This is a genomic window from Thermosipho affectus, from assembly GCF_001990485.1.
GTDB classification, from domain to species: Bacteria; Thermotogota; Thermotogae; order Thermotogales; family Fervidobacteriaceae; genus Thermosipho; species Thermosipho affectus.
In genome coordinates this window covers 1-54,508 of record NZ_LBFC01000010.1, presented here as the reverse complement: position 1 = coordinate 54,508, position 54,508 = coordinate 1, and the positions used below count along the sequence as shown (strand labels likewise).

General features: G+C 32.3%; 55 protein-coding genes, 2 tRNA genes, 1 pseudogene and 1 CRISPR repeat array. Of the genes and pseudogenes, 32 read left to right on the top strand and 26 right to left on the bottom strand.

Annotated elements, in window-relative coordinates; all coding sequences use genetic code 11:
• The 5 genes from XJ44_RS09235 to XJ44_RS03305 all read left to right on the top strand — a co-directional run.
• On the top strand, positions 1-473 hold a 473-nt coding region (locus tag XJ44_RS09235; protein ID WP_233119503.1), incomplete at its 5' end, for a class III lanthionine synthetase LanKC N-terminal domain-containing protein.
• Positions 474-563: 90 nt separating this feature from the next.
• Complete coding sequence (locus XJ44_RS03320; protein ID WP_158071821.1) at positions 564-1,679, top strand: lanthionine synthetase C family protein; 1,116 nt, start codon at positions 564-566, stop codon at positions 1,677-1,679.
• 28 nt (positions 1,680-1,707) lie between these two features.
• On the top strand, positions 1,708-2,295 hold the full coding sequence (locus XJ44_RS03315; RefSeq protein ID WP_077198049.1) for an ABC transporter transmembrane domain-containing protein: 588 nt from the start codon (positions 1,708-1,710) through the stop codon (positions 2,293-2,295).
• 26 nt (positions 2,296-2,321) lie between these two features.
• Entirely contained in the window at positions 2,322-3,206 is an 885-nt protein-coding gene (locus XJ44_RS03310; protein WP_077198048.1) for an ATP-binding cassette domain-containing protein, read from the top strand.
• A 395-nt stretch (positions 3,207-3,601) separates the two neighbouring features.
• Positions 3,602-3,677: transfer RNA gene (locus tag XJ44_RS03305), tRNA-Asn, on the top strand.
• A gap of 39 nt (positions 3,678-3,716) precedes the next feature.
• On the opposite strand, the gene XJ44_RS03300 is transcribed toward XJ44_RS03305, so the two are convergent.
• Positions 3,717-4,280 carry an MBL fold metallo-hydrolase gene (locus tag XJ44_RS03300; RefSeq protein ID WP_077198047.1) on the bottom strand — a complete coding sequence of 188 codons (564 nt, stop codon included), beginning with the start codon at positions 4,278-4,280 and terminating at the stop codon, positions 3,717-3,719.
• Between the two features lie 217 nt (positions 4,281-4,497).
• Between XJ44_RS03300 and XJ44_RS09230 the strand changes: the two genes are divergently transcribed.
• From XJ44_RS09230 to XJ44_RS03260, 9 genes are all read left to right on the top strand, one after another.
• Positions 4,498-4,656, top strand: a complete 159-nt coding sequence (locus XJ44_RS09230) for a hypothetical protein (protein ID WP_158071820.1) — start codon at positions 4,498-4,500, stop codon at positions 4,654-4,656.
• A 343-nt stretch (positions 4,657-4,999) separates the two neighbouring features.
• Positions 5,000-6,295 (top strand): amidophosphoribosyltransferase, encoded by a 1,296-nt coding sequence (gene purF, locus XJ44_RS03295; RefSeq protein ID WP_075665639.1) that lies wholly within the window; start codon positions 5,000-5,002, stop codon positions 6,293-6,295.
• Positions 6,259-6,816, top strand: a complete 558-nt coding sequence (gene purN, locus XJ44_RS03290; RefSeq protein WP_143608973.1) for a phosphoribosylglycinamide formyltransferase — start codon at positions 6,259-6,261, stop codon at positions 6,814-6,816. Before purF ends, purN begins: the two co-directional genes overlap by 37 nt.
• Positions 6,817-6,831: 15 nt before the next feature.
• The gene (locus XJ44_RS03285; RefSeq protein WP_075665637.1) at positions 6,832-7,725 is read left to right on the top strand and encodes a phosphoribosylaminoimidazolecarboxamide formyltransferase; all 894 of its coding nucleotides are present in this window, start codon (positions 6,832-6,834) and stop codon (positions 7,723-7,725) included.
• 9 nt (positions 7,726-7,734) lie between these two features.
• Positions 7,735-8,922, top strand: coding sequence for a phosphoribosylamine--glycine ligase (gene purD / locus XJ44_RS03280; RefSeq protein WP_077198045.1), 1,188 nt, complete (start codon positions 7,735-7,737; stop codon positions 8,920-8,922).
• Positions 8,919-9,827 carry an AIR synthase-related protein gene (locus XJ44_RS03275; RefSeq protein WP_075665635.1) on the top strand — a complete coding sequence of 303 codons (909 nt, stop codon included), beginning with the start codon at positions 8,919-8,921 and terminating at the stop codon, positions 9,825-9,827. Before purD ends, XJ44_RS03275 begins: the two co-directional genes overlap by 4 nt.
• 61 nt (positions 9,828-9,888) lie before the next feature.
• A complete protein-coding gene (locus XJ44_RS03270) occupies positions 9,889-10,524 on the top strand; it encodes a hypothetical protein (protein ID WP_077198044.1) in 636 nt (211 codons plus the stop codon).
• Positions 10,511-11,671 carry a vWA domain-containing protein gene (locus XJ44_RS03265; protein ID WP_077198043.1) on the top strand — a complete coding sequence of 387 codons (1,161 nt, stop codon included), beginning with the start codon at positions 10,511-10,513 and terminating at the stop codon, positions 11,669-11,671. The genes XJ44_RS03270 and XJ44_RS03265 overlap by 14 nt, the downstream gene beginning before the upstream one ends.
• Positions 11,672-11,684: 13 nt before the next feature.
• Positions 11,685-12,782: an ABC transporter permease gene (locus XJ44_RS03260; protein WP_077198042.1), complete on the top strand. Its 1,098-nt coding sequence runs from the start codon at positions 11,685-11,687 to the stop codon at positions 12,780-12,782.
• A gap of 2 nt (positions 12,783-12,784) precedes the next feature.
• On the opposite strand, the gene ndk is transcribed toward XJ44_RS03260, so the two are convergent.
• The 11 genes from ndk to XJ44_RS03205 form a co-directional block, all read right to left on the bottom strand.
• Positions 12,785-13,228 carry a nucleoside-diphosphate kinase gene (ndk, locus tag XJ44_RS03255; RefSeq protein ID WP_077198041.1) on the bottom strand — a complete coding sequence of 148 codons (444 nt, stop codon included), beginning with the start codon at positions 13,226-13,228 and terminating at the stop codon, positions 12,785-12,787.
• Positions 13,204-13,737, bottom strand: a complete 534-nt coding sequence (locus XJ44_RS03250) for a hypothetical protein (protein WP_075665630.1) — start codon at positions 13,735-13,737, stop codon at positions 13,204-13,206. The genes ndk and XJ44_RS03250 overlap by 25 nt, the downstream gene beginning before the upstream one ends.
• A complete protein-coding gene (locus XJ44_RS03245) occupies positions 13,737-15,584 on the bottom strand; it encodes a transglycosylase domain-containing protein (protein WP_233119502.1) in 1,848 nt (615 codons plus the stop codon). The genes XJ44_RS03250 and XJ44_RS03245 overlap by 1 nt, the downstream gene beginning before the upstream one ends.
• Positions 15,585-15,640: 56 nt before the next feature.
• Positions 15,641-16,528 carry a FecR domain-containing protein gene (locus XJ44_RS03240; RefSeq protein ID WP_077198039.1) on the bottom strand — a complete coding sequence of 296 codons (888 nt, stop codon included), beginning with the start codon at positions 16,526-16,528 and terminating at the stop codon, positions 15,641-15,643.
• A gap of 5 nt (positions 16,529-16,533) precedes the next feature.
• Positions 16,534-17,193, bottom strand: a complete 660-nt coding sequence (locus XJ44_RS03235; RefSeq protein WP_077198038.1) for a 2-phosphosulfolactate phosphatase — start codon at positions 17,191-17,193, stop codon at positions 16,534-16,536.
• Between the two features lie 26 nt (positions 17,194-17,219).
• Complete coding sequence (aspC, locus tag XJ44_RS03230; protein WP_077198037.1) at positions 17,220-18,341, bottom strand: aspartate aminotransferase; 1,122 nt, start codon at positions 18,339-18,341, stop codon at positions 17,220-17,222.
• Entirely contained in the window at positions 18,338-19,300 is a 963-nt protein-coding gene (locus tag XJ44_RS03225; protein ID WP_077198036.1) for a polysaccharide deacetylase family protein, read from the bottom strand. Before XJ44_RS03225 ends, aspC begins: the two co-directional genes overlap by 4 nt.
• A gap of 89 nt (positions 19,301-19,389) precedes the next feature.
• Positions 19,390-20,280, bottom strand: a complete 891-nt coding sequence (locus XJ44_RS03220) for a tRNA dihydrouridine synthase (RefSeq protein ID WP_077198035.1) — start codon at positions 20,278-20,280, stop codon at positions 19,390-19,392.
• Entirely contained in the window at positions 20,270-20,881 is a 612-nt protein-coding gene (gene nadD, locus XJ44_RS03215) for a nicotinate (nicotinamide) nucleotide adenylyltransferase (protein WP_075665623.1), read from the bottom strand. The genes XJ44_RS03220 and nadD overlap by 11 nt, the downstream gene beginning before the upstream one ends.
• Complete coding sequence (gene obgE / locus XJ44_RS03210; protein ID WP_077198034.1) at positions 20,832-22,133, bottom strand: GTPase ObgE; 1,302 nt, start codon at positions 22,131-22,133, stop codon at positions 20,832-20,834. The genes nadD and obgE overlap by 50 nt, the downstream gene beginning before the upstream one ends.
• Positions 22,134-22,194: 61 nt before the next feature.
• Positions 22,195-22,267: transfer RNA gene (locus tag XJ44_RS03205), tRNA-Thr, on the bottom strand.
• A gap of 226 nt (positions 22,268-22,493) precedes the next feature.
• On the opposite strand from XJ44_RS03205, the gene XJ44_RS03200 reads away from it, so the two are divergent.
• The 10 genes from XJ44_RS03200 (at position 22,494) to XJ44_RS03155 (ending at position 33,100) form a co-directional block, all read left to right on the top strand.
• A complete protein-coding gene (locus tag XJ44_RS03200; RefSeq protein WP_075665621.1) occupies positions 22,494-22,871 on the top strand; it encodes a DUF2089 domain-containing protein in 378 nt (125 codons plus the stop codon).
• The gene (locus XJ44_RS03195) at positions 22,864-23,745 is read left to right on the top strand and encodes an SHOCT-like domain-containing protein (RefSeq protein WP_075665620.1); all 882 of its coding nucleotides are present in this window, start codon (positions 22,864-22,866) and stop codon (positions 23,743-23,745) included. The genes XJ44_RS03200 and XJ44_RS03195 overlap by 8 nt, the downstream gene beginning before the upstream one ends.
• Complete coding sequence (locus tag XJ44_RS03190; protein WP_077198033.1) at positions 23,723-24,979, top strand: MFS transporter; 1,257 nt, start codon at positions 23,723-23,725, stop codon at positions 24,977-24,979. The genes XJ44_RS03195 and XJ44_RS03190 overlap by 23 nt, the downstream gene beginning before the upstream one ends.
• Before the next feature lie 214 nt (positions 24,980-25,193).
• Entirely contained in the window at positions 25,194-25,421 is a 228-nt protein-coding gene (locus tag XJ44_RS03185; protein ID WP_077198052.1) for an NAD(P)H-dependent oxidoreductase subunit E, read from the top strand.
• A gap of 1 nt (position 25,422) precedes the next feature.
• On the top strand, positions 25,423-26,988 hold the full coding sequence (locus tag XJ44_RS03180; RefSeq protein ID WP_075665618.1) for a [Fe-Fe] hydrogenase large subunit C-terminal domain-containing protein: 1,566 nt from the start codon (positions 25,423-25,425) through the stop codon (positions 26,986-26,988).
• Positions 26,989-26,990: 2 nt separating this feature from the next.
• Positions 26,991-28,130 carry a SpoIIE family protein phosphatase gene (locus XJ44_RS03175; protein WP_077198032.1) on the top strand — a complete coding sequence of 380 codons (1,140 nt, stop codon included), beginning with the start codon at positions 26,991-26,993 and terminating at the stop codon, positions 28,128-28,130.
• Positions 28,131-28,142: 12 nt separating this feature from the next.
• Positions 28,143-28,616: an NADH-quinone oxidoreductase subunit NuoE gene (gene nuoE, locus XJ44_RS03170; RefSeq protein WP_075665616.1), complete on the top strand. Its 474-nt coding sequence runs from the start codon at positions 28,143-28,145 to the stop codon at positions 28,614-28,616.
• 1 nt (position 28,617) lies between these two features.
• On the top strand, positions 28,618-30,498 hold the full coding sequence (locus XJ44_RS03165; RefSeq protein WP_075666693.1) for an NADH-ubiquinone oxidoreductase-F iron-sulfur binding region domain-containing protein: 1,881 nt from the start codon (positions 28,618-28,620) through the stop codon (positions 30,496-30,498).
• Between the two features lie 15 nt (positions 30,499-30,513).
• Positions 30,514-32,484 (top strand): [FeFe] hydrogenase, group A, encoded by a 1,971-nt coding sequence (locus tag XJ44_RS03160; RefSeq protein WP_077198031.1) that lies wholly within the window; start codon positions 30,514-30,516, stop codon positions 32,482-32,484.
• The gene (locus XJ44_RS03155) at positions 32,468-33,100 is read left to right on the top strand and encodes a redox-sensing transcriptional repressor Rex (protein ID WP_075665614.1); all 633 of its coding nucleotides are present in this window, start codon (positions 32,468-32,470) and stop codon (positions 33,098-33,100) included. Before XJ44_RS03160 ends, XJ44_RS03155 begins: the two co-directional genes overlap by 17 nt.
• A gap of 48 nt (positions 33,101-33,148) precedes the next feature.
• On the opposite strand, the gene XJ44_RS03150 is transcribed toward XJ44_RS03155, so the two are convergent.
• From XJ44_RS03150 to XJ44_RS03085, 14 genes are read right to left on the bottom strand one after another with little or no spacing between them, the layout of a single operon-like run.
• Positions 33,149-34,690 (bottom strand): Mur ligase family protein, encoded by a 1,542-nt coding sequence (locus XJ44_RS03150; RefSeq protein WP_077198030.1) that lies wholly within the window; start codon positions 34,688-34,690, stop codon positions 33,149-33,151.
• Between the two features lies 1 nt (position 34,691).
• Complete coding sequence (locus XJ44_RS03145; RefSeq protein ID WP_077198029.1) at positions 34,692-35,405, bottom strand: alpha/beta fold hydrolase; 714 nt, start codon at positions 35,403-35,405, stop codon at positions 34,692-34,694.
• A complete protein-coding gene (locus XJ44_RS03140) occupies positions 35,402-36,493 on the bottom strand; it encodes a D-alanine--D-alanine ligase family protein (protein WP_077198028.1) in 1,092 nt (363 codons plus the stop codon). Before XJ44_RS03140 ends, XJ44_RS03145 begins: the two co-directional genes overlap by 4 nt.
• A gap of 9 nt (positions 36,494-36,502) precedes the next feature.
• Positions 36,503-37,156 carry a 5'-methylthioadenosine/S-adenosylhomocysteine nucleosidase gene (locus tag XJ44_RS03135; protein ID WP_077198027.1) on the bottom strand — a complete coding sequence of 218 codons (654 nt, stop codon included), beginning with the start codon at positions 37,154-37,156 and terminating at the stop codon, positions 36,503-36,505.
• Complete coding sequence (locus XJ44_RS03130) at positions 37,156-37,623, bottom strand: chemotaxis protein CheX (RefSeq protein ID WP_075665609.1); 468 nt, start codon at positions 37,621-37,623, stop codon at positions 37,156-37,158. Before XJ44_RS03130 ends, XJ44_RS03135 begins: the two co-directional genes overlap by 1 nt.
• Positions 37,608-38,384, bottom strand: coding sequence for a ribosome biogenesis GTPase YlqF (gene ylqF / locus XJ44_RS03125; RefSeq protein WP_075665608.1), 777 nt, complete (start codon positions 38,382-38,384; stop codon positions 37,608-37,610). The genes XJ44_RS03130 and ylqF overlap by 16 nt, the downstream gene beginning before the upstream one ends.
• Positions 38,384-39,085: a UMP kinase gene (pyrH, locus tag XJ44_RS03120; RefSeq protein ID WP_075665607.1), complete on the bottom strand. Its 702-nt coding sequence runs from the start codon at positions 39,083-39,085 to the stop codon at positions 38,384-38,386. Before pyrH ends, ylqF begins: the two co-directional genes overlap by 1 nt.
• Position 39,086: 1 nt before the next feature.
• Positions 39,087-41,543 (bottom strand): ATP-binding protein, encoded by a 2,457-nt coding sequence (locus XJ44_RS03115; protein WP_077198026.1) that lies wholly within the window; start codon positions 41,541-41,543, stop codon positions 39,087-39,089.
• The gene (locus XJ44_RS03110) at positions 41,537-42,094 is read right to left on the bottom strand and encodes a hypothetical protein (protein ID WP_075665605.1); all 558 of its coding nucleotides are present in this window, start codon (positions 42,092-42,094) and stop codon (positions 41,537-41,539) included. Before XJ44_RS03110 ends, XJ44_RS03115 begins: the two co-directional genes overlap by 7 nt.
• A 15-nt stretch (positions 42,095-42,109) precedes the next feature.
• Positions 42,110-43,342: a PhoH family protein gene (locus tag XJ44_RS03105; RefSeq protein ID WP_075665604.1), complete on the bottom strand. Its 1,233-nt coding sequence runs from the start codon at positions 43,340-43,342 to the stop codon at positions 42,110-42,112.
• Entirely contained in the window at positions 43,339-43,902 is a 564-nt protein-coding gene (locus XJ44_RS03100; RefSeq protein WP_075665603.1) for a 3'-5' exonuclease, read from the bottom strand. Before XJ44_RS03100 ends, XJ44_RS03105 begins: the two co-directional genes overlap by 4 nt.
• Before the next feature lie 7 nt (positions 43,903-43,909).
• The gene (gene fliG, locus XJ44_RS03095) at positions 43,910-44,920 is read right to left on the bottom strand and encodes a flagellar motor switch protein FliG (RefSeq protein WP_075665602.1); all 1,011 of its coding nucleotides are present in this window, start codon (positions 44,918-44,920) and stop codon (positions 43,910-43,912) included.
• Between the two features lie 4 nt (positions 44,921-44,924).
• Positions 44,925-46,529, bottom strand: coding sequence for a flagellar basal-body MS-ring/collar protein FliF (gene fliF / locus XJ44_RS03090; RefSeq protein WP_075665601.1), 1,605 nt, complete (start codon positions 46,527-46,529; stop codon positions 44,925-44,927).
• 11 nt (positions 46,530-46,540) lie between these two features.
• Positions 46,541-47,500: a lytic transglycosylase domain-containing protein gene (locus XJ44_RS03085; RefSeq protein WP_077198025.1), complete on the bottom strand. Its 960-nt coding sequence runs from the start codon at positions 47,498-47,500 to the stop codon at positions 46,541-46,543.
• A 48-nt stretch (positions 47,501-47,548) separates the two neighbouring features.
• Here XJ44_RS03085 and XJ44_RS03080 point away from each other — a divergent pair, with 48 nt between their 5' ends.
• From XJ44_RS03080 to XJ44_RS09185, 8 genes and pseudogenes are all read left to right on the top strand, one after another.
• The gene (locus tag XJ44_RS03080) at positions 47,549-48,097 is read left to right on the top strand and encodes a YceD family protein (protein WP_075665599.1); all 549 of its coding nucleotides are present in this window, start codon (positions 47,549-47,551) and stop codon (positions 48,095-48,097) included.
• 18 nt (positions 48,098-48,115) lie between these two features.
• Positions 48,116-48,298, top strand: coding sequence for a 50S ribosomal protein L32 (rpmF, locus tag XJ44_RS03075; RefSeq protein ID WP_075665598.1), 183 nt, complete (start codon positions 48,116-48,118; stop codon positions 48,296-48,298).
• A 2-nt stretch (positions 48,299-48,300) separates the two neighbouring features.
• Positions 48,301-49,302, top strand: a complete 1,002-nt coding sequence (plsX, locus tag XJ44_RS03070; RefSeq protein WP_077198024.1) for a phosphate acyltransferase PlsX — start codon at positions 48,301-48,303, stop codon at positions 49,300-49,302.
• Positions 49,271-51,076: a glutamine--fructose-6-phosphate transaminase (isomerizing) gene (glmS, locus tag XJ44_RS03065; RefSeq protein ID WP_077198023.1), complete on the top strand. Its 1,806-nt coding sequence runs from the start codon at positions 49,271-49,273 to the stop codon at positions 51,074-51,076. Before plsX ends, glmS begins: the two co-directional genes overlap by 32 nt.
• Before the next feature lie 114 nt (positions 51,077-51,190).
• Entirely contained in the window at positions 51,191-51,928 is a 738-nt protein-coding gene (locus tag XJ44_RS03060; protein WP_077198022.1) for a basic amino acid ABC transporter substrate-binding protein, read from the top strand.
• Between the two features lie 12 nt (positions 51,929-51,940).
• Positions 51,941-52,591 (top strand): amino acid ABC transporter permease, encoded by a 651-nt coding sequence (locus tag XJ44_RS03055; RefSeq protein ID WP_143608971.1) that lies wholly within the window; start codon positions 51,941-51,943, stop codon positions 52,589-52,591.
• Entirely contained in the window at positions 52,588-53,313 is a 726-nt protein-coding gene (locus XJ44_RS03050) for an amino acid ABC transporter ATP-binding protein (protein ID WP_077198020.1), read from the top strand. Before XJ44_RS03055 ends, XJ44_RS03050 begins: the two co-directional genes overlap by 4 nt.
• 172 nt (positions 53,314-53,485) lie before the next feature.
• Positions 53,486-54,210: direct repeats of the CRISPR family, unit length 30 nt; unit sequence GTTTCCATTCCTCATAGGTATGTTCTAAAC.
• Positions 54,211-54,340: 130 nt separating this feature from the next.
• A pseudogene (locus XJ44_RS09185) lies at positions 54,341-54,508 on the top strand (IS21 family transposase); the annotation flags it as partial.

Genomic DNA, 54,508 nt, shown 5'->3' with positions numbered 1-54,508 from the left:
TTTTCCCTTTTTTATACATTTTTATGTTGACTTTTACATATGTACTTAACTCTAAACAATTTTCCAGGGGGAGTTCTGGAAAATTTATTACTATATATCCAAGGGATGAAAAAATTTTTGAAAAGGTGCTTGAGGATTTGCATGACAAATTATATTTTGAGGAAGGACCATATATTTTAAGTGATAGAAGATACAAAGAAGAAGGTATTTTGTACTATAGATATGGGGGATTAAAAAAACATTTTATGATAGATATAACTGGGAGAAAAATTCCGATCATTTTTGCTCCAAATGGTCAAAAAATTGAGGACAAAAGACTTCCTTATTATAGAACACCATATTGGGTAAAAGATCTTATTTTTTCAAAAAAGAAAAAGGTTTTAAAAGAATTAATATTGAAAAAAGATACAGAATACTTGAGGCAGTACATTTTTCAAACAGTGGGGGAGTGTATAAGGCTTTTGACGAATTAAAAAGACGTTTATTAATTATAAAAGAAGCAAGGCCATTTACTAACCAAAGCTTTGACGAAAAAGTCCATTCAGTAGATCTTTATTAAAGATGTGTTAGATGGTTTAACTAATTTTTTGTGCGATGTTGCTGATCTTTCAACTCAAACGCTTTTTCCATGCGATCCGATAGTTTATTCAACTAATGAAATTTCTTTTGGTTTTGGGGCAGGTGGTATATTATATTCAATTAGTAAGTATAAAAATGATATACCGAAAAGGTTTAAAAACTGGTTTTTAAATAAAGTTAAAAACATTGATTTTGAATTATTTCCACCAGGATTTCTTACGGGCCTTTCTGGAATTGTTTTCGTTTTACTTGAATTAGGAGAAATTGAACTTGCAAATTGGTTAATGGAAAGATGTAATAAACATCAGATGTTATACGAAGATTATTCTTTGTATTATGGCGCAAGCGGTGTTGGGCTTACTAATTTGAAAATGTATAGGTTAACAAAGGAAGAAAAATATTTATCTGAGGCATTGAAAATTTATAAATGGCTAGTAAAAAATGCAAAACATGATAAATTTGGAAGAATATTTTGGGAAAATGGTTTTAGTAAGAAAACTACTTTTTATGGACTTGGATATGGTGCTGCAGGAGTTTCCTTATTTTTATTGAAGTTGTATGAAGTTGTAAAAAATCCTAATATAAAAAAAATCGGAGAAAAAGCTATTAACGATGAAATTTTAAGATCAAGTGTTGTTTTTAAAGGGTTGAGAAGCTTTTACAATGGGAAAAATTACGAGCCATATTTAGAAGTAGGAACTTCTGGTGTTTTAAAAGTAGCTCTTAGGTATAATATAAAGAATAAAATATTTGAAGAGCTCCTAAATGATCTTAGAAGAAAGTATTTTGTTTTATCTGGATATTTGTTTGGTATAACCGGAATCATTGATACCTTAATTGACACAGTAATTTACTATGAAAGAAAAGACATTTTAAAAGTTTTAGAACAACAAATTGAAGGGTTGATAAATATGCATATTTTCAATCCGAAAAGCGTTTGTAGTTTTAAAGATGAAAGAATAAAACAAGAAAAAGTTTTGGCAGTTTTGGGCGAAGGTGGTATAAGAATAACGTGTGACTTTGGCACAGGAATTGCTGGTGTTTTGAGGACTTTAAATAGGTTATTAAAGAATGCACAAGATGAATTGTTATTAGATTAGAGAGTTTATATAGAGGGGGAGGATTTTTATGAAAACATATTGGGAATTTTTAAAGACAAAGAGATTTGAATTTATCTTACTTCTTATTTTTTCAAGTGTTTTAAGTTTCTTTGAAGGCTTGATTCAACCATTAATGGTAAAGTGGCTATTTGACGAAGCTGTATTAAAGCTTAATTTTCAAAAATTTGTACTTTTAAGTGTAGTATATCTTGCACTTGGTTTGATATTTGTACTATTGTTTTATATAAATAATCTTTGGAAAAAAAGGTATGAAAATAAAGTAGTATTAAATCTTGAATCTGAACTTCTAAAAAAGACTTTTAATTATGATTTAAAAGAATTTACCAAAAAGGGTGCGGGGTATTTTATAAATTCCATTCACAAAGATGTTAATGAAGGTGTTGTTCCAATGATTAGGATGACAATAAATATAGTTTCAATGATTGTATCAGAAGTGGCATTACTACTTGCGATGTTTTTTATTTCCTGGAGAGCTTCTTTGGTGTTATTTATTATTATTCCTCCTCTAATGTATTTTGCGAATGTTGTAAGTCAAAAAGTTAGAAAAAAACAGCACTTGAAAGAGAAAAAGAAGGAATTTATACAAGCTTTCTAACAAGTGTTCTTAAATCATTTAAAGTTATGAGAACTTTTGATTTTATATTTGACCTTGCAACATTAAAGCACAGGGAGACTTTAGAAGAGTATTTAAACAGTAGGTTTGAAAGTTTTAAAGCTGTAAAATCAAGTCAAATGTTAGGTGACATTATTCGAAACACGTCGGATACTCTTTCACTTATAGTATCTGGATATTTTGTTTTAATTGGAAAGTTGAGTTTTGGTGGATTTGTAGCGATAATAAACACATTTTGGAGAGCGGTTTCATCCCTTTTTGGAATTGTTCAAGCTATTCCAGAATTTCACAGATACTCACAAATACTTGAAAGAATAAAAAATTTATTAAATACTGATAAGAAAGAATATTTTGACCTGGATAATAGAGTAATTTTAAAAAACGTGAAACTTTCTTATGATGGAAATAAAGTAATAGAAATAGATAATTTGGAAATAACTCCTAAGAGTAAGGTATTAATATTTGGAGAAAATGGGGCAGGAAAGACAACTCTTTTAAATATAATCTCTGGATATTTGTCGCCAGATAATGGAAAAGTGTTAAGGCCAAAAAACGTTGTATCAATAACTGCACCGGTTGAACTTCCAGAAATTCCTATAAAAGAACTCATAAAAGATGAAGAATTAATAAAAAAACTTGGTTTAGAAAGGTTAAAAGAAAAATTGCCTTCCAATCTTTCTGCAGGTGAAAGACAAAAAGTTGCTATTGGTATAGCGCTTGAAAACGAAGCAGATGTCTATATTTTTGACGAACCTCTTGCAAACATAGATGAGCAAAGTAAAGAAAAGATAATAAAGTTAATATTTGAAAAATTAAAATCCAAAACGTTGATAATGGTACTTCATGGAGAACAAGAATTTCATAGTTTATTTGATAAAAAAATTAAGTTATAATATTGGAGTTGTCTTTTTCCCTTTTATTACCATTATTATTTGCTATATTTATTCTTGTATGCAAAAGCTTACATTATTATCATGAAAAGATATGATATCCTATGATGTAGAAGAAGTTGAAAAGTAGGTGAAATTTTAATAAAGATAAGTATAGTGTTATAAATAAAGTTTACTTAAAATAGCTCTATCAATAGTAATTTTTACTTTTTGATGGTATTAACGCTAACATTTGAACATTCACATTTTAGGGAGTTTGAAAAATGAGATAAGATTTGAATTAAAAAATATTAAAATGATTCTATTAAGTTATATAATGCCAATCTTACATATATGAACGAACTTGAAAGTTATTGACTAACTAAAAAAAATATGATATATTACTTCCTGGAAGGTGTTCCGGCGTAGCTCAATAGGCAGAGCGGGTGGCTGTTAACCACTAGGTTGGGGGTTCGAGTCCCTCCGCCGGAGCCAAGAGGGGAGAAATATTCTCCCCATTATTTTTTTGTAGTTTTAAACATTTTTAAAATATGGATTTTTTCTAAATAACGTTTTTATATTGCAATATTCATCGTGCCCAGGGAGTATCAACATATTTTCATCTAATTTCCTAAATACGTTGTTTAGATTTTTTATAGATTCAATCATTAATTTTTTTGAGCCACCTAAGTCGCTTCTTCCTACGGTATTACAAAATACAGTATCTCCTGTGAATATTAAGTTATCAAAAATTACTATCCTTGAACCTAAGGTATGACCTGGTACTGCTATTGTATCAAAGTATAAATCTATATCTTTTACATCTTTTTCAAAAATAAATGTCTCCCCAAAAAGATGTGAAAAATTCTTGGATGGATCATATAACATTTTCTTATCGTCTTTTGAAATATAAACATCCTCTACATTCAATTCTAAGAGTCCTGCTATATGATCGTAATGTCCGTGTGTCAAAATTACTTTGACAGGGATTTTTCCTAGATATTTTCCTATTCCAAATCCTGGATCTACAACAAAGTTCTCAAAAATATATGTATTAGTGTTAAAAAATCCTGATGTTTGATAAACTTTAAATTTCATATAATTCCCTCCATTAGAATTCCTTGACTTTTTATTTATATTTCGTAATAATTTTTTCAAAGTTATTTTCGTGACTTTTAATTATAATAGATAAAAAAACACAAATCTATTAAAAGCTCTTGCAAATATATTTTACTATAATTTTTTTTCAAGAGTTGCTTTTCATGATAAAAAATACTTTGAAAATTTAATTTTTTCTCATAGATAGGGTACAAACATGTTGGTGGTGGCAACGTGTTATTCAGATAGAAGAAGAGATACCGTATCTTTCTATTTCAGAATTAGAACTAAATACGTTAGCAAAGCATTATACATAGTAACCGGTGTAATGAAAGCCGGTGTCGCGAGATTTGCGTGGAAAAATTACAAACCTTAAAGGCATTGGAGAAGAATAAAAACAGCAAATATGTTGGAGAAAGTAAACAAAAAACTAAAGGAGATACTTGGCTATGGATTATTAATCTGTTTTAGAATGAAAAGATATAGAGAGAATATAAAAAACTTTTTAGTTTGGTAGAATTTATATTGTTTACAAAAATGATATTGACTCTAATTTAAAATGGTTTTAGAATAAAAGTTAGGAGGGGGTATAATGAAAAGAAAATTAATATTGTGGAAAAAGGCTATAAATAAGAGATTTTCCCTGTTTGGGAAGTAATATTTTGTGGTTGATGAGGAGCTTTTGCTCCTCTTTTTCATTTTGATAGTGGAGGGGTGTTATGTGCGGGATAGCAGGTGTTTGGAATGTAGATGATTCTTATAACATTTTACATGATATTTTATTAGGTCTTCAACACAGAGGGCAAGAAAGCACGGGGATTGTCATTGAAGGTTTCAAATTTTTAAAGATGCAAGGGTTGGTCTCACAAGTTTTAACTAAGGAAAATTATATAAACGGTAGAAGTGGTATTGGACATGTTAGATATTCGACGTTTGGAGAAAATAGTGAAATTCAACCCCTTATGGGTTTAACTTCAAAAGGCAAATTTGCAATTGCACACAACGGGAATATTCCTGATGCAAAGATTAGGATGAAATCGCTTGTCGAAAAAGGAGCAGTTTTTAACACAACAATTGATTCTGAAGTATTCCTCCATTATATTTCCCTTGCTCCTTATTCTGATCCAAAACTTTCCATTCAATGGTCTCTTTCAAGGATCCCTGGAGCTTATTCTATTGTGATATTAACTGACAGCATGCTTATAGCCGCAAGAGACAGCTATGGCTTTAGACCGCTATTTTATGGAAAATTTAAGGGTGGATTTGTTGTATCTTCCGAGGATTCTGCTCTAACGGCGTTGGGTGCAAAAGAAATAACGGAAATTGTACCAGGTGAGATGGTTATTTTTTCAGATATGGGTTTAGATAAGGTAAAGTTTGCAACAACAAAGATGCGTTTTTGTGCATTTGAATATATTTATTTTTCAAGACCAGATAGTAATTTTTACTATGGAAATGTACACAAAGCAAGGTTTAAAATGGGGGGAATTCTGTATCGTGAAAGTCAAATGACGGGAGATATTGTAATTCCAATACTTGATTCTGGTTTTTCAGGTGCGTTAGGATTTTCACTTGCCTCAAAAATTCCCATAGAACTTGGCCTTATGAGAAACAGATATCTAGGACGGAGCTTTATAATGCCCGAAAATAGGGAAGAAATTATTAAAAGAAAATTAATTCCCATTCCTCAAGTAGTAAAAAACAAGGAAGTTATTGTAATTGATGATTCAATTGTAAGGGGAACAACAATGAAGCAGATAGTAAAGATGTTAAGAGAAAGCGGTGCAAAGAAGGTAAAAGTTGGTATACATTCACCACCGGTAATAGGGCCTTGTCCATATGGTATTGACACCTCAAGGAAAAATGAGTTAATTGCCAATCAAAAAGAAATTGAGGAGATAATTAAGGAAATAAATGCAGATGAGCTTTATTATTTGTCTATAGATGGACTTAAAGAAGCTATTGGAGGAGATAAATTATGTCTAGGATGTCTAAATCTAAATTACCCAATATAGTGATTTTGGCATCTGGAAATGGTTCAAACTTTGAAGCAATAGTAAATGCGACAAGAAAAGGAATTCTTAATGCTAACATTTTAAGGTTGATTACCAACAAGAAGTGTTTTGCAGAAGAAAGGGCTAAAAAACTTGGAATTTCTCATACAAGGCTTAAAGATAACTGGGCAGAGGAATTATTTGTGCTTTTGAAAGAACTTGCACCAGATTTAGTAGTTCTTGCGGGATTTATGAAAATTCTTCCATCAAAGATTGTAAATAATTTTAAAATTGTAAACATACACCCTTCTTTACTACCTGCTTTTCCAGGAAAAGATGCTATAAAACAGGCATATGAATACGGAGTTAAAGTAACGGGAATAACAATTCACTTTGTGGATGAGGGTGTAGATACGGGACCTATAATTTTCCAAAAGGCCTTAGAGATAGATGGTTTAACATTAGAAGAGGTGGAAAAGGAAATACATAAGTTGGAGCATAAGCATTATCCACAAGTTATTGAATCTATTTTAAATTCGTGAAAGGAGTGAGTGGGGGTGTATCTTGAAAAATTTGATATGGAATTAAGGTATGGGGAAAATTCTCATGAAAAAGCGGAAATGTTTGGAAAACCTGCATTTAAAATTTTGCACGAAGGAAAACAAATTTCTTTTAACAACATATTAGACGCAGAATCAGCATTTGTAATTGCAAAAAATTTGAAAAAATTAAATGGCTATGGAAGTGTGGTAGTGAAACACCAAACACCTTGTGGTGCATCTGTAAGTAAAAGCAAGGTGGACTCCATACTTTCCGCTATTTTAGCCGATGAAGAATCAAGTTTTGGTGGAATACTTTCGGTGAATTTTGAATTTGACGAAGAATGTGCATTGGCTATAAAGAAAAAATATCTTGAAGTTGTAATTGCAGAAAACTTTACAAAAGAAGCAATAGAAGTATTAAAATCTAAGAAAATACGTATATTAAAAGTTAGAGATTATGAACCAAAAGTTGGAAAACCTGCATTTGGAGCTTTTTTAATAGGTGAAAGGAAATTACCAGATTTAGTTTTTAAGCATGTAGCAGGTCCTAAACTTTCAGAAAGTGAAATGACCGAACTAATTTTTTCATATATAGTTGTTGAAGGGGTAAAGTCAAATGCCATACTTATTTCCAAAAATCTTACAACAGTGGGAATAGGTACAGGTCAACCTTCAAGGAAAAGGGCGGCTTGGATTGCCACATCACTTGCAGGTGAAAAGGCTATTGGGGCATATGCTGCTTCTGATGCATTTTTCCCATTTCCAGATGGTTTGGAAATTCTTGCAAATGCAAAGGTTAAGGCAGTAGTTGCACCCATGGGATCTATTAGAGATAGTGAAATAATTGATGCGGCAAATAAACTTGGAATATCGTTCTATAAAGCAAATGGTAGAGTGTTTAGACATTGAGGTGAGAGTATGAAAATATGCATATTGGGATCAGGTGGAAGAGAGCATGCTATAGGTTATTCATTTGAAAAGATTGGATTTGAAGTGTTTTATGCGCCTGGGAATGGGCTAACTGGAAATAACATTGATGATATAGAAAATTTCAATGGATTAATAATTCCAGGTTCTGAAGAATACCTTGCAAAAGGTGTTGCAGAAAAATTGAAAAATGTCTTTGGCCCAACAATTCAAGGGGCAAAATTGGAAAGTTCAAAGATATTTGCCAAAAAATTTATGAGTAAATATAATTTGCCTACACCAAGATTTGAAATAGTAGAGAGCGAATTAGAATTAAGGGAAAAGATAAAGAAATTTTACCCTCCATATGTTTTAAAAGCAGATGGACTTGCAAAAGGTAAAGGTGTTTTAATTACAAGTGATGAAAGCGAAGCAATAGCACTTGGTGCAAAACTTATTAAAGGTCAATTAATAAAAGGAGTTTCAGGACCTATAATTTTGGATGAATTTATTCCTGGAAGGGAACTTTCTGCCATGGCAGTTGTTAATGAAAATGGCTTTTCATTGTATCCTTTCATACAAGATTACAAAAGGGCAAATACAGGAAATATGGGACCAAATACCGGTGGTATGGGGAGCTTTGGACCTATCAGTATTGACAAGTCAATAAAAGAAAAGATAGAAACGCTCTTTGAAAAAACGTTATACGGTCTTAAAAAGGAAGGGATAAACTATAGAGGATTTTTATACCTTGGACTTATGCTCTTTGAAAAAACACCTTATATTTTGGAATACAACGTTAGACTAGGTGATCCGGAAACAGAGGTAATTGTGGCTACAAATCCAGAAAATTTTGCAGAAACAATTTTGAAAGCCACAGAGTGTGAGAAGATCCCGGATTTTTCCCCTGAAAATGTAGCCTTAGATGTTGTATTAGCAAGCAAGGGATATCCTATTTCATACAAAAAAGGATTGGAAATAAAGAATATCACGAAAATAGAAGGAGAAAATTTCATTATTTTTGGAGCAGGTGTTAAAAGGAATGGAGAAAAACTGTACACAGACGGTGGTAGGGTGCTACACTGTGTAGGAATTGGCAAGACAAAAGAAGATGCAAAAAACGTAGCATATGATCTTGCAAATAAAATAGATTTTGAGGGTAAGTTTTTTAGAACGGATATAGGGGTGATTTACGCATGAAGTATACCTATAAAGATGCGGGGGTAGACGTGAAAAAGGGCGATGAGTTTGCAAGGGAAATAAAGAGAAATGCAATTATTCCAGAATGGATAATAAAAGAGCCTACAGGTTATGCGACAATTTTAAACTTTACAACCCCAAAGATAGCTGTAACTGCAGATGGAATTGGGACAAAGATATTACTACACATAGAATTTCAAACTTGGAATGATGCTGCGAAAGATTTAATAGCTATGAATTACAACGATCTAATATGTGTTGGTGCAAGGCCTAAGGCTTTTTTGGACTATTTGGGGGTGCACAGTATAGATGGAAATTCAAAAGAATTTGTAAAAGCTTTAATAGTAGAACTTGAAAAGCACGATATGTATTTAGTTGCTGGAGAAACAGCGGAAATGCCTGATTTATATCAGGAAAATCACATGGATGTTGCAGGTTTTGCCATTGGTGAAGTGATAAAGTTATTTGAACACGAGAAAATAAAACCGGGGGATTACATATTTGCGTTGGATGCTTCGGGATTTCATTCAAATGGTTGGAGCTTGATTAGAAAAATTTTAAGGAAAGAAAATATAAACATAAATGATTTGCCTTTCAATCTATTAGAGGGAACGAGAATATACTCAAATATTATAGAGCATTTCGACAAGATAAAAGCTATGGCACATGTAACAGGTGGTGGTATTTTAAGAGCACTTAGAAGGCTTTTAAACGGAAGAGGTTGTAATGTAAATCTTGAAAGAAAGGATTTTGTAGATTGGATTTTGAAATATGTTGAGTTTAGTGAAGCTATTTCCACTTTTAATATGGGATATGGGCTTATTTATGTGTCAAATAGTAAGGATCTACCAGGAAAGATAATAGGAAAGGTTACAGAAGATGAAAATCTTAATTTGATTTTATGACTCCGATGCGGAGTCATTTTTTTTTAGATGTGGTATAATCTATAGGAAGGGAGGAGATTGTTTGAAAAGATTTTTAACATTTTTCTTTATTTTTCTCTTAACTATTTCTTTTGCCGTGAAATTTGGTTTTTCCACACAGGATGGTGTGTGGTTGAGGGGTAGTATAGAAAATTTTGGGTTTAGATTAGGTTATCCACTTTCTTGTGTCTCATTTTCATTAAATAGTGATATATTTTTATATAAAATTTTAACTGGATATGTATTTAACAATAGTACATATCTTGTGAGTTTTTATTTTGATACTGGGATTGATAATTTTTCTTTTTCAAGTTATGTAAAATCTACTTTCCATAAGCCTTTAACAACGGAGACATCTACTGAGACAGGAAGAATATACCTTGGAATTTTACCTGATTTTAGGTTTGATAGACTATCTTTGGGACTTAACGTTGAATTTTCTTGGATTTACATATATTATGACCCAGGTGTTAATGTAAACTTTTTGTCTTTTGTTAATCCCGAAGACATTTTAAGATATCATCTTTCTTTTATTGCGTCGTATGATTTATTTGAAAATATGACGTTTTTTGTAACTCTTTCAACAAAATACAAGTGGATATCGTATTTATCCACACCTCTTTTTGAAAATCAGTTTATCAATTTTGGAATAGAGGTAGAATCGGATGGTTATAAATAGAGCATTTGAAAACATTGTAAAAAAGAGTCCTTTTTACGCGTATCTACTTCTTGGAATTTCTTTTCGAAAGGATGAAAATGTAAAGAATATATCTATAAAATTCACCAAGAATGGTGAAATTGTTTTTTTGTATAACCCTTCTGTTAATAAGAAACCAATATGGTTCGTTGAGGCGATTATTTTGCATGAGTTAATGCATATAATAAACCAGCATTTTAGGATAAAGCCGAGAAATAAAAGGGAAAAAAAGATTTGGGACCTTGCAATGGATGCAGCTATAAACCAATATATTCCTGAATTAGATGCAAGAGGTGTGCCTCTAAATGTCCTTATTGAAGAAGGACATGGAGTAGATAACGAGGTAATATTTGCAGCTCCACCAGCTTTTTTAATAGATAAGACTGCTGAAGAATATTTTGAGTGGATGATGAAGGAATTTGAAAAAAAAGGTGATTTTGATATAGAAGCATTACCTGATTCAATAGATGATCACGATTTTCAATCTGAGATTCCAGTTGAAATGATAATAGAAATTACTAAAGATAAAGTTGGAAAAGCTTTTAACATGTTTGGAAAAAAACTTGACTCTGGTTTAAAGCAGAATATAGATGTAATCTTGCAAAAATCTACATTAAATTGGGAGACGATTTTAAGACGTTTTTCTAATGCATCTATAAAAGGAGATAAATACATGACACCATTAAGACCAAATAGACGATACGATGATCAGCCAGGTTGGAGATATGAATATAAGTCAAAGTTAGCCGTTATCTTGGATACAAGTGCAAGTATAATAGAAGAGGAAATGAATCAATTTTTAACCGAGATTGAAAAGATAGCAAAACAAGATTCCCAGTTGATTTTAATACAAGTGGATAAATCGGTAACTATGGTGACGGAATACAAATCTGGAAATTGGAAAGATTTAGAAATATACGGTGGAGGAGAAACTAATCTTCAACCTGCGGTGGATCTTGCACAATCAAAGGTAGGAGTGGAGGGGATAATAATCTTTACAGATGGGCACGTGGATGTTCCCGTTGTAAAGAGAAGAGTTTTGTTTGTGCTCTCTTCAAAACACAACCCAGAATTCATAGAAGATGCTGTAAGAATTTATGGAAAAAATTCTGTAATTATTCTTAAATAGAAAGGATGAAAAGGTGAGAGTTTGGTATGAATTTAAAAGACTTATTGGAAAACCTGTAAATATAGTACTCATCATCCTTTTACCTGTTGTGCTTACAGTTGCAAGTATAATATTTTTCAATGGATTTGGAGTCTCGAATGTTAAACTTGGGGTGTACAACTTGGATGATTCTGCACTGTCGCGGTTTACAATAAAGCTTGTTATGTCCTTTTTTAAGGGTGGTACACTTAGGTATGTAGATGAAAATTATGTGGAGCTTTTGCAATCTGGCGAAGTGAACGCCGTTATGATAATTCCGAGTAATTTTACAGACGCACTATACAACGGACAAAAGGTAAACATTGATTTTATTCCAAGTCCAGTTGACTTGCAATTGTCCGTCGGTATATACAACGTATTAAATTCGATATTTAACGATTTGAATGGTTCACCATTTTTCAATCCTCAAGTTTTAAGGTATTTATTTGTAAGTAATGAAACACCAGCACCTCAATTCGTACCAAAAACCAAGAATTTTAAAACGGATTTTGGCAATTTATTTTCACCGGCAATTTTGTTTTTATCTGTGATATTTTTGCTACTTGCAATAGGTGTATTAACTGTAATTAATGATAGAGAACTTGGACTTATTACTATCTTTAAAGTTAATAACGAAAAATGGTATAAATATTCCGTTGTAAAATTTCTAGCATTGTTTTTTTTAGGTTTGTTTGTGTCATTTAGTGTTTATCTTGTTGGGAATTTATTTGGTGTAAAAATACCTTTTAGTATCTTTTTTCCGCTTTCTTTAACGGCAATAATATTTCATTCTGCTCTATCAATATTTATTTCGAGTATTTCTCCTAATAAGGCGGTAGCTAATATATTGGGAATATCCCTTTCCATGTTTTTCTTTTTTACAAGTGGAAGTATTACACCTGTCACCACACTTCCCAAGGCAATGTTTAAATTAGCATCTTATACGCCATCGTATAAACTTACCTATGCATTGAGAAATTATCAATTAAACAACATTGGTATATCACAAGAATTAAAGTATTTAATTGTAGTTTCTATCATTGCCTTTGTAGTAATGATATTTACTGTAAGAAAAGAGTTTTTGAAAAAGTAGCTCTATATATCGTCTTGTACATCTAAGTAGTAATCTATAATTTCCTCATCCTTAAAGAATATTTTGTATTCTCTTTCAAAATTTTCTTTTGAATCACTTGCATGTATGAGATTTTTGGTTGTAGTTAATGCGAATTCTCCCCTAATTGTTCCAGTTCCCGCTTTTAGGGGGTCGGTGTTTCCGATTATGTGTCTAACCATTTCAATAACCCTTGGTGCTTCTACTATCATTGCAACTATTGGACCGCCTGTGATGAATTCTATTAAATCTTTATAAAAGCTCTTTTGCTTGTGCATTTTGTATAATTCTTCTGCTTCTTCTTTTGTTACCCAGTGCATTTTTAGTGCAACTATTTTTATTCCCCTTTGTTCAAATCTTTTTATTATTTCTCCGATTAGTCCCCTTCTTACTGCATTTGGTTTTAAATAGACAAACGTTCTTTCCATGAAAGCACCTCCACGTATTTGTAATTTGTAGATAAAGCTTTTAATACTTCATACATCTCACCTTTTGGATACTTTGTAAGTACAAAAGTGTAATTGTCAAATTGTGGCAATACTTTTATTAAATCTACAAATCCATATTCTTCAGGAAAGATTTTTTTGCCTTCTGAGTTTTTACATTGTTTTATGTTTTCCTGTCCTAAAAGTTTTTCCAATGGTATGTTGTATGTTTTTGAGTATAATTCTTTAAATGCTGCATCAATTGCAAATATTACTTTTGGATGATTTGGAAAGTGTTTTGATAGTGAATATGCTATATTGAACGTATCCTCTATTGATGCCTTTTCCACAATGTATCTATATTCTTCGATTGCACCCATAATAACCTTGTAGTTTTCTCCCTTTTTTCTTTCAGGTACAATAGCGCCAATTCCACTGTTTTGGTCATCTGTAACTTCTATTGTGACATATTCTCCAAACTCTGATCTTTCAAGGTTGTAGAAAAATTTCATTACTTCCCACCTCCGAGTATATTCCATAGTTTTATTGTAAATTCTTGTGAAACGGTATTCAGGTATGATAGAAATTCTATAAGATATTCTCTATCAAATGTCTTTAAAATTTTTACAAGCTCGTCCATACTGAATTTTCCAGTTTTTATTAAATTTATTAGGTATTCGTAATCTATATATTTCATAGGATTTGTCTTGATAACTTTTAATTTTCGATATACAGATGAAATGGTAAAAGGATTTTTCCCTATATTTGTTTTTAATGCGATTTTCCTCCAAAGTGGTGCTACATCTCTTCCACCCAATAAATCTTTTCCGTCTTGTGATATTATCATTAATATTTTCCCATCTGCTCCTAAAAACCAAGCATATTGCTCTGCTGTTCCAGTTTTTCCTACTATAGTTCTTCCCGGTATTTTTGCACGTATACCTGTTCCGTATTTTACTACTTTTTTTAGTATGTTAATAATTAAATAGCTTGCTTCCATGGGATATCGTTTTGATGGGGAAACTATATTTAAAACTTCTGGTGATGCTTTGTAAAATACCACTCCATCACTATTTATCACTTCATCTATTATGTGTGGCTTTATAACTATTCCACTGTTGAAGATTGCCGAAAAACCTTTTGCAATTTCTTCATGTGATGTTTCCAAAGTTCCTAAAGACAACGTTAAATCTTTTGGATAATACCCTTTTATTTTCAATTCATCTTCCAAAAAAAATCTTACAGTGTTATCACCTAGCATAAGGTAAAGATTAACAGATGGGATGTTTCTTGAATGTATTAATGCATTTTCAAGTGTAATTTCACCATAATAGTTTCTTTCAAAGTTTTTTGGAGTCCAGTCACCTATTTTTATAGGTAAATCAAATAATTTGGAGTCCAAGTTATATCCTTCTAGCAATGCTTTGTAATAGTAAAGAGGTTTTATTAGTGATCCAATTTGTCTTCTACCGTTGTTGGTACCTTTACCGTGCATTGCAAGGATTTCACCTGTTTTGTAGTTCAATATTAATCCAGCGTTGTTTTCCCCCAAGTTTTTGCTGAGTAATGTGTAATATTCTTTATTTAAAGTAGTTTTGACTACAAATCCCTTTCTCAATAGATCCAAGGTAAATCCCTTTTCTTTTAATTCCTCAATAACCCTCCAAAATATTTCTTCATCGTATTTTGATTCAAATATGTTATACGATTTTACTTTTTGGAGCATTTTACTGTATTTTTCGTATTCTTTTTGGCTTATATAATTTTCCGTTAAAAGCCTTCTTAGAACCACATTTGCCCTGCTATGGTTTTTCAAATCTTGTGGGTTGAAGTTTTCAGGAGATTTTACGGTATTTACAAGGAGTGCTATTTCTGCTAAGTTTAGTTCTTTTGGTTCTTTGTTAAAATAATATTTAGCAGCTGTTCCAAAGCCGTATATTCCATTTCCCATATACACGGAATTTAAGTAAAGTTCTAAAATTTCTTTTTTGGTTCTTATTTTTTCTATGTAAAGTGATATAAAAATTTCTTTTATTTTTCTTTCAATGGTCCGTGCTTGTGTTAGATACAAACTTCTAACAAGTTGTTGTGTAAGAGTACTTCCACCCTGTGTATTTCTTTTAAATACCGTGTAAAATATTCCCCTTAGCATTCCTAATATATCTATTCCGGGGTGTGAAAAAAAATCCTCATCTTCAGAGATTATAACGGTAGTTATAAGACGTTCTGGATAGTCTTCTAGTTTGTACCAATAGGCTTTCGGAAAATAAAAAGGTGTACCATCTGAATATTCTATAATAAGACTCGATGGTACTAGAGTTTCTGGATCTGGTAAATGTGCAGTGATCTTTTTGTACATATAAAAGAGTGTGAGAAAGATTGAGAGAAAACCAATTAAAAAATATGTAAAATATTTCATATATTCTCCTCAATAGATTCCATATAGTCATCCATTTCATTTTCCAAGTTTTCAAAACCTTCTTCAAAAATTCCTATAAATTCTTCAAAGTTTTTTTCAAATTTTTCTGGAGTCAAAAAGGTATTATCTATCACTTTTATCATTTTCTGATTTGTTATTTCTACAATTTTCTTTCCATTAAAGACAAAAACACTTCCATCAAAGACAAACCATTTCCACGAGCCAGCTTCACCTTCACAACCAAATTTTGTTCCACGCACACCTGCTGTAACAGAACCACCTTGTATTTGAAATCTAGATTTTGACATTAAGAATTTTACAACATCTGCTATAACACTACCTTTTTCCACACTTAATTTAACGTCAAATTTATCATCTTTTTGCCTGCTTTTTTCTATTTTTACAATTGTATTTTCTTTTATATAGACTTTTCCCCATTTTCCGGAAATGACTGCATAAGAGTTGTTTAGTGTTCTAAGATAGTAATTTTCATACAACTTTACATTATTTGAAACTGCTATCCATTCTTTTTTATTTTTTGAATAAGCAACATTTCCGGAAAATTCTTCTAATATAACCGGTGCAATATCTTTTGGATAATCATATTCAACTATCTTGAAGTTGTATTTTATTTTCTTTCCATTTACGTCTAATATGAGATAACTTTTTATGGGGACAATTGGAGCTATATATGTAACAGTTGCAATATTTTTGAAAGATACTTTATCTATTAGTAGGTCTTCTGGCAGAACTCCTCCAAGTGCATCAACTACCGTTATTTCAATTTTTCCAGGTATTTTAAAGACTAAATTGGTAGACTCACCAGTATGTAGTGCAAAGGAAAGTAAAGGGATTAAAAGAAAAAAATACAGAATTTTTTTCATATATATCACCTCGCTTTGACTTTACCATATTTATATTCTACCACTATATCGTATAGATCTAACTTTTTTGCAAAATCTAAGTCTTTATCAAAATGTAAAGATTTTAGTTTTTTGGCATGGACACCAAAAAAGTTTGGTTTTTTTAGACCTTCCCACATGTACATAGAAACTAAAGCGCTATCGGATAACATTTTATTAGATAAACCATGGACAAAAGCACCTGCTACCTGAATATCTTCAAATGAGATTTCTCCGTTATTTCCAGCACATACAAATAATATATCTGAAAAATTTTGGAGAAAATTTAATGTGGCGGTAAAGTTTACAAATGCTCCCAGAATTATGTTGTTTGATAATTTTTCAACCTTTTTTAAAGTTTTAGTACCATTTGTTGTGGTTAGGATAAGCTTTTCCCCTTTTACGTTAGTATACTCTAATGGGGAATTTCCACAATCAAAGTCTCTGGGCTTTATTCCATCTCTTTCACCACATATGAGAAATTCACCTTTGAATTTTCGAGCTTTTTCAAGTGTTTCCACAGGTTTTATGTATTTACAGCCATTTGCAATGGCTGTAACCATTGTAGTAGTAGCTCTTAATACATCAATAACTACAATTACCTGAGCTTTTCTTAGTTTTTCAGGTAAAAATTTTACATCTATCATATTTTCACCTCAAAAAATAAATGGGATTACCCCCTTAAGAATTCTTCAAGTCTTTCAAATGCTTTTTTAATATTTTCAAGGGAATTTGCAAAAGACATTCTAACAAATCCTTTTGCATTAAAAGCACTGCCTGGTACCAATGCTACTAGCTTTTCTTCTAAAAGTTTTTTGCAGAATAATTCATCATCTATATTAACTTCAAAGAAAAGATAAAATGCTCCCTTTGGCTCTACAAATCTAAGTCCCAGTTCTTTGGCTTTTTTTACCACAAAGTCTTTTCTTTTCTTAAATTCCTTTATCATATACGAGTTGTCCGCATTTAGTGCTCCAAGTGCAGCATATTGTGCAATAGAATTTATACCTGAAGTGCTGTGGGCTTGTATTTTTGCAATCCTTTTTAGGATGGATTTGTTTTTTGTGGCAACGTATCCAATTCTCCAACCAGTCATTGCATATGATTTGGAAAAGGCATTGATATATATGAGATTTTCGGGATTTACAAATTTTGTCAAAGATGCGTATTTACCGTCGTATACGAGTACGTCGTAAACTTCATCTGTTATGACAAAAATATTGTTTTTATTTGCAATATCTGCAATTTCTTTTATTATATTTTCTGGATAGACTGTTCCCGTGGGGTTATTTGGAGAGTTTACAACTATGGCTTTTGTTTTTTTAGAGATTAAAGATTTTAGTTTATCTATATTGGGGTGGAAATTGTTTTCAAAACTTGTTTCTAGAATTTTTATAGTGGCCCCGGTGAGAATAACCATAGGTGGGTAACTGACCCAAAATGGAGATATTAGTATTATTTCATCACCTTTTTCGGCAATGGATAACAGGGAATTAAATAAGGCTTGTTTTCCTCCATTTGTTACGATTATTTCGTCTTTTGAAAATGAAATATTTTTTCTTTCCAAAAGTATTGAGATGGTTTTTCTAAGTTCAGGGATTCCCTTGCTATCCGTGTATTTTGTAAAATCCTTTTCAAGTGCTTCAATGGCTTTTTTCTTTATTATATCTGGTGTGGGAAAATCAGGTTCACCCGTTGTGAGGTTAATTACGTCTTTGCCTTGACTTATTAGCTTCTTGGCAGTTGCGTTTATTTCTAAAGTCTTTGATGATGGAATTTCATCGATGATATTCATTGAAAGACCTCCTTTAATATTAAATAATATCTTACATATTCTTTTTTATCCTTTCCCCTTACACTTATCATTAAACTATTTACCCTATTTTGAATTTCAAAAGGGCCGGCTTCTAGTATGTCATTTTTAAAGGAGCTTTCCACTATGCCCTTTTCCCTTATGTATACAACGGGATTTGAATAGCCTTTTAGATTTGTTTTAACGTATAACTTTCCATTTTTCCAAAAATAAGGTTTTTTCTTTAAAATTAGTGGTTTTCTTGATAGTACGTATATTAGATGCGATTTTGTTGCCCAGTCTTGTAATAGTGGTTCTCTGGGTATTTCGTATGCTGATATTTCCCTTGTGAAAGGGCCAGGGAGTTGTATAAATGCAAGTTTGAAGTTGTATTTTTTTAAAACTTCTATCATCTTTTTGTTGTAATATCCATATGGATAGGCGTAATATTTTAATGGAGTATCCATGTGTTTATTCCAAATTTTTATTCCTTTGATTAAGTCCTCTTCAAAATAATCAATGTCTTTAAATGGGAATTTATCGTGTGAATAAGAGTGATGACCAAATTCAACACCATACTTTGACATTTCTTTTACCATTTCCCAGGTGAGATATTCCTTTGATATACCTACTCCTTCAAAGTACAAAAATACGGAGAAAGGCACATTGTATTTTTTGAAAACGGGGAAGGCTTTTGTATAGGTAGTTACGTATCCATCATCAATTGTAAAAATTACGGCATTTTCTTCTTCTTTTTTTCCATAAACGTAATCTTCAAGGTCTTTTAGTGTCCATATTTTATACCCTAATTTTTTAACGGTCTTTATGTGCATTTCAAGTTCACTTGTCCAAGTATTTGTTGTGGGATATCTTTCATCGTCAAACCTGTGATAGATAAAAAGTACTATGTTTGAGAAAGAAATGTAAGATAATAACAAAAATAAGAATATTAATTTTTTCACTATATCACCTCATTTAATATTTTATTCTATGAATAGGAAAATTCCTATCAGAGAATTGCTTATTAAAACTTAAAAAAAACTTGTAAAAATTAAGTAGAAAAAGATAAAAAGAATTCTTTAAATGCCAGTTTTAATTCTTCAACATCTTCTATTTTCATAACTTTTGCTCTAAATTGTCTTGCCATTGGTAAGTTTTTTGTATATCCCGATACAAACTTTCTAAATTCACATGGTGCTTTATTTCTTACTTCAAAATAAAGCAAGTCAATGTGATGTAAGATTGTATCTTTTTTTTCACAAATTTTTGGTTTTTTTCCACTAAATATCCAGGGATTTCCTATTGCGCCTCTTGCTATTAAAACACCATTTGCTCCAGAAATTTCCATTGCAGCTTTGATATCATCAAAAGAAAATATATCTCCGTTGATATAAAAAGGTATATACCCTTTATTTTTTATATTCCACTTTGCTTTACCCGTGTACATCTGTTTTGCAGTTCTGCCATGTACGGCTATCATATCAGCACCTGCTTCAACAACAGTGTCGTATATTTTTTCAAATTCATCTTTTTCAAACCCCAGACGTACTTTAACGGAAACTTTTGTTTTTACATTTTTTTTAACTTCTTCTATAACTTTTTTTAGTTTTTTTAAGTCTTTTAATAGAGCACTACCTGCCCCTTTTTTTATAACTTTTTTCACAGGACATCCTGCATTTATATCTATCCAGGCACCTCTTTTTTCAACAAGATAAGCTGACTGTGCCATTACAAATGGATCCGAACCAAATATTTGGATTGCCACTTTTTCTTTTTCTTCTTTTCTGGGAAAGTATTTTTCATTTACACTTAATTTTCTGATTATACTTTCCGCACTTATCATTTCTGTGTATGCAAATTCTGCACCGAATTCAAAGGAAAGGGTTCTAAAACTCCAATTTGTGACACCTGCCATTGGAGCAAGTCCCACCTTACCTATCACAATATACCTCCTCAATTAGTGGGATGATTGATTCTGGGACAAAACCGTATACGCTAAGTCCTTTCTTTATCCTTTCTCTGATAGTTGTGGAAGAAATCTGTATTAAAGGTAAATCTAAAAGATATATCGAATTCCACTTTTCAACTTTTTTTACCAAAGATTTATCTTTGAATCTGGGATATACAATCATTTTTGCTTTTTTTAATATATCTTCGTATCTATACCATTTTTCAATGGAGTATAAGGCATCTTCTCCCACGAGAAAAAAAATGTTTTCATATGTTTTTTCGTAATGTTCGATGGTATTTATTGCATAACTTATACCGCCTAATCTGTGTTCAATGTCGCTTACTTTTACATTTTCCATCTTTTCAAAGGCCTTTTTGGTTAGAAGATACCTTGTTTTAAATGGTACTTCTACACTTTTGTGAGGAGGAGTTGCACTTGTCACAATGTGAAAATCAGCACTTTTAAACATTTCCCTTACAAGCTGTGCAATAACTATATGACCATTGTGTGGTGGGTTAAAGGAACCACCGAAAATCACAAGACTATTCTTTAAATTCAAAAGCTCTTTTGGCAATCCAAACTGTGTCTCCATCTTTTGCCCCTGCCTCCCTTAATTTTTTGTCTAAACCATTCCTTTCAAGAAGTTCCATGAATTTGTTAAAACCATCTTTTTGAGATAAATTCAATCTTTTGGCCCATGCTTCAACATATGTGCCTGTTACGATAAAGTCGTTATCTTCTTTTTGAATTTCAATAACGAATTTTTCTGGAAGTTCTATCCAAACAGGTTTTGGTCTTTCAATTTTTTGATTGGTTTCTTTGGAGACATTAAGTTTTTTACTTTCTTTTACTATTTTGGCAAGTTTGTATAAAACTTCTTTTATGCCTTCTCCAGTGTATACACTTATTGGATAAATTTCTTTTCCCAATTTTTCTTTTAACTTTTTAATCCTTTTTTCAAGTTCATCTTTATCGAGCAAATCTATCTTGTTGGCTATTATAATTTCATCTTTTTGTGCTAAATCTTTGCTAAAGTATTCTAATTCATTTCTAATATCAAAATAATCTTCTATTGGATTTCTACCTTCAATACCTGAAATGTCCAATATATGAGCTATAACGCTGCATCTTTCAACGTGTCTTAGAAAAACATTTCCCAAACCAACTCCTTTACTTGCCCCTTTTATTAACCCCGGTATGTCTGCAACAACAAATTGAAATTTTTCAACTTGAACTACACCTAAATTTGGAATTAATGTGGTAAAAGGATAATTTGCAATTTTAGGTTTTGCATTACTTATTCTTGAAATAAAAGAACTTTTTCCAACGTTAGGATAACCAACTAATCCAACATCTGCAAGAAGTTTTAATTCCAATAGTAATTTTCTTTCTTCTCCTTCTGATCCTCTTTCGGAAATTTTTGGTGCACGCATTGTTGGAGATTTAAAGTGTACATTTCCCCTTCCACCACGACCACCTCTAGCTACACAGACAATCATACCGTCTTTATTTAAGTCAGCTATTATTTCACCAGTTTCAAAGTCTTTTACGATTGTTCCAACAGGCACATCGATTATTACATCTTTTCCATTTTTTCCGTGCATCTTTTTTCCCTTCCCGTTTTCACCATTTTCTGCTATATACTTTTTCTTTTCGGAAACGGGTAAAAGGGTTGATAAATTTGAATTTGCTTTCAAAAAAACATATCCTCCATTTCCACCATCACCGCCATCTGGACCACCTTTTGGCACGTATTTTTCGTGTCTGAAACTTGCAGAACCATCTCCACCTTTTCCACCTTTTACATAAATAACAACTTTATCAATAAAGTTGCTTTTTTCCATTTTTATCACCTCACATATATTTTACACCAAAATAAAAAATCCCCCTAATTAGGGGGGACGGAGCCAACGGCGGGACTCGAACCCGCAACCTACGCATTACGAATGCGCCGCTCTACCGATTGAGCTACGTTGGCACTATTCTAGTGTAATTTTATCAAAAATCATTTAATTGTCAATAAAGACTGAGCAAGTTTTTGTTTTAAATAATTTTTAGGTTATTAAAAAAATTTTTGTTTGCTTGACATATTTTTTTGAAAAGAGTATAATTTTTTTGAAAAAGGCATGAAAAATTTTGATAAAGATATGGATGTTTTACAATTTTTTTGTTTGATATGACTAAATTTTTAAAGGGGTGATAAATTGTTACCAAAATGTCCTGTATGTGGAAATATTATGAAAGTCACACAGTTGAAATGTCAACATGATAATGTGACTGTTTCTGGGGTTTTTACAGTTTCCCCCCTTGCATTTTTAGATGAAGAAGATATGAAATTTATAATTCTTTTCTTAAGGAGTAGGGGGAATCTGAAAGAAATGGAGAGGATTACTGGTATAGGATACTTTACGCTTAGGGGAAAACTTGAGAAATTGTTAAATAAAATGGGGTTAAAACCATTTGAGAGTTCTGAAACAGAGGGATCAGAGGATGTATTTGAAAAATTGAAAAAGGGAGTTATAAGCGTTGAAGATGCTCTTAATATATTAAAGAAAAAAGGGGAGGGAGATAAAGATGGATGATATAAAAAAAGTGCTTGAGGCACTTCAAAATGGGGAAATATCAGCAGAAGAGGCTGAGGCGTTAATAAATGCAATTAAATCAAAAGAAGAAAACAAGGATTTTTATCAGACGACAGACACTTCAGAGGAGCCTATAGTTGGTGAGGTAACTGTAATCGATGAAACAGAAAATTTTCAAGGGGATTTAAACATTGTAAATGGAGAGGCTATAATAAAGGGAAAAGTAGCAGGAGATTGCTCCATAGTTTTTGGAAAACTCACCTTTTCAGGAGAAATAGATGGTGATCTAAACGTTGTTGGTTCTAGGGTTAATTGGAATGGAGGAATCATACATGGTAGTCTAAATATAGTTGCATGTAGAGAAAGTGGAAGACCACCTAAGGTATATGGTGGGTTAACAAGAGTTAACAACCTGCTTTTAAAAGGTGTCTTTAAGATTATAAAACCATTTTTTTCGGGTATGAAGATGAAAGAGGCTAATGGTAAAAAGAAGAAAAAATATAATACATTGATAGTTGAAGAAGGAAAATCATTGAAGATTGAAGAGGATATAAATGCAGAAGAAATAATAATTAAAGGAAAACTTGTTTGCAACAACATATATACGGAAAATATGATAGTTATTGGTGAAGTTGCTTGTGGCAATTTACAAGTTGAGGAATTAGAAGTATCTGGTTTGCTAAAGTGTGGGAATATAAATGCAGAAAAAATAATAGTAAATGAATCTGGGAAGATAAGCACTGGAAATGTAAACGCAGAAGAAATAATTCTCAATGGGACTCTTAGTGCAGGGTTTATTGGTTGTGAGACTATTTCAGGAAGAGGTATTTTAAATTCAGGAGTGATAAACTGTGAAGAAAACAATCTTGAATAAAAATTTTGTACTATTTATATTTGGAAGATTTGTTTCACTTATAGGTTCTGGAATTCAAATGATAGCAATTCCATTGTACATATTGGATAAAACGGGTTCAGGAGCTGCAATGGGTATATTTACACTCCTTGGAATATTGCCAAGACTTTTTGCGGCCCCCTTTTCTGGGGTGCTTGGTGACAGGTTTAACAGAAAAAATATTATGGTATTAACTGATCTAATTAGAGGTGGATTAATACTATTACTTTCTGCAATGTCATTTGGAAACCTACTCAATATGGTTGGTTTATTTGTGATTCAGGCAATTGTTTCCGTTTTGGATGGTTTTTTTGGTGCGGCTACAACTGCAATGCTTCCGGATATAGTTTCAGAAGAAGATTTAAGAAGTGCAAATTCTATTTTAGGTGGTGTAAACTCATTTTCAATGATAATAGGCCCAATTCTTGGAGGGGTAGTGTATGGGTTTTTTGGGATTTCTTTAGTATTCTTATTTAATGGGTTATCATTTGTCTTTTCCGCGTTAAGCGAAATGTTTATTAATTACAGACCGCATCTATCAAAAAAAGAGGAACTTTCGATAAAGACGTTTTTTGTAGAATTTAAGGAAGGACTTTTGTTTATTGTGAACAAAAGAAGCTTAAAGTTTTTGTTTACCTTTGCAATGGTTACCAACTTTTTGATGGCTCCTTTATTGCAAGTAGTAGAACCATATGTTTTGAGGCAGGTTGTGAAGATGAGTGCACAACAATACGGGCTTGTGCAAACGTTTTTTACATTTGGTATGCTTTTGGGGAATATAGCAATTGTTTCATTCTTAAATAAACTAAAGAATAGAGCACTGATGACACAAGGGTTAATCATTCAAATATTGCTACTTTTTGCATTTTCGTATTTTATATTCCCAGATGTCTTAAAGAATTTTTCTGTGATGCAATTTTTCTGGATTGTAGGTGTTATATACTTCTTTTTTGGTTTTTTCAACGTGCAAGTTAATGTTCCTATATCTACTAATTTACAACTTATGACTCCATCGAGTATAAGATCAAGGGTTTTTTCAACATTGGAAGTTTTTTCTCAAGTTATGGTTCCATTAGGTGCAGTAATATATGGCTTTTTACTTGATCATATTGCTGCACACTTTATGTTTCTTTTTGCAACTATTATAACTGCGATAATTTCGGTTGGTTTTTTAGTATTTGCACCTTATGAGGTTTATGAGCCAAATGAGGGATAAGATTGTGCATTTTAATAAAAAATATATGAAATAATTTTCGTTTCTTGGTGAAAGTAGTGTTGTCTATCTCATTTTTTGTTTTCCTTAATATTTGATTTTTAATTGTATAAAAAGTCTTGGAAAAATCCAAGACTTTTTTGTTGACAAATATATTTTCTTGTTTTACAATTATAGTGAAAAAAATAACGTTATAAATTTCACGATAGGTGAAAATATGGTTATAAGAATATGTATGGGAAGTTCTTGTCATTTAAAAGGTTCATATGAAGTAGTGGAAAAGATAAAAGCTTTAAATATAGAAAATCTGCAATTGTATGGATCACTTTGTTTTGGAAAGTGTGAAAAAGGAATAAATATTGAAATAAACGGAAAGCTTATTTCTAACGTTTCCCCAGAAAATGTCCAAGAAATTGTGAAAAAATTCATTAAAGAAGGGGAATAATATGGAAAAATTTATTATTTCAAATGAAGCGAATTGTAAATATTGTTATAAATGTTTGAGAAATTGTCCTGTTAAATCCATATCTTTTTCGGATAATAAGTCTTTTGTAATTGATAGTGAATGTATACTTTGTGGTAAATGTATTGAGATTTGTCCTCAAGATGCCAAGAACTATTTGAAAAATGTTGATTTGTTGACGAAGTTATTTGGTAAAAAATTTGTAGTTTCAATTGCACCGTCTTTTTTTGCTCATTTTGATAATCCATTTAAAGTTATAGCTTTTTTAAAGAAGAATGGTGCTATTGTGAATGAGACATCACTTGGAGCAGAATTGGTATCAAAAGAGTATAGAAAATTTGGAAAAAGTGTAATTTCTACTGCATGTCCCGTAGTTGTTGAATTGGTGGAAAAATATTTTCCAGAAAAGTTAGAGTTTTTAGCACCTGTTTTATCGCCTGCAATTGCACATGCAAAAATTTTGAGAAAGTTATTTGGAGATCTTCCACTTGTTTTTTTAGGACCGTGTATTGCAAAAAAGAGAGAACTTGAAGATTATTTTGACGTGGTACTAACATTTGAAGAGCTTGAAGAAATCTTAGTCAATATTGATACGGAAGAATATCCTGATCCACCATATCCAACTAATGGCAGATATTATCCTATTACTAGTGGAATAGTTAAAAACGTAAAATTGGAAAATCACTTAATTGTCGAGGGAATCGAAAATATTAAAGATTTTCTTTCTAGACTAAAAAAACTTGATAACAACTACTTTATTGAAATGTCTGCTTGTGTGGGTGGTTGTATTGAAGGACCTGCAACAAGAAAAGATATAAGCCTTATTGAGAAGAGAGTGAAACTTAATAAATGCATTGAAAAATTGCCAAAAAGTGATGTTTTTTTGAATTTAGATGTGAATCTTAATAGAACTTTTTCAAATAAAAAGAAAGAGATGTTTTTTTCGGAAGAAGAAATTCAAAATGTGCTTAATTCCATGGGGAAGAGTGATAAGTCTAAGGAATTAAATTGTAGCGCTTGTGGATATGATACCTGCCGTGAAAAGGCAATTGCCGTGCTTTCAAATAAAGCGGAAAAGGAAATGTGTGTGACATATTTAATAGAGAAGGTTTCAAGTGTGAGTAATATGGTAGTTGAAGAAACTCCAAATCTTATAATCATATCGCAAAACGGAAAGATAACTTACAAGAATAAAATTGCAAGATTAATATTTATGAGTCTTTCAAACAATAAGGTTATGGAATTAATTAAAGACATAAAAGATAATTTTCTAAAAGAAATAGAAATAAATGGAAAATTACATAAATTTTTGGCAAAGAGGTTTATTCTACCTGAAAATAGTGGGGAAGTATTCATTTTAACGGATGTTACAAAGCAATTAGAACAAGAAGAGAAAATGAAGCGTTTAAAAATACAAACGATAGAGAAAATAGAAGATGTGTTGAATAAGCAAATGTTGTTAGCCCAAGAGATAGCAGGACTTCTAGGTGAATCGATTGCCGAAACAAAATCCCGTTTTATGGAATTCAAGAAATTCATGGAGGATTAGTAATGATTACGTGTGAAATTAACTTTTTATCTAAAAACAAACGAGGAGAATGGGTTTGTGGAGATTCTATAAAGATCAAGAGAAACGAGGAAAAATGTGTAGTGAGTGTTTCTGACGGTCTTGGAAGTGGTGTGAAGGCAAATATACTTTCAACTTTAACTGCAACAATGGCAACAACCATGGTCTTTAATAATATTCCAATAGAAGAGGTATTTAGTTCTATATTATCCACACTTCCAACATGTAAAGTAAGGAAAATTAGTTATTCTACACTTGCCACTTGTTTAGTTGATTATAGAAACAAAAGGTGTACCATCTTTGAATATGAATTTCCATTAATATTTTATTTTAAAGGTGATAGACTTGTACCGTTGAAAAAGATAAAAAAAAAGGTTGATAATAAAAGTTTGTACATAAGCGAAATAGAAGTGAATATAGGAGACTCAATCTTTTTGATGACAGATGGGATTTCTCAAGCTGGTATGGGTTCGGATAAATATCCTTTTGGTTTTGGTGAAAAAAACATAAAATTTGAACTTAAAAATTTATTGAGGAATAAAATTGCTCACAAAAACATAGTTAATCATATGATAAACCTAGTAAGAAGGTTGGATAAGGGAACAAAGGGGGACGATGCACTGATAGCGGGGTTAAAAATTAGAGAAAAGAGAATACTTACAGTCATGGTAGGTCCTCCTGAAGATGAGAAAAATGATGAATTAGTGGTAAGAAAGCTTTTGTGTTCAAAAGGAAAAAAGATAGTTTGTGGAGGAACAACTGGTCAAATTGTTGAGAAAATATCGGGTAAAAAGATTGATATAGATGTAAGGAGTATTTCAAAGATATCACCGCCTATAGGGTATATGGAAGGAATAGATTTAGTAACAGAGGGAATTATTACACTTACACAGGTATTTAGATACTATGAAAATCAGTCTAATGAACTGGGAGTGGGGGCAAAAAAGATTATTGAACTGTTTGAATGGGCCGATATAATAAATTTTTTTGTTGGACGAGCAATAAACCCTGCTCATCAGAATCCACTTTTTACACATGATATTTCTTTAAAATTTAGGCTCATTAGCGATATTTCAAAAATACTTGAAGAGAAAGGAAAAATTGTTAACATTGAATATTTTTAGGAGGTGACTTTGGTGGAGAGGACCTTTGAGAAGGTTGAAGAAATTTTAAAAAAACATAACTACGAGAAAAAGAATTTGATAAAAATATTGCTCGATGTACAGAAAGAATACAGACATATACCAAAGGAAATAGTAAATTATTTGTCAGTCGCACTTGAGATACCACCTGCAAAAATATTTGGCGTTGCTACGTTTTATGCACAATTTTCTCTTAAGCCTAAAGGAGAATACACAATTTTGATTTGTGATGGTACAGCGTGTCATATGGAAGGATCTATGAAACTTGTTAAAGCAATTGAAGAGGAAATTGGTATTAAACCTGGAGAAGTAACTCAAGATTTGAAGTTTAGTCTTGATAAGGTGGGGTGTTTAGGGGCATGTGCGCTTGCACCTGCTATGGTCATAAACGGTGAAGTATATGGAAAACTCACTCCTGAAAAAACTAAGGAAATCTTAAGAAAAATTAAAGAAGGAGATGATAGATAATATGTTTAAAAATATTACAGAAGCACTTGAATACATAGAAAAACAACAAGAGTTAAGAGAAAAAAAGTTAAAAGAACAGAAGATTTATGTATGTGTAGGTACAGGTTGTACTGCGAGTGGTTCAAGAAAAGTATATAAAAGATTTGTTGAGGTTTTAAAGGAAAAAGGATTGAATGTAAAAGTTGAAACAATGGATGATGATTCTGATCATCCGGTAGTCAAAAAAACAGGATGTTGTGGACTTTGTTCTCTTGGTCCTCTTGTGAAATTTACCCCAAGCGGGATAACATATCATCATGTAAGAGTTGAAGATGTAGAAGAGATAGTGGAAAAAACCATTAAAAGAGGAGAAATAATTGAAAGGTTATTGCTTACAGATTCTGTAACCGGTAAAAAGGTTAAAAGATTGGAAGATGCGACTTTCTTTAAAAATCAGACTTTTTACGTCATGGAAGGAATTGGAACAAGTGAGTGTGAAAAGATAGAGGATTACATGGGGCGTGGAGGTTATAAATCGTTGATTAAGGTAATTTCTTCTATGGATAGAAAAGAGGTTATAAAGACCATAAAGGATTCGGGATTGCGTGGTAGAGGCGGAGGAGGGTTTCCAACAGGACTAAAGTGGGAATTTGCATATAATGCAAAGGGAGATAAAAAGTTTGTAGTGTGTAACGCCGATGAAGGGGATCCAGGTGCGTTTATGAACAGGACGTTACTTGAAAGAGATCCACATTCAGTTCTTGAGGGAATGATTATAGCTGCATATACAATTGGAGCACAAAAAGGATACGCGTATATACGTGCGGAATATCCAATAGCAGTTGAAATGTTTAATAAAGCTATAAAAGATGCAAAATCTTTGGGACTCCTTGGTGAAAATATTCTTGGAACAGGTTTTTCATTTGATGTGGAAGTAAAAGAAGGTGCAGGTGCATTCGTTTGTGGTGAAGAAACGGCACTTCTTGCATCAATTGAGGGGAAAAGAGGAGTTCCAAGACCCAGACCTCCATTTCCTGCTCAAAGAGGACTTTTTGGTTATCCAACGTTGATTAATAATGTAGAAACATATGCAAATGTTCCAAAGATAATAAGAGACGGTGTCGAAAAATATAGAAGAAATGGAGTGGAAAAATCTCCAGGTACTAAAATGTTTTCTGTAACAGGACCTTTGAAACTTACTGGGATAATTGAAATACAATTTGGAACTACAATTAGGTATATTCTTGAGAATATATGTGGTGGTACAACAGATGGGAAAAAACTCAAAGCAATACAAATTGGTGGGCCATCTGGAGCATGTCTGCCTGAAAAATACTTTGATTTACCATTAGATTACGATACTTTGAAATCGGTTGATGCGATGGTAGGTTCAGGTGGAATTGTTGCTATTACGGAAGATAGTTGTATGGTGGAAGTTGCAAGATTTTTCCTTGATTTTACAAAGAGGGAGTCATGCGGAAAGTGTGTACCATGTAGAGAAGGTACAATGCAAGCATATAGCATATTGGAAAAATTTACACAAGGTAAGGCAACGGAGGAAGATTTGAGAAATCTAGAAGATCTATCTCAAATAATCAAAAAAGCGTCATTATGTGGTCTTGGGAAAACCGCTCCAAATCCGATTCTTAGCACTTTAAAGCACTTTAGAGATGAATATGTTGAACATATAAACGGAAAATGTCCAAGTGGCACATGTACAGCCTTAAGGAAGTATGTCATAAACCCGGATTTGTGTAAAAGTTGTAGCCTTTGTGCAAGGGCATGTCCACAAAATGCTATTAGCGGGGAAAGAGGAAAACCATATGTAATAGACCAGGAAAAATGTATTAAATGTGGCATTTGTTTTGAAAAGTGTAAATTTAACGCTATAGAATTGGTATAATAGGAGGCGATTGTAGTGAAGATAATAGTTAATGGTAAAGAAACCATTATTAATGATAACGCTAGAAATCTTTTAGAAGCTTTGAGAGATGTTGGTATTGAAATTCCAAATCTTTGTTATCTTTCTGAAACGTCCATATATGGTGCTTGTAGAATGTGTATAGTTGAGGTAGATGGGCAATTAATGACTTCGTGTTCTATTAAGCCATACGAAGGTATGAATGTAAAAACACATACACCTGAGATTTATGAAATGAGGAGAGGAATTTTAGAATTACTATTTGCATCACACAACAGAGATTGTACAACGTGTGAGAGAAATGGAAATTGTAAACTGCAAAAGTATGCAGAGGAGTTTGGAATTAGGAAAGTAAGATTTGACAAATTAGATAAATCTAATATTATAGATTATTCTTCTATAATAATCAGAGATAATTCAAAGTGTATCCTATGTGGAGATTGCGTAAGAGTTTGTGATGAAGTTCAATCAATTGGGGCTATAGATTTTGCATTTAGGGGTTTTGAGGCACAAGTTATGCCAGCATTTGGCGAAGAACTTGCAAATACAAATTGTGTCCTTTGTGGACAATGTGTTGCTCACTGTCCAACTGGTGCATTAACATTTAGAAATGACATACAAAAAGTTTACAAGGCCATGGAAGAGGGAAAATACATAATTGGAATGATGGCACCGGCTGTCAGGGCATCTATTCAAGAGGAGTTAGGACTTGAGAATGATGTAGTAACAGCAGGAAGAATAGTAAATTTCTTAAAGTCTATAGGTTTTAATAAAGTATTTGATGTGGCCTTTGCAGCGGATTTGGTGGCTTACGAGGAAGCACATGAATTTAAAGAAAGGCTAGAAAAAGGTGAGAAATTACCTCAATTTACATCTTGTTGTCCGGGATGGGTAAAGTTTGCCGAACACAATTACCCGGAATTTTTGGAAAATTTATCTTCTGTTAAGTCTCCGCAACAAGCTTTGGGAAGCATAATAAAGAGATATTATGCAAAAGAAATAGGAATAGATCCAGAAGATATATACCTCGTTTCGATAATGCCTTGTACTGCCAAGAAATTTGAAGCAGAAAGAGAAGAACTTTCTGGTGAAGTAGATGTTGTAATTACAACTAAGGAATTGTCACAAATCATTAGATCCAGTGGTTTTAATTTAAAAGACATACCACCTGTTCCATTTGATAGACCATATGGTCTTTCATCTCAATCAGGGCTTAGCTTTGGAAAAACTGGTGGAGTGTTTTCAAGTGTACTAAATGTTTTGGAAGATGAACTTGAAGTTGAGAGTGTTAAAACAGAGGAATTAGAAAAAGGAATAAGGATTACAACAGTAAAGACAAAGAATGGAAAGAGTATAACTGGAGTTGTGGTTTTTGGACTTGGAAACACAAGGAAGGTTATAGATAAAATAAAAGAAGGAAATTTAAAAGTGGATATAGTTGAGGTTATGGCATGTGATTTTGGATGTATTGGTGGAGGAGGACAACCATATCCAAATGATACAAGGGTAAGGACAAAACGCTCAAAAATATTAAGTGAAGTAGTAGGTATTGATGTTTTAATATCACCGACTGAAAATTATCACATGTTGTCGCTATACGAAAAATATTTAAAAGAACCACTTAGTCATATAGCACATGAAGTGTTGCATACAACCTATAAAAATAGAAAAAGGATTAACAATGGTGATATAGAAATTCTCCCATTACCAATTGAAAAAGAAAAGAAAACAACGGTAAAGGTGTGTTTGGGAACATCTTGTTATTCAAAAGGTTCATATGAAATTCTTTCAGAACTTATTAAACTGGCAAATGAAGAAGAATGGGCTAAAGACTTGGAGATAAAGGGCACATTTTGTTTGGAAAATTGTGGAAAGTCTCCAAATGTAGTTGTGAATGATAAAATAGTATCTGAGGCAAACATCGAAAAAATAAAAGAGGTGTTAAAGGAGGATGTCAAAAAAGGATAAATGGCCCATATATGTGCCTAAACCCACTTTTGAAAGACTAAAAAAGTACTATGCGTATTTGATGCAAATCGATGAAGATTATATATCATCTGATGAGCTTGCAAAGAAATTTAACATAAAACCAGAGCAAGTGAGAAAAGATTTTACGTATCTTGATATTACGGGAAAACCCAAAAAAGGCTATCATATCCCTCTACTTGTAGAAGAACTTGGTAAGTTGTTTGGGACAAGGGTCTTAGAAAATTTAATAATAGTTGGTGCAGGAAACCTGGGAAGTGCTCTTGCAAAATATATGGGCTTTGAAAAGATGGGAGTAAAAGTTGTAGCAATATTTGATAATGACCCAAAAAAAATAGGAAGTTTTGTGGGAGAACTTTCTGTTCTCCCCTTGTCTTTCCTTGAGAGGGTTATAAAAAGATTTAAAGTAAGGATAGGTATTATCTGTGTTCCAGAAGAAAGCGCTCAAGAGGTAGCAAATTTACTAATAAAAAAAGGGATAAAGGCAATCTGGAATTTTTCGCCTGTCCCACTAAAAGTGCCAGAGACTATAATAGTAGAAAATCAAGATATTACTTCTGGAATACTTACTATAAAACATATTTTGGCAAAAAAGTGAAAAGTGCCAACATGGACACCACACCATCCACCCCCCCGTTTTGGGGGGTTATGCGTAGTTATCGGGAAGATCATTTTCAAATAATATTACATCACCTTGTTTTAGAAATGTTTTAAATTTTTCGATAACTTCATCCAAGGAATTTACAACAAAGACTTCTCCTTTAAACCCAGCATCATTTAGTCCTTCTAAAATCTTTTTTGTTCTTTTTTTATCCACCAAAAATACAACATCTACGTACTTTGATATTAATTTTCCCAATTTGTAATGTTCGTCGTCTTCTCTTTCTCCTAATTCCACAAAACCAGGAGTTACTAATATCTTTCTTCTATAATTAAAAAGTGATAAATATTCAAGTGCCATTTTAAACCCCTTTGGATTCGAATTAAAGGTATCATCTATTACAGTTATTGTATCGTCTCTAACTATTTCTAGTCTGTGTTTTGGTTTGACTATATTTTTAGCCCTTTCTATTATTTCCTCTACTGGTACCTTTAATTCAAAAGCGCTAACAATGGAAAGTAGTAAATTTATTATATTTTCCTTTCCGTATACATTCGTTTTTATTTCAAACTCTTGGTTGTTGGGAGTTTTAAGTATAAATTGTGAGCCATTTTTTTCCAGTTTTAAATCTTTTACCTTGTATTGTGCTTTTTCATTTTTTATTCCACAAGTTATAACCTCTGCACCTATATCTTTTATTAATTTTTCTATGTTTTCATCGTCTAAATTTACTACAATTTTTTTCCCTATCCTCTTATCTGTTAGGTAGTTTTTAAAATTTTTTATTATATTTTCCATACTGTGAAATTCTTCAAGGTGTTGTATACCAATAGAAGTTAATATGGATATATCTGGGTGAAGTAAGTCAAGTAATTTATCATATCCGTAGTTGTCATTTTCCGCAAGCTCTACGACAAATATTTCGTGCGACTTATCTAGTTTTTCGCGGATTACTTTTGTAATTCCCATTGTAGTGTTGTAGCTTTCCGGCGTCATAAGTGTTTTGTAGTGTTCGCTAATGAGATGGGTAAGAAAGTATTTTGTACTTGTTTTCCCATAGCTTCCCGTTACGGCTATAATTTGTGGTTTTAGATGTTTTATCTTTCTTTTAGCATCTTTGTAGTAGTATTCATTGATTAAGCGTTCGATAGGAAGCATTAACGCATTTATTAAAAAATAATAAAATGAGTTAAATAAGCTTATGAAAAATAAAATAGATTCGGATAATAAACTGCTTGAATGTATAGTCCATAGTAAACAAAAACCAAAAATTGCGTATGAAACGTATAATAATCTTCTTAGGCGTTTTGTGAAAACAAGTGGTTTTTTCTTTTTAACCAAAACAAAGTATCGCAAGTCAACGTATATTGAAATTACCAGCAACGCAATTGCAATGTACAGGTTGAAAAAATAAAAGACAATAGATAGTACAAATAGTAGATTAACCAAGTACCTGTTAAGATGTGAAAATATCCATTTTAAATATTTTTTTTCGGAATATTCTTCAAGTTGTAGCATATGAAGAGAGTAAAGGGATCTAATTACAAAATTTGAAACAAATAGGAGCAAAAATATCTTTTCAAGCATATTATCCTCCTAAAAATATTTTTAAATCGTTTAAGAATCTGTCGTAATTTTCCAAAAATGGAAAGTGTGAAACATTTTTATAGATTATAAGCTTTGAATTTTGGATTAATCTTTCAAATTCTTTTACAACATCAAAGGAGACAGCATTGTCTAGGTCGCCCCAAATAATTAGCGTTTCACTTTTTATTTTCTTTAATTCCTCGGATATGTCTTCATTTACCACGACTTTTAAAATTTCGCGCATTATACCTTGAGAATTTTTGAAATCTTCAGAACCAAATCTTTCTCTTAAATATTGTGTGTTGAGGTTTAAAAATTTAAATACTTTTACCAGTAATTTATAAGTTAATACTTTGCATCTTAACTTTAAGTTTTTTCTTCTTATACCAGGTGCAGAAATTATTACTAATTTATCAAGCCACTTTGGATTTTTTGAAGCCAAAATAGCGGCAATCTTTCCGCCAAAAGAGTGTCCTATCAAAGATATGCTATCTAAGTTCAATGATTCAATAAATTTTTCAATAGTATTTGCATAATCAAAACTAGACATTACAAAAGGAGGTTTTGAACTTTTTCCAAAACCGGGTAAATCAACCAATATTGAGGTATATTCTAATTTTTCTGCAATTGGTTTAAAATAAGAAAAATCTGCACCCCAACCGTGCAAGAAAAGTATATTTTTTTTACCTTTAGGTATTATTTCATAGTGTATCATTTACCCACCTTTAAATTTAAAAGATTTGTATTGATAGATAAGATTTTATTTTCTTTATCTTTGGCTCTTTCAAGTCCTATGTTTATCATGTTATCTATTATTTGTGAAAATGTAAAACCACTTTGTTGCCACAGATAAAATGCTAGTGCACCTGGTATAGAATTTACTTCGTTTACGTATACTTTGTCTGTTACTAAAAAATCTATCCTTACATTTCCTGCACATTCCAATGCCTTGAATGTTTCTATAGCTACTTTTTTTACCTCTTTTGCTAATTTTTCATCCAGGTTTGCCGGAATAATATGATTGGAAAATTTTTTTCCTTTTTTAAAGTATTTTTCCTCAAAGTCAAAAAGTTCTTTTTCTTTTACTATTTCTTCAAGCTTTGATACCAAAATGTTTTTATAACCCATTACTGCGCAATTTACTTCTTTTGCATCAATCCACTTTTCCACCAATACTTTATCATCAAATTTAAGAACAAGCTCTATTGCCTCTTTTAGTTCTTCTCTATTGTTAACTTTTGAAATACCTATGCTTGAACCTAATCTTGCAGGTTTCACTATCATGGGATAGCTTAATTCTTCTTCGCATTTTTTAAAAAAATCTTCACTAGGTTTTGTTGTATATTTAAAATCCACTATCGGTATACCATTTTCTTTTAATAGAATTTTTGTTATAACCTTGTCCATTGAAAATGCAGAAGAGTAAAAATCACTTCCAGAGAATGGAATGCCAAAAAATTGACACATACCTTGAAATGTACCATCTTCTCCATTTGTTCCGTGAAATGCAAGGAAACAAAAATCGATATAGTACTTTTTTAATCCTGATTTTAAAACTAATTTGTTTTTTTGGGGAAGAATAACATCAATTTTTTTGGCTTTTTTTAACATGAAATCAATATCCTTAAAATTTTCTATATTTTCGAGTATTTTTCCCGTAAACCATTCGCCTTTTTTTGAAATGTAAATGGGAATGACATTATACTTTCTCCTATCTATGGAGGATAGGACTTGATTTGCTGTTATTATTGAAATTTCATGTTCAACGCTTTTTGAACCGAAAAAGATTCCAACGTTTAGCATATATGCCTCCTATAACAGGTGTTTTTGCAACATTTCGGCAATAATGGCAGATGGAAATGGCGCAAGCCTTTTGAAATTACTTTTTATCTCTATTTCACTGCTTTCTAGACCTTTGTCTACTACTATTTTCAACGAACAAAATTCTATACCATTTTCTGCACAAACCTTTGCTATTGCCGCACTATCCATATCTACTATTTCTGCTTGTGTTTCTTTGTAAATTCTTTCCTTTTCTTCTTTTGAGTTTATAAAAGAATCACCGCTTGCAATAATCCCAAAGATTGTATCGTTGTATATATCGTATATTCTTTCAACTAAAACATCAGAAGCCTTAAATGATGATACCGTTTTTTCTCTAAACCCTATATCGTGTTCTACGTACTTTGTTCCGCAAACTATATCCCCAATTTTTCTTTTTTCGTTTATTGCACCTGCTGAGCCGCAATGTATTAGGTATTTAGGATTGAATTTATCTATTAAAACTTGGGCCATCATTGCAGATTCAACTTTTCCAATTAATCCATATACAAGTAGTACTTCATTTGCACCTATTAATCCCCTCATATAAGGTCTTTTTAATATTTCACCATTTTCCAAAACGGGAAGTAGTTCCCTAAAAGCCCCTAAAATTTCTTCCCTTAAGACACTGGTTATAACAATCATTATTTCCCTCCACCTCTAATTACCATATGTACTTCAAAATCTCCTTCTGAAAAGATATTCAAAGGAAGTTTTAATATTACACCTTCTGCGGTAACTTGGATATCTTTACCTGTGATTACAGTGGGAGGTGTAATATCTACTTTATACCCTACTTTTTCAAGTTCCATTGCAATTGATCCACTAGTCATGTTTCCCAACTCACCTAATGCGCTCAATGCAAGTTCATCTAGATTCTCATATGGCATTCCCATCATGGTACTAACCACTTTAATTGCTGTGTTTTTGTTAAAAGAATAAATTAAGTTACCATCTATGTCTCCATTAAAACCTATAACTGTAACTATGGGGTATTTTGGTTCAATTCCTTTGGAGATTGAAGGTTTTGAAACATTAGGTTCAACTTTAAGTACCATTTTAAAGGTAGATTTTACCGCTGAAATTAGTGAGTTAATTATTTTTGCATCCATAGATTCACCTCCTTATCATATGTAAACCGTCCAAATTTTCCTTCTGAAATTGATTTGAATATATTATTTTTGGTTCTTTCAAAGTCCACAATTCCACCTTTTGAGATAAATCCTCTTTGTTTTCCATATTCTTCCAAAAATTCCTCAAAGCTTTTATTGATGTTTAATTCATCTTTAAAAAGTTCATATGCCCGAGTAATTATATCATATTTTTCTATTGATTCTACAGGTAAAGAACCAATAAGGAGTAATTTAGCAGCTATGTCTTTGTTAAATAGCTTTGAGTATAATATTCCAGGGGTATCGAGTAATTTTACATTTCCCAAGTTTATCCATTGTAACCCTCTTGTTATACCTGGAGCCATCCCCGTTTTTGCCAGCTTTCTACCTGAAATTTTATTTATTATAGACGACTTTCCCACATTTGGAACACCTGCTATTAATACACGCGTTTCTTTTAATTTTTCTTTTGAAAAGGATTTAATAAATTTTTTAATTTTGTTTACAGGTTCGTCTTTTGAAAAAGATATAACAGGTGATGTTTCACTTATTTTTTTTATCCACAGATTTGTGTAGTTTTCATCTGCTAAATCTGATTTATTTAAAATATACAGGACCTTTTTTCCAGAAAATAATTCTCTTTCAAAAGCAGTAGTTGCAAGTGGAGCCCTTGCATCTAAAATAATTAAGATTGTATCAACTGCTTTTAGAAATTCTTTTATTTTCCTTTTTGCCTTACTTATGTGCCCTGGATACCACATTATTTGGGCACCACCAAAGTACCTACATTTTCCTCTCTTACAGCGGAAAGTAGATTATTCTTTTTAAAGAAGTCCATAACGAGTATTTTCATATTATACCTTTTACATATGGAAAATGCTTCGGTATCCATAATTTTTAATCCTTTTTCTATCGCTTCATCGAAAGTGAGCATATTAAATTTCTTTGCATCATTGTATTTTTTTGGATCTTTATCGTATATACCGTCTACTTTTGTACCTTTAATTAGTATGTCTGCTTTCATTTCAACAGCTCTCAATGCGGCAGCTGTATCTGTGGTAAAGAATGGATTACTCGTTCCGCCTGCAAATATTACAACGTATCCTGCATCAAAGTATAGGTTTATATCATCGTAATGTATAGGTCTTATCGACGGTAGAGATGTTACTTGTGAAACAACGACAGTTCTTAGGTGATTTTTTTCAAAAATATCTTTCAGATACAATGCGTTTATTACAGTTCCCAACATACCTATTTGATCTGCAATAGTTGGGGATAACTCTTGCATTTCTCTGCCTCTAAATAAGTTACCCGCACCAATAACGATTCCCATGTTTGTCCCGTATTCTAGTATCTTTTTTAACTCATCAACAAGGTATATGATATTTTCATGGTTGAATCCTTTTTCACCTTCACCGCTTAGTACTTCCCCACTGAGTTTTAAGAGGATTCTTTTGTACATATTATCCCTCCAACTTGACAATATCCTTAAAAGTATTTGCCAGTCTAATGTCACTTGTTAATAGTATTATTTGTCTTCTCTTTGATTCGTGATTTAAGATGTCTATTACTCTTTTTAGTCTTTCGTTGTCGTATCTTATAAAAGCGTTGTCAATTATCAATGGAAGGTTGTGTTCTGCCATGGTTTTAAAGAGTGCAACTTTGTATGCGAATAACATTTGATCAAAAGTAGCAGCACTTAAAAACTCCTCTGGATTTAATTTTTCACCGTTTATATTTAACCTTACAGAAAGGTTATCCTCGACAATAATTGGCATGGTTTCATTTACTATGGAAAGTAATATCTTAGTAAATTCTTCCTTGAATTTCTTTCCATAGGTTTCCACATATTCTTCTAGTCTTTTTCTTAATATTTCTTTTGCCTTTGAGATATTTGATAAGTATACTTTTAGAGATTCGATTTTTCCTATAATTTTTTCTTTTTCCTGTATTTTTTCCAATAAAGTTTCAAAAGAGGGAATTTGTTTTAGCTCTTTTGAAAGTTCCCCTTCAATTTCCTTATTTTTCCTTTGTAATTCTTTTATTTCAAATTCCAAATTTCTGATTTCTTCGGGTAAGATTTCGTTGTCCAACATAGATTGGTATTTTTCAATATCAGATTCTACCTTTGTAATATTTTCCGTTATAGTTAGATATTTACCGTATAGATTATCAAAATTTTTGATTTCATCAAGTGAGAGCTTTAGTTCTTCCATTAATTTATTGAGGGTAAGCGTTGTTTCATCTTTCTTCTTTAGTTGATTTTCCATTTCGGATTTTACTTCATATAGTTGTTTTTCCAACGAGGATTTTGTAAGAATTAGCCTTTGTACTTCATTTACCAACCTTTCAAGGTAAGAAATACCAGAATCTATAATTTGGGCGGCACTTCCCAAATTAAAATCTTTTAATTCCTTTAAAATTTCAGACTCCAATTTTTTAAATTCTTCACTTGCACTTTGATAATCTTTTTTTCTTGCCTTCCATTCAATAAATTCGTAGTATCTTTGCCTTAATTCTTTTAGTGACTTTAGATTGTATTCTCTTAGCAGACTTAAATACCTAGGTCGTATTATTTTTTTCTTCATCAACTCATCTATTTCATTTCTTATTATTTCTGCTGTTCCTTCCTTTTTTCTCCAGAGAACTGTTTCAATAAATCCAGCAATACCCGTGATGATTGTTCCACTAAATAACCAAAGTGAAATGTTTTTCATAACAAAGCCAAAAATCAACGAGATCAAAGCCGCAAAGAAAAAGACAAAAGAAAAATCCTTGTGAATTTTTATAGAAGAAGAAATTTTATTTAAATTTTCTTTTAGATCGTCAATCTTCTTTTGTATTTTGTTTTGGTTTTCTTTGTGTTTTGCTTCTTCTTCTTCCAGTTCATCAATTAAATTTTCCTTTTCAGTAAAGAGTTTCCAAAGTGAGTTTTCCTCTAGTATATCTTCTAATTTATTTTTCTTTTCGTCATACATTTTCTTTAATAAAATTAAATTTTTAATTTTAAGGTTGACCGTTTCAAGTTCTTTTTCATCTTTTATATTCAAATTTTTCATTTTTTCCTCTAATAGGGTTTCAATATTTTTTAAATTATTTAAAAGTTCATTGTATTGTTTTGAAATTCCATCTATGTTTTTGTTGAGTACTTCTAGTGTATTCATAAATTCCCTAACTTGTACTATTTTTTCCCTATCAATTTTGGAAATTCTTGAAAATTCTTGTAAAGACATGTTTAATTCTTCTTTTTTTAAACTCAAGCTTCTTATTTTGTCATTTAATTCCTTTATGTATTTTCCCTTTTCTTCTTCCAATCTACTTTGTTTTATGATTAATTCATTTTCAATTTTTTCCTTTTCTTTTTTCAATTCTTTTTTGTACAGTATATCTTTATTGTATTTTTCAATTTCTTTCTTTATATCCAAAATTTGTGCGTCAAGTTCAGATATTTTTTTATTTAATTCTTCAATGCAATATTGGACTTTTTCGAAATAATTATTTGAAGCTGCAATAGCTTCAGTTAATCTTATTCCCCACTCATTTTTTTGCATTTTCTTTTTCATATAACCTATAACAAAAGAATCTTTTTCCCTTAACAGGTCTAATTTTTCGTTTTCCTTTATAAACCCCACTGTTTCAAAGAGTTCTCTATCAACAAGAGTGTTAAATTCTCCATTTAGAAAATCCACTTTGAATGTGCCTTCATCCGTTGTTATTTCACCACCAAATTCGTAATGGTTCCAGGGCTCGTATTTTTTGATTTCATCGCCTGGTTTTGATAAAGCGTTAAGAATAAAGTAGGCTATAGTTGTTTTTCCAGAAGCGTTAGGGCCAAATATAACGTTTAATCCAGGTTTGAACTTTAATTCTTTGCTTTTTATCTTTCCAAATCCATTTATTTTTAATGATTTAATCAACATACGCTACCACCTCGCAAAAGATCAAGAAGTACAGCTTTTGTGGTGTCGTTTTCTATATCCTCTAGTACTTTTCTCTCAAATAAATTTTTGTAATCTAATTCTTTGTTTTGAGAAATTACAATATAGTCGTCTTTTAAGGCATCTATCCTTTTTTTATCAACTAGTTCATTTACAACAAGTATGTTTTTTGAATATTTTTTTTCTGGTAATTTATTTAAGTTGTTTAGGTAATAAATCCCCAATGTTTCACAGTCGAGTCTTTCTAATTTTCCATCTTTTTCAATAACCGGTAAATTATTAATAGGAGAGGTGCTAAACTCAAGTTTTTCATCTAGTATTTCAAAGTCTTTAAAATAAACTGAAAGTATTTCCTCCACCTTGTCGTATGTTCCATATTCACCTAATGCATTATAAAAGATAAAGTGGGCATCTTGGTATTGTTTCGAGAGCAAATCTAAAACGGAAAGTTTTAGTTGATATATTATATTCCATAACATGCTTACCCGAAAAGGCACAGAATACAGTTCTAAATTTGCGACTTTAATTTCCATATATCTTAAACCCCCTTAAAGAAGATTAGCTGCTTCGGTGGCTAATAAGGACCTTTCACCTTTTTGCAAGATTATATGTGCTGAAATTTTACTGTTTAAAAATCTACTTGCGGCATATACAAGTCCATTGCTGTCTTTATCTAAGTATGGAGTATCTATCTGATATGGATCACCCAAAAGTACTATTTTTGTATTTTCACCTGCTCTAGTTAAAATTGTCTTAACTTCGTGTGGAGTTAAGTTTTGTGCCTCATCTATTATTATAAACTGATCAGGGATGGATCTTCCCCTAATATATGTTAATGCTTCTATTTCAATTATACCTTTTTTCATGAATTCTTTCATGTTTGTATTGGAAAGTCTAAAAAGATATTCTAGATTATCGTAAATAGGTGACATCCAGGGTTTCATTTTTTCTTCGTAGCTTCCCGGTAGATAACCAATATCTTTTCCGCCCATTGCCACAAGTGGCCTTGCCACTATTATTTTTTCGTATTTTTGTTCTGTAAATGTTTTTTGTAGCGCACAAGCAAGCGTAATGAAGGTTTTACCAGTTCCTGCCATTCCAATTAACGAGACTAATTTTATGTTGTCATTTAGTAGAGCGTCCATTGCGAAAAATTGTTCCCTGTTTCTTGGCTTTACATTCCACGCTGTTATTTTTCTGGACATTTGTAGTAGGTTTTCTCCATCGAATCTGTAATATTTATCCAAGTTGTCTATGTATGCGTTTGGATATAATAAACTTTTGTCCAAGGTTTCTATGTTATGAAATTCAAAATATCCGGGAGTCAAAGATTGAAGTTCTGATCTATCGGAAAGATAGTCTTGGGAAGGTATGCCCAAGGAATCTGCCTTAACCCTTAAGTTTATATCTTTTGATACTAAAAAAGTGGGTTGTTTTGTGGATTTTAAAATGTGTAGTGTATAAACCAAAATCCAGTTGTCTATGTATTTTTCGTATAGAAAGTCTATATCTTCGTGATCTTTTTTCTTTAAAAATACGACTTGTATTTTTCCACCATTTTTTAGTTTAACACCTTCTGATAACTTACCTTTCTGTCTTAAACTATCTAATTCCCTTATTGCATGCCTTGCAGATTTTCCAAGGCTTCCCGTTTGTCTTTTTAAATTATCAAGTTCTTCAAGTACGGGAAGTGGTATTATCACATTGTTGTCTTCAAAGGCATAAATAGATTCTGGATCGTGTATTAATACATTTGTATCTAATACAAAATTTTTAATCATTGTCCATCCCCCCATATTCTTACAAATTCTCGTAAGTTTTCAATACCAATTTTTTCCGATAGTTTTAAAAATACTTTAGCGGTTAAAATAGCATCTTGCAGCGCCCTATGTGGAACTTTACTTCCTAGTTTAAATTCTTTTACAAGACTTTCCAAACTTCTGCGTTTTCCGTATAAACTTTCGGATATTTCCAGGGTATCTATGTATTTTGCATTTATAGGAAATTGACCTACTTCTTTTGTTGCAATATCCAAAAATGAAAGATCCATAGTTGCATTGTGCATCACTAATATAGTGTCTTTTGTATATGCCCTTATATTATCCAAAACCCTTTCCAAACCTGGTGCATCTGCAATTTGTGCATTTGAAATGCCGTGGATTTTTTCGGATAATGCTGGAATAGGGATACTTGGGTTCACCAATGAATGATATATCCAGCTATTAACTATTTTTCCTTTGTATACAGGTACAATTGCAACTTCAATGATTCTATCGCCAAACCAAGGGTTAAGGCCTGTTGTTTCTGTATCAAGAACGCAATATACATTTTCTTCCACGATTTACCTCCTAAACTATTAACTCTTCTCCTCCACCCCTTGCAATTACTATTTCTCCTGCTTCTTCCAATCTTCTTACGATGTTTATAATTTTTTGTTGTGCTTCTTCCACGTCTTTTACCCTTACAGGTCCCATAAATTCCAGTTCGTCTTTTAAAAGCTGTGCAGCCCTCTTGGACATGTTATTGAATATCTTTTCTTTTAGTTCTTCTGATGCACCTTTTAGTGCAACGGCAAGATCTCTTGTATCAACTTCACGTAGCACAAGTTGTACTGATCTATCATCAAGTTTAAGCAAGTCTTCAAAGACAAATAGTCTTCTTCTGATTTCTTCTGCAAGTTCTGGAGATTCATACCCGAGTTTTTCCATAATGCTTTTTTCCGTTGCCCTATCTATATTATTGATAATTTCCGCTGCTGTATCTACACCACCCACTTGACTTAACGTTTGCATACCGATTCCACTGAATTTCTTTTCAAGGTTCTTTTCTATTTCCCTTACCACATCAGGTGATGCACGTTCGAGTAACGCTATTCTCTTTATCACTTCTGCTTGAATATTTTCTGGAAGCGAGGACAACACTTTAGCTGCAAGTGGTGGTTCTAAAAAGCTCAACACCAAAGCAATTGTTTGTGGATGTTCTGATTGTAAAAAATTAACAACTTGCATGGGATCGGCAAGTTTCATAAATTCAAATGGTTTTACTTGAAGATTTGAGACAAGCCTTTCAATAACCTTCATTGCTCTTTCTGGACCGAAGGCTTTAATAAGCATTTCTTTTGCATAATCTATACCGCCAGAAAGCAACATTTCCCTTGCTTTTGAAAGTTCTTTAAATTCCGATAGAACTTGTTCTTTTTCGTCGTCTGTTACTTTACCAAGATTTGCAATTTCTATTGTAAGTGTTTCGACATCTTGTTCTTCAAGTTGTTTTAACACATTTGCTGCATTTTCTGGACCCATTAAAACCAAAAGTATTGCAGCTTTTCTCTTTCCAGGTATGTTAATTTTATCTGGCATTAGCTCACCCTCTTTCAGACATCCAAATCTTGATTATGGCTGCAGTTTCCTCAGGTGATTTTACTGCAAGCTGTTTTGCGTAATCTTTTAGTTCTTCTATAACCTTTTGTGCTTCGCTGAGTATTTCTTCTGCTTCTTGTCCTCCTTCTTCTTCTACTAATTTCTGTGCTTCTTCTTCTAGCATTTTGTACCTTTGAAGTACAAGTTTTCTTGCTTTTGATTTTCTAATTTGTAGTAATATTCCATATGAACTAAAGAACATCAATACCGTTGCAATCAAAAGGAGTGTTATTTTAAAAACAATATCCTTTTTTAATTGTTCTGTTTGGATTAGTTGTTGGTATTGTTCTTCAAGTTCTCTGCTAAATGGGATAAAGGCAAGAGAATAAGAAATATTCGATGGGCTTGCGTTAGCTGCTATACTTTTTTGGATTATATTTGATACTAATTTGTTGATTTCGTCTTTTGAGACTGTATTAAAGACTGTTGAAGAAGAATCTATTATAACAGAAACAGATATGTTTTCTATTTCTCCTTCCATATTTTGTACGACGTTTTCCACTATTTGGTTTAATTCGTAATTTGTAATTTCATGTGATTTTTCATACAGTGAACTATTTGATCCCTCTACACTTTGATAGTAAGTTGTTGGAATATTTGATTCTGTTCCTACAGGTCCACCGTCTGCGGGTTTAACGGTGGATTTCTCAGTTTCTGTTTCTTTGCTCCTTAAAAGTCCTCCTTTTGGAGAAGAATAAGTTGTGATGGTTTTTTCGATCTTTTGCCAATTAAGGTTTATATCGGTTATTACTTCTACTTTTCCAAAGCCAAATACAGTTTCAAGGGCAGGTTGTATTTTGTTTCGATAATAGTTTTCAAGTTGCATTTTTAATTCCGTTTTTGTGTTGGCAGCATATGTGTTTTCGTCAAAGTTTACGAGATCACTTAATGCCCTTCCAAAATTATCCACCACTTTTACATTTTCCGGTTTTAGCCCTTCTACTGCTCCTGTTAAAAGGTATATGATTCCCTTAACTTGTTCTTTTGAAATGGTTGCTCCAGGTTCTAGTACCAATTGAACGGATGCGCGTGTTTCAGCCATTTCACCACGCACATAGTAGGTATATTTAGGAAGAGTTAAGTGCACTCTTGCATACTTTACACCGTTGATAGTTGCAATGGTTCTTTCTAGCTCTCCTTGTAAAGCCCTCTGATAATTAACTTGTTTGTCAAAACTTGTTGCACCAAAACTACTTTGATCAAGTAGTTCAAATCCCTTTGAGGATGCACCTAAAATTCCACTGGAGGCAAGTTTCATCCTTACTTCGTATACATTGTAAGAAGAAGGTATAAATATCCTATTACCTGCTTCGACTTTGTATGGTATTCCCTGCGATTCCAGTTGTTGGATAATTGCGCCTGCATCTGTTTCGTTGTTTGCGGTGATTAACAATACATATTTTGGAGCATTTAAAACTACGGCAACTACTAATGCAAAAACTATTGCTAAAATTAATGAAGTAAATGCTATTTTTTGGTTTTTGTTGAGCTTTTTCCAAAAATTTGGGATGTTTGACAAACTATCTAAGAATTTTCTAAACCATTCCAAGGAATATCACCTCAGTATAGAAATCTAAGATAAAAGTTTTCAAAGTCTGGATCAAAACCAAGGCCAATACGCCAATACTTATTCCCGTATCCCACTTCAAATTGGAAATTTTTTAAACTAAATCCCTTTGAAAAATCATAAGATAACTCATAATTTGTGCCGACAGGTTCAAAGTGCGAGTAACCTAAAATGGGACCAATTGATATATTAATATTATACCTTAAATTATATCCGAAAACAATTGACGAAAAATGATCTAATCTAAAATAAGACTTTCCACCAATTTCTATAGGATAGTTATTCTCTTGGATGATTAACTTTGAAGATATATCAAAGTAAATAATTCCTAGATAATCAAAAATACTACCAATTTCAAAAAACGAAGTATTTGTACTTTCGTTTAAGAAACCACTTTGTAAGTATAACACATATCTATCGTACAAATTTGTATTTCTGCTAATTTTCCTTGAAGCAGAGATTACTTTTCTTGCGTAGTTTTTTCCCGCATCTAGATATTTTCCTTTTTTGTAGTTTGTTTCTCCAATATTGTATATCGCCAAAACAGTATATATATCTTGATATTTTTGGTAATAGAACCTTATCATTCTATCAGCACCAAGAAGCGCTTGCTTTGGGTTCCATGCGTTGTTTACCCCATAATCTAATGCCGCATTTGCCTTGAATTGAGCAACCCCCATTGCACCGATATTTGAAAGGGCATGTATGTTAAAACCAGATTCTATATATGCTAGTCCTTTGACTATTTCTGGAAATCGCATGGTGTCGGTAAATGTATTGTATGAAACAATTTTGTAAACATAAGGGGTGTATATGGATATTTTTCCCGCGTTGTTATAAAATTGTACTTGCAAACCAAGGTTAGATTTGGTAATATAATTCAAAGGATCTAGCATAAAGGCATATAGATTTGATGCAATTATTAATAGAAAAACGTAAAATGCTTTTTTCATAGAATCCCTCCTAATTAAATATGATACCATAAATTAGAGGTGATTTAAATGATTTGGAAAATAAAAGTAAAAGATATTATAGCAAAAAGACATATGAAAATAGAAGATGATTATTATACAGAGACTATTAACTTGCACACTGGAACTTACAAAGTAATAGATAACGTATTTCACGTGAAAATCTCTATAGTTTATACAGACAACACAATAATAGTAGGTGGAGTAGTGAAGGGAAAGATCGAAAGACCTTGTGATAGGTGCCTTGAAACATCTATTTTAGAACTTGAAGGAACAATAGAGGGAATATACGATTTAGAAAGTGAACCAAATTTTAAAGATTCTGAAATAGAAAATCTAAAAAATGTGATATACTACAAAGGAGAAGTAATAGACCTTGAAGAGCGAATAATAGAAGCACTTGTTGTAAGTGCTCCTGATGTTTTTGTGTGTGATGAAAATTGTAAAGGTTTGTGCCAGTATTGTGGTGAAAATTTAAATTTACATCCGGATCACAAGTGTGAAAAAATGGAAGAGTTTTCGATAGACCCTAGATTTGAAAAACTTTTGAAGTTAAAGGAAAAATTAAGCAATAATTAATCAAGGGAGGGATTTTTCATGGCAGTACCAAAGCAAAAGAGGTCAAGAAGTAGAACCCATCACAAGAGGGCAAAAATCTACAAAGCATTTTCCGTACCCGTATCTGTTTGTCCAAATTGTGGTGCACCGAAACTTCCACACAGGGTTTGTTTGAACTGCGGACACTATGGTAAGAAACAAATTTTTGAAGTTGCAGAATAACTATGAAAAAAATAGCTATTGATTTAATGGGTGGTGATTTTGCGCCAGCGAAGATCGTGGCTGGCGCTTTGGCTTTTGCAAAAGATAATCCAGATGTTGAACTTTACTTGGTGGGTATAGAGAAAAATTTTAAGGAAATTTCCCTTCCAAGTAATTGTAGAAAGGTTGTTGTGGAAGATTATCTGCCCATGGATGTAAAACCCACAGAAGCTATAAGACGCAAAAATAGTACTATGTATCAAAGTTGTAAATTGGTGAGAGATAACGTAGTGGACGCAGTTGTAAGTGCGGGGAACACAGGTGCACTACTAGCTTGTGCTACATTTGTTGTAGGAAGGATAAAAGGAATAGAAAGGCCTACACTTGCCGTGCCAATTCCTACAAAGGATGGTTTTTGCATACTTGCAGATGCGGGTGCTAATATTGATGTTAAACCATTTACACTTTTGCAATTTGCTATAATGGGCGTTGAATATGCAAAATTTATGGGGATAAAAAATCCTAAGGTTGGTTTATTAAATGTAGGAACTGAGGAAAATAAAGGCACAAAAAAAGAGCAAGAAGCTTTTAGACTCTTGAGAGAAAAATTTGGAGAAAGTTTTAAAGGAAACATTGAGGGAAATGATATAAACATGGGAAAGGTAGATGTTGTGGTTGCAGATGGTTTTCATGGAAATATTGCCATGAAAACAATGGAAGGTTCTGCAAAACTAATAATTGAAATTTTAAAGTCAAACATAAAAAAGAATGTAATTTCCGCACTTGGCGCACTTCTTATGAAACCCGTTTTTAACAAGTTAAAAGAAAAATTGGATCCGAGAAAATATGGTGGAACATTTTTTGTAGGAGTGAATGGAATTGTGGTTAAAGCCCACGGAAATTCGGATGAAGTTGCAATATATCACGCACTAAAGGTTGCAAAACAAGGTATAGAAATTTCGTTGACCTCAAAAATTGAGGAGGCAATAAAAGATGTGTGGAATAGTAGGGATAGTGGGAACTGAATTTAATTTAAAAGAGCTTGTCGAAGATTTGCAAAAACTTGAATACAGAGGATATGACTCAGCAGGAGTTGCATTTTACGATAACGGAAAGATATCAATACAGAAATCCATAGGTAAAATTAAAAATTTAAAATCAAAGATACCTCAAAAGAAGACGTCAATTGGAATAGCACACACAAGATGGGCAACGCATGGGATTCCAAATGATATAAATGCACACCCGCATACGGATTGTACGGGTAAAATCGCCATAGTACATAATGGAATAATTGAAAATTACTATGAATTAAGAGAAATGTTAAAGTCAAAGGGTCATGTTTTTAAATCGGATACAGATACAGAGGTTATAGCACACTTAATTGAAGAACACTTTAAAGGAGATTTATATATAGCGGTTTTAGATGCTATAAAGCTTTTAAAGGGTGCATACGCGATTGTGGTTATGCATTCTGATTTTAGTAATATGCTTGTAGCTGCACGCAAAGGAAGTCCGCTTGTTTTGGGAAGAGGAAAAGAAAAAGTTGTGCTTGCATCGGATGTTACACCTATTTTGCGTTATACAAAAGATGTGGTCTTTTTGGAAGATGGAGATGTGGTGCTTTTAAAGGATGGAGAATATAAAATAACTGATTTAGGTGGGAACGTAGTTTTAAGAAAAGTATACCATATAGATTGGGATGAAACATCTGCTGAAAAAAGCGGGTACAAACATTTTATGTTAAAAGAAATAATGGAGGAACCAGAAGCAATAGAAAGTGCACTTGTGGGTAGGGTAACACTTGAAGGACCTGTTTTAAATGAATTAAAGGAATTCAACGTTGAAAGGGTTGAAAAAATAAAACTTGTGGCGTGTGGTACTAGTTATCATGCAGGTCTTGTATTTAAATATTTTGTTGAAAAACATTCAAATATAGATGTAGAAGTGGATGTTGCGTCTGAATTTAGGTATAGGAATATACATGTAGATGATAATACATTTGTTATTGCTATATCCCAATCTGGAGAGACTGCAGACACGCTTGAATCGGTAAGGCTTGTTAAGAGAAAAGGTGCAAAAGTTATTTCAATTTCAAATGTAGTTGGCTCTACTATTACAAGGGAAAGTGATGTTACTGTATTTATGAATGCAGGTCCTGAAATCGGTGTGGCTGCTACGAAAACTTACGTTAATCAACTTATAGTGCTCTATATTTTAGGTATGCACCTGTTAAGAATGAAAGGAATTTGGAATGAAGAACTTCAAAGAGATTTTGAGTTTTTAAAGCAGGCACCTGAGATTTTTAGAAAAATTCTAAACAATATAGATCTTGAAGAAATTTCATCGTATTACAAAAATTATCATCACTTTATGTATATTGGACGCGGGATAAATTATCCAACAGCACTTGAAGGAGCGCTAAAGTTAAAAGAAATAAGTTATATAAATGCAACGGCGTATCCTGCCGGGGAGTTAAAACACGGACCAATAGCGTTGCTTGATCCAACTTTCCCGGTGTTTGCAATAGCACCAAAAGATAATTTGTTTGAAAAAACAAAGAGTAATATAGAAGAATCAAAGGCAAGAAATTCTAGAATAATTGCGATTACAAACGAGAGCAACAAAGAACTGGAAAAGATAGTAGATGATATTATATACGTTCCTGATAGTCCTGATGATATGTATCCACTCACGATTTCTCCAGTGATTCAATTGTTTGCATATTTAATTGCGGATATGAGGGGATATGATCCGGACAAACCTAGGAATTTAGCAAAAAGTGTTACAGTTGAGTAAGATAATAAATACGGAGTGAGTTATCACTCCGTATTTTTTTTATCATATCATGTTATTTTTAGGTTAAATGTGTTAAAATTAAATTACCAAGTATTACAAAAAGGAGGGGATAGTATGAGAAAGTTGGTCGCTGTTTTATTTATTGTTTTTATAGTTTCAGTGTTTTTTACAGCAAGTTTATCGAAGATAAAAGAAAGGGGAATTTTAATTGTTGGTACGGAACCTACCTTTCCACCATTTGAATTTGTGGATCAAAATAACAATATTGTAGGTTTTGATATTGACATTGCAAAAAAGGTAGCAAGTGAGCTTGGAGTTGAACTTAAAATATTAAATCTTCCTTTTGATTCACTTATTCCTGCGATTATGTCTGATAAGATTGATTTAATAATTGCGGGTATGACGATAACAAATAAAAGGGCGAAAGTGATTGACTTTTCTATTCCGTATTTTAACGCTAACCAATCGATAGTTGTAAGAAAAGGTGAGAATTTCTCTCCAAAATCACTTGAGGATTTGAAAGGGAAAAAGGTTGCTGTTCAATTGGGAACAACAGGTGATTTGGTGGTTTCCAAGATTAAAGGAATAAAAGTTACAAGATTTCAAAAATTTACAGATGCGTTTCTTGAACTTCAAAACAAACGTGTTGATGCAGTAGTTTTAGATGAGGCAGTGGCTAATGCGTATGTAAAGAAATTCCAAAAATTCTTGATTTCTTCTGTGATAGATACAGGGGAAAAATACGGTATTGGAGTAAAAAAAGGAAACAAAGAATTGTTAGATTTTGTCAACAGTGTTATTTCAAATATGTTTAAAAGTCCATATGATATTTTAGTTGAAAAGTGGTTCTAAAGGGGGAAAATAATGGAAGCAATAGAGGTTGTTTTAGAAAATTTACCATTTTTGCTTTTGGGAGCTTGGGATACCTTAAAACTCACTTTTTTTTCAGTTTTAATTGGATTGATTCTTGGAACATTTATTGGTATGGGTAGATTATCCAAATTGAAGGTAATTAATATACCATCAACTGTTTATGTTGAATTTTTAAGAGGGACACCTCTTTTAGTTCAAATATCTATAGTTTATTTTGGACTACCGCAACTTGGAATACAACTTGAAGCATATCCAGCAGCAATTGTAGCTTTAGGTTTAAACAGTGGTGCATACATTGCAGAGATAGTTAGAGCTGGTATACAATCTATACCAAAGGGGCAGTATGAAGCTGCAAGATCCCTTGGAATGTCCCATTTTCAAACTATGAGGTATATTATACTTCCTCAAGCTTTTAAAAACATTTTACCAGCCCTTGGAAATGAATTTATCACACTAACAAAAGATAGTTCGCTTGCATCTATAATTGGAGTTACCGAACTTATGAGGCGTGGTCAATTTGTGATAACACGAACCTTTCAAACATTTTCCATATACTTTGGTATAGCGATAATCTATTTTGTGATGACGTTTACAATATCTAGAATTGTAAGGGTTGTAGAAAAAAGGATGGAGATAGCATGATTTTGGAAGTTAGAGATTTGCATAAAAGTTTTGGAGAGTTAAAGGTATTAAAGGGTGTGAATCTAAGGGTTGAAAAAGGAGAGACTATAGTAATAATTGGTCCAAGTGGCGGTGGAAAGAGTACTTTTTTGAGGTGTATAAATCATTTGGAAGATTATCAAAAGGGTGAGATAATTTTTCTTGGAAAAAAAATAGAAAAAGATAAGAGTATCAACGAAATAAGAACAAAAATTGGTATGGTTTTTCAGCACTTTAATTTATTTCCACATATGACTGTTTTGGAAAACTTGATCCTTGCACCTACAAAGGTTTTAAAGATGCCAAAAGAAAAGGCAGTAGAAAAGGCAAAGAGTTTGCTAGATAGGGTGGGTTTGAGTGAAAAGATAGAATATTATCCAGATAATTTGTCAGGTGGTCAAAAACAAAGGGTTGCCATTGCAAGGGCATTAATGATGGATCCCGTGCTTATGTTATTTGACGAGCCTACATCTGCTCTTGATCCAGAACTTGTAGGTGAAGTTTTAGAGGTAATGAAGGATCTTGCAAAATCTGGTATGACAATGATAGTGGTAACACACGAAATAGGATTTGCAAGAGAAGTAGCAGATAGGATAATCTTCATGGACAAAGGAGTTATAGCAGAGGAAGGAAAACCAGAAGAAATTTTTAAAGAACCAAAAAATCAGAGGACAAAAGAATTTTTAAGACATATATTAAAATAATTCGCAATTTTAGATTTACTTTTAAACAGCATGGCTTTGATATTCTACCAAAGTCATGCTGTTTTGTTTCTGTGCATTTTTTTAGAAAAAAATCGAAACATCATGGAATTTTGATGTTTTTTTTGTATATTCTTTTCAAATTATGTGAAATGATATCTATCATTTCCCTTTGAATTCCATTCCTCATAGGTATGTTCTAAACTTAAATATTTACCCAAGGTATATCATATTGAGGAATTGTTTCCATTCCTCATAGGTATGTTCTAAACAATTAGAGGAGTACTATTTTTCTGGCATGCAATTTGGTTTCCATTCCTCATAGGTATGTTCTAAACTAAACCCAGCACCACAAGATGGAGTAGTATTCATAGTTTGTTTCCATTCCTCATAGGTATGTTCTAAACGAAATAACGAGCATCTTATTTTGCGGGGGTGTGTAAACCGTTTCCATTCCTCATAGGTATGTTCTAAACTAAGTTCGGCTAATTATCTTCTACGCAGGCGGCACTATACTCGTTTCCATTCCTCATAGGTATGTTCTAAACTTAGACATATCGGCAGCACCACCAACGCCGTGGAATTTAGTTTCCATTCCTCATAGGTATGTTCTAAACGAGTATGAAATTGATGGTATAACAATTGAAGAATTTTTAGTTTCCATTCCTCATAGGTATGTTCTAAACGTAAGAATTGAAGGTGTAATATGCCCCTTCGCAAGAAAAGAGTTTCCATTCCTCATAGGTATGTTCTAAACAAAAACACCTTTTAAACTAAGAATAAATGATGAAATTGATTCAGTTTCCATTCCTCATAGGTATGTTCTAAACTGGGTATATCATCTATTTGTTTTTCAGGACATGAATGGTGGTTTCCATTCCTCATAGGTATGTTCTAAACCTAAAAGGAGATGAGGTTGTTTCTATAGAATGTGTAAATGGTAAAATACAAATGGCCAAAAAGAGGAAAATAAAAATGAACAAAATTGTACATAAATGGTATCCTTCCAATGGAAGGAGGGATACCAAAAATGGAAAAAGTCAAACAACATTTGGAAATGTTAAGGGGGATGGATTTGAGACCGAATTTTTCTGAATTAGCCAGGATATACGGGATAGACAGAAGGACAGTAAAGAAATATTGGGAAGGATATCAGGGGAAGCCTAAAAAAAGGAACAAATCTAGCAAGTTAGATAAA

Excerpts from the sequence above, each read along its gene's own strand:
- XJ44_RS03265 (WP_077198043.1), top strand. The coding sequence starts at position 10,511 with ATGGTTATAAATAGAGCATTTGAAAACATTGTAAAAAAGAGTCCTTTT.
- ndk (WP_077198041.1), bottom strand. The coding sequence starts at position 13,228 with ATGGAAAGAACGTTTGTCTATTTAAAACCAAATGCAGTAAGAAGGGGA.
- XJ44_RS03315 (WP_077198049.1), top strand. The coding sequence starts at position 1,708 with ATGAAAACATATTGGGAATTTTTAAAGACAAAGAGATTTGAATTTATC.
- XJ44_RS03130 (WP_075665609.1), bottom strand. The coding sequence starts at position 37,623 with ATGGATGCAAAAATAATTAACTCACTAATTTCAGCGGTAAAATCTACC.
- XJ44_RS03135 (WP_077198027.1), bottom strand. The coding sequence starts at position 37,156 with ATGATTGTTATAACCAGTGTCTTAAGGGAAGAAATTTTAGGGGCTTTT.
- obgE (WP_077198034.1), bottom strand. The coding sequence starts at position 22,133 with ATGGAAAAAAGCAACTTTATTGATAAAGTTGTTATTTATGTAAAAGGT.
- purF (WP_075665639.1), top strand. The coding sequence starts at position 5,000 with ATGTGCGGGATAGCAGGTGTTTGGAATGTAGATGATTCTTATAACATT.
- glmS (WP_077198023.1), top strand. The coding sequence starts at position 49,271 with ATGTGTGGAATAGTAGGGATAGTGGGAACTGAATTTAATTTAAAAGAG.
- aspC (WP_077198037.1), bottom strand. The coding sequence starts at position 18,341 with ATGAATATCATCGATGAAATTCCATCATCAAAGACTTTAGAAATAAAC.
- XJ44_RS03180 (WP_075665618.1), top strand. The coding sequence starts at position 25,423 with ATGGAAAAATTTATTATTTCAAATGAAGCGAATTGTAAATATTGTTAT.
- XJ44_RS03080 (WP_075665599.1), top strand. The coding sequence starts at position 47,549 with ATGATTTGGAAAATAAAAGTAAAAGATATTATAGCAAAAAGACATATG.
- nadD (WP_075665623.1), bottom strand. The coding sequence starts at position 20,881 with ATGGAGACACAGTTTGGATTGCCAAAAGAGCTTTTGAATTTAAAGAAT.
- XJ44_RS03175 (WP_077198032.1), top strand. The coding sequence starts at position 26,991 with ATGATTACGTGTGAAATTAACTTTTTATCTAAAAACAAACGAGGAGAA.
- XJ44_RS03185 (WP_077198052.1), top strand. The coding sequence starts at position 25,194 with ATGGTTATAAGAATATGTATGGGAAGTTCTTGTCATTTAAAAGGTTCA.
- XJ44_RS03060 (WP_077198022.1), top strand. The coding sequence starts at position 51,191 with ATGAGAAAGTTGGTCGCTGTTTTATTTATTGTTTTTATAGTTTCAGTG.
- XJ44_RS03310 (WP_077198048.1), top strand. The coding sequence starts at position 2,322 with ATGAGAACTTTTGATTTTATATTTGACCTTGCAACATTAAAGCACAGG.
- XJ44_RS03275 (WP_075665635.1), top strand. The coding sequence starts at position 8,919 with ATGAAGTATACCTATAAAGATGCGGGGGTAGACGTGAAAAAGGGCGAT.
- XJ44_RS03110 (WP_075665605.1), bottom strand. The coding sequence starts at position 42,094 with ATGGAAATTAAAGTCGCAAATTTAGAACTGTATTCTGTGCCTTTTCGG.
- ylqF (WP_075665608.1), bottom strand. The coding sequence starts at position 38,384 with ATGTGGTATCCAGGGCACATAAGTAAGGCAAAAAGGAAAATAAAAGAA.
- XJ44_RS03150 (WP_077198030.1), bottom strand. The coding sequence starts at position 34,690 with ATGCTTGAAAAGATATTTTTGCTCCTATTTGTTTCAAATTTTGTAATT.
- purD (WP_077198045.1), top strand. The coding sequence starts at position 7,735 with ATGAAAATATGCATATTGGGATCAGGTGGAAGAGAGCATGCTATAGGT.
- XJ44_RS03245 (WP_233119502.1), bottom strand. The coding sequence starts at position 15,584 with ATGTACAAAAAGATCACTGCACATTTACCAGATCCAGAAACTCTAGTA.
- rpmF (WP_075665598.1), top strand. The coding sequence starts at position 48,116 with ATGGCAGTACCAAAGCAAAAGAGGTCAAGAAGTAGAACCCATCACAAG.
- XJ44_RS03050 (WP_077198020.1), top strand. The coding sequence starts at position 52,588 with ATGATTTTGGAAGTTAGAGATTTGCATAAAAGTTTTGGAGAGTTAAAG.
- XJ44_RS03115 (WP_077198026.1), bottom strand. The coding sequence starts at position 41,543 with ATGTTGATTAAATCATTAAAAATAAATGGATTTGGAAAGATAAAAAGC.
- XJ44_RS03240 (WP_077198039.1), bottom strand. The coding sequence starts at position 16,528 with ATGAAAAAAATTCTGTATTTTTTTCTTTTAATCCCTTTACTTTCCTTT.
- XJ44_RS03145 (WP_077198029.1), bottom strand. The coding sequence starts at position 35,405 with ATGATACACTATGAAATAATACCTAAAGGTAAAAAAAATATACTTTTC.
- XJ44_RS03300 (WP_077198047.1), bottom strand. The coding sequence starts at position 4,280 with ATGAAATTTAAAGTTTATCAAACATCAGGATTTTTTAACACTAATACA.
- XJ44_RS03165 (WP_075666693.1), top strand. The coding sequence starts at position 28,618 with ATGTTTAAAAATATTACAGAAGCACTTGAATACATAGAAAAACAACAA.
- XJ44_RS03195 (WP_075665620.1), top strand. The coding sequence starts at position 22,864 with ATGGATGATATAAAAAAAGTGCTTGAGGCACTTCAAAATGGGGAAATA.
- XJ44_RS03085 (WP_077198025.1), bottom strand. The coding sequence starts at position 47,500 with ATGAAAAAAGCATTTTACGTTTTTCTATTAATAATTGCATCAAATCTA.
- XJ44_RS03140 (WP_077198028.1), bottom strand. The coding sequence starts at position 36,493 with ATGCTAAACGTTGGAATCTTTTTCGGTTCAAAAAGCGTTGAACATGAA.
- XJ44_RS03055 (WP_143608971.1), top strand. The coding sequence starts at position 51,941 with ATGGAAGCAATAGAGGTTGTTTTAGAAAATTTACCATTTTTGCTTTTG.
- XJ44_RS03250 (WP_075665630.1), bottom strand. The coding sequence starts at position 13,737 with ATGAAATTTTTCTACAACCTTGAAAGATCAGAGTTTGGAGAATATGTC.
- fliG (WP_075665602.1), bottom strand. The coding sequence starts at position 44,920 with ATGCCAGATAAAATTAACATACCTGGAAAGAGAAAAGCTGCAATACTT.
- plsX (WP_077198024.1), top strand. The coding sequence starts at position 48,301 with ATGAAAAAAATAGCTATTGATTTAATGGGTGGTGATTTTGCGCCAGCG.
- XJ44_RS03155 (WP_075665614.1), top strand. The coding sequence starts at position 32,468 with ATGTCAAAAAAGGATAAATGGCCCATATATGTGCCTAAACCCACTTTT.
- XJ44_RS03105 (WP_075665604.1), bottom strand. The coding sequence starts at position 43,342 with ATGATTAAAAATTTTGTATTAGATACAAATGTATTAATACACGATCCA.
- purN (WP_143608973.1), top strand. The coding sequence starts at position 6,259 with ATGTCTAGGATGTCTAAATCTAAATTACCCAATATAGTGATTTTGGCA.
- XJ44_RS09230 (WP_158071820.1), top strand. The coding sequence starts at position 4,498 with ATGTTGGTGGTGGCAACGTGTTATTCAGATAGAAGAAGAGATACCGTA.
- XJ44_RS03235 (WP_077198038.1), bottom strand. The coding sequence starts at position 17,193 with ATGATAGATGTAAAATTTTTACCTGAAAAACTAAGAAAAGCTCAGGTA.
- pyrH (WP_075665607.1), bottom strand. The coding sequence starts at position 39,085 with ATGTACAAAAGAATCCTCTTAAAACTCAGTGGGGAAGTACTAAGCGGT.